At 66.9% G+C, this 57,671-nt stretch carries 45 protein-coding genes, 1 tRNA gene and 1 pseudogene (2 of these 47 cut by a window edge); 27 read left to right on the plus strand and 20 right to left on the minus strand.

Annotation, left to right across the window (positions count from 1 at the left end; genetic code table 11):
- The 4 genes from ACFWMR_RS02640 to ACFWMR_RS02655 all read left to right on the plus strand — a co-directional run.
- Positions 1-1,454: the 3' portion of a hypothetical protein gene (locus tag ACFWMR_RS02640; protein WP_378376447.1), read on the plus strand. It extends 649 nt beyond the left edge of the window; 1,454 of the gene's 2,103 nt are visible here — the last part of the coding sequence; the start codon falls outside the window, past its left edge; its stop codon occupies positions 1,452-1,454.
- A complete protein-coding gene (locus tag ACFWMR_RS02645) occupies positions 1,451-2,386 on the plus strand; it encodes a hypothetical protein (protein ID WP_378376449.1) in 936 nt (311 codons plus the stop codon). Before ACFWMR_RS02640 ends, ACFWMR_RS02645 begins: the two co-directional genes overlap by 4 nt.
- 118 nt (positions 2,387-2,504) lie before the next feature.
- Positions 2,505-7,757 carry a DEAD/DEAH box helicase gene (locus tag ACFWMR_RS02650; RefSeq protein ID WP_378376536.1) on the plus strand — a complete coding sequence of 1,751 codons (5,253 nt, stop codon included), beginning with the start codon at positions 2,505-2,507 and terminating at the stop codon, positions 7,755-7,757.
- Between the two features lie 67 nt (positions 7,758-7,824).
- Positions 7,825-9,039, plus strand: coding sequence for a DNA cytosine methyltransferase (locus tag ACFWMR_RS02655; protein WP_378376451.1), 1,215 nt, complete (start codon positions 7,825-7,827; stop codon positions 9,037-9,039).
- Positions 9,040-9,331: 292 nt separating this feature from the next.
- Here ACFWMR_RS02655 and ACFWMR_RS02660 read toward each other — a convergent pair.
- Positions 9,332-10,188: pseudogene (locus tag ACFWMR_RS02660) on the minus strand (Scr1 family TA system antitoxin-like transcriptional regulator).
- A 199-nt stretch (positions 10,189-10,387) separates the two neighbouring features.
- Positions 10,388-10,852 carry a transcriptional regulator gene (locus ACFWMR_RS02665; RefSeq protein WP_378376453.1) on the minus strand — a complete coding sequence of 155 codons (465 nt, stop codon included), beginning with the start codon at positions 10,850-10,852 and terminating at the stop codon, positions 10,388-10,390.
- Between the two features lie 187 nt (positions 10,853-11,039).
- On the opposite strand from ACFWMR_RS02665, the gene ACFWMR_RS02670 reads away from it, so the two are divergent.
- From ACFWMR_RS02670 to ACFWMR_RS02680, 3 genes are all read left to right on the plus strand, one after another.
- Positions 11,040-11,123 (plus strand) — tRNA-Leu (locus ACFWMR_RS02670).
- 127 nt (positions 11,124-11,250) lie between these two features.
- Positions 11,251-12,273: an LLM class flavin-dependent oxidoreductase gene (locus ACFWMR_RS02675; RefSeq protein ID WP_093936789.1), complete on the plus strand. Its 1,023-nt coding sequence runs from the start codon at positions 11,251-11,253 to the stop codon at positions 12,271-12,273.
- A 75-nt stretch (positions 12,274-12,348) separates the two neighbouring features.
- Positions 12,349-13,005: a S1 family peptidase gene (locus ACFWMR_RS02680; RefSeq protein WP_378376455.1), complete on the plus strand. Its 657-nt coding sequence runs from the start codon at positions 12,349-12,351 to the stop codon at positions 13,003-13,005.
- Here ACFWMR_RS02680 and ACFWMR_RS02685 read toward each other — a convergent pair.
- Positions 12,998-13,336 carry a hypothetical protein gene (locus tag ACFWMR_RS02685; protein WP_093936791.1) on the minus strand — a complete coding sequence of 113 codons (339 nt, stop codon included), beginning with the start codon at positions 13,334-13,336 and terminating at the stop codon, positions 12,998-13,000. The genes ACFWMR_RS02680 and ACFWMR_RS02685 overlap by 8 nt on opposite strands.
- Before the next feature lie 173 nt (positions 13,337-13,509).
- On the opposite strand from ACFWMR_RS02685, the gene ACFWMR_RS02690 reads away from it, so the two are divergent.
- Positions 13,510-14,349 carry an LLM class F420-dependent oxidoreductase gene (locus ACFWMR_RS02690; protein ID WP_378273629.1) on the plus strand — a complete coding sequence of 280 codons (840 nt, stop codon included), beginning with the start codon at positions 13,510-13,512 and terminating at the stop codon, positions 14,347-14,349.
- Positions 14,350-14,414: 65 nt separating this feature from the next.
- Here the strand turns inward: ACFWMR_RS02690 and ACFWMR_RS02695 are convergent, their stop codons facing one another.
- A complete protein-coding gene (locus tag ACFWMR_RS02695; RefSeq protein ID WP_378376456.1) occupies positions 14,415-14,552 on the minus strand; it encodes a hypothetical protein in 138 nt (45 codons plus the stop codon).
- Between the two features lie 319 nt (positions 14,553-14,871).
- Here ACFWMR_RS02695 and ACFWMR_RS02700 point away from each other — a divergent pair, with 319 nt between their 5' ends.
- Positions 14,872-16,500, plus strand: a complete 1,629-nt coding sequence (locus ACFWMR_RS02700; protein WP_378376458.1) for a GMC family oxidoreductase — start codon at positions 14,872-14,874, stop codon at positions 16,498-16,500.
- 17 nt (positions 16,501-16,517) lie between these two features.
- Positions 16,518-18,092 (plus strand): succinic semialdehyde dehydrogenase, encoded by a 1,575-nt coding sequence (locus tag ACFWMR_RS02705; RefSeq protein WP_378376460.1) that lies wholly within the window; start codon positions 16,518-16,520, stop codon positions 18,090-18,092.
- Here the strand turns inward: ACFWMR_RS02705 and ACFWMR_RS02710 are convergent.
- The gene (locus ACFWMR_RS02710) at positions 18,089-19,354 is read right to left on the minus strand and encodes an MFS transporter (RefSeq protein ID WP_378376462.1); all 1,266 of its coding nucleotides are present in this window, start codon (positions 19,352-19,354) and stop codon (positions 18,089-18,091) included. The genes ACFWMR_RS02705 and ACFWMR_RS02710 overlap by 4 nt on opposite strands.
- On the minus strand, positions 19,351-21,012 hold the full coding sequence (locus ACFWMR_RS02715) for an amidohydrolase (protein ID WP_378376464.1): 1,662 nt from the start codon (positions 21,010-21,012) through the stop codon (positions 19,351-19,353). Before ACFWMR_RS02715 ends, ACFWMR_RS02710 begins: the two co-directional genes overlap by 4 nt.
- 220 nt (positions 21,013-21,232) lie before the next feature.
- On the opposite strand from ACFWMR_RS02715, the gene ACFWMR_RS02720 reads away from it, so the two are divergent.
- The gene (locus ACFWMR_RS02720; protein ID WP_378376465.1) at positions 21,233-22,138 is read left to right on the plus strand and encodes an Lrp/AsnC family transcriptional regulator; all 906 of its coding nucleotides are present in this window, start codon (positions 21,233-21,235) and stop codon (positions 22,136-22,138) included.
- Here the strand turns inward: ACFWMR_RS02720 and ACFWMR_RS02725 are convergent.
- The 3 genes from ACFWMR_RS02725 to ACFWMR_RS02735 are packed head-to-tail and all read right to left on the minus strand — an operon-like array spanning position 22,135 to position 25,632.
- Positions 22,135-23,658, minus strand: a complete 1,524-nt coding sequence (locus ACFWMR_RS02725; RefSeq protein WP_378376467.1) for an AMP-binding protein — start codon at positions 23,656-23,658, stop codon at positions 22,135-22,137. The genes ACFWMR_RS02720 and ACFWMR_RS02725 overlap by 4 nt on opposite strands.
- Before the next feature lie 16 nt (positions 23,659-23,674).
- The gene (locus ACFWMR_RS02730) at positions 23,675-24,802 is read right to left on the minus strand and encodes a DUF5938 domain-containing protein (RefSeq protein WP_093936832.1); all 1,128 of its coding nucleotides are present in this window, start codon (positions 24,800-24,802) and stop codon (positions 23,675-23,677) included.
- 26 nt (positions 24,803-24,828) lie between these two features.
- Entirely contained in the window at positions 24,829-25,632 is an 804-nt protein-coding gene (locus tag ACFWMR_RS02735) for an SDR family NAD(P)-dependent oxidoreductase (protein ID WP_378376469.1), read from the minus strand.
- A gap of 163 nt (positions 25,633-25,795) precedes the next feature.
- On the opposite strand from ACFWMR_RS02735, the gene ACFWMR_RS02740 reads away from it, so the two are divergent.
- Both ACFWMR_RS02740 and ACFWMR_RS02745 read left to right on the plus strand, forming a co-directional pair.
- Positions 25,796-26,419, plus strand: a complete 624-nt coding sequence (locus ACFWMR_RS02740; RefSeq protein WP_378376471.1) for a TetR/AcrR family transcriptional regulator — start codon at positions 25,796-25,798, stop codon at positions 26,417-26,419.
- 161 nt (positions 26,420-26,580) lie between these two features.
- A complete protein-coding gene (locus ACFWMR_RS02745; protein WP_378376472.1) occupies positions 26,581-27,327 on the plus strand; it encodes a hypothetical protein in 747 nt (248 codons plus the stop codon).
- Positions 27,328-27,364: 37 nt separating this feature from the next.
- On the opposite strand, the gene ACFWMR_RS02750 is transcribed toward ACFWMR_RS02745, so the two are convergent.
- Positions 27,365-27,970, minus strand: coding sequence for a hypothetical protein (locus ACFWMR_RS02750; RefSeq protein WP_378376474.1), 606 nt, complete (start codon positions 27,968-27,970; stop codon positions 27,365-27,367).
- Positions 27,971-28,280: 310 nt separating this feature from the next.
- Between ACFWMR_RS02750 and ACFWMR_RS02755 the strand changes: the two genes are divergently transcribed.
- Together ACFWMR_RS02755 and ACFWMR_RS02760 are read left to right on the plus strand one after the other, a co-directional pair.
- Positions 28,281-29,534: a DUF222 domain-containing protein gene (locus ACFWMR_RS02755; protein ID WP_378376476.1), complete on the plus strand. Its 1,254-nt coding sequence runs from the start codon at positions 28,281-28,283 to the stop codon at positions 29,532-29,534.
- A gap of 130 nt (positions 29,535-29,664) precedes the next feature.
- Complete coding sequence (locus ACFWMR_RS02760; protein ID WP_378376478.1) at positions 29,665-30,252, plus strand: hypothetical protein; 588 nt, start codon at positions 29,665-29,667, stop codon at positions 30,250-30,252.
- On the opposite strand, the gene ACFWMR_RS02765 is transcribed toward ACFWMR_RS02760, so the two are convergent.
- From ACFWMR_RS02765 to ACFWMR_RS02780, 4 genes are read right to left on the minus strand one after another with little or no spacing between them, the layout of a single operon-like run.
- The gene (locus ACFWMR_RS02765; protein WP_378376480.1) at positions 30,215-31,096 is read right to left on the minus strand and encodes a pyridoxal-phosphate dependent enzyme; all 882 of its coding nucleotides are present in this window, start codon (positions 31,094-31,096) and stop codon (positions 30,215-30,217) included. The two genes, ACFWMR_RS02760 and ACFWMR_RS02765, sit on opposite strands and share 38 nt — an antisense overlap.
- Before the next feature lie 14 nt (positions 31,097-31,110).
- A complete protein-coding gene (locus ACFWMR_RS02770) occupies positions 31,111-37,878 on the minus strand; it encodes a non-ribosomal peptide synthetase/MFS transporter (protein WP_378376482.1) in 6,768 nt (2,255 codons plus the stop codon).
- 16 nt (positions 37,879-37,894) lie between these two features.
- Positions 37,895-38,878: an aldo/keto reductase gene (locus ACFWMR_RS02775; protein ID WP_378376484.1), complete on the minus strand. Its 984-nt coding sequence runs from the start codon at positions 38,876-38,878 to the stop codon at positions 37,895-37,897.
- Positions 38,879-38,894: 16 nt separating this feature from the next.
- Positions 38,895-42,137 carry an amino acid adenylation domain-containing protein gene (locus tag ACFWMR_RS02780; protein WP_378376486.1) on the minus strand — a complete coding sequence of 1,081 codons (3,243 nt, stop codon included), beginning with the start codon at positions 42,135-42,137 and terminating at the stop codon, positions 38,895-38,897.
- A gap of 126 nt (positions 42,138-42,263) precedes the next feature.
- Between ACFWMR_RS02780 and ACFWMR_RS02785 the strand changes: the two genes are divergently transcribed.
- The 4 genes from ACFWMR_RS02785 to ACFWMR_RS02800 all read left to right on the plus strand — a co-directional run bounded on the left by ACFWMR_RS02785 (position 42,264) and on the right by ACFWMR_RS02800 (position 47,031).
- Positions 42,264-43,100, plus strand: a complete 837-nt coding sequence (locus tag ACFWMR_RS02785) for a hypothetical protein (protein WP_378376487.1) — start codon at positions 42,264-42,266, stop codon at positions 43,098-43,100.
- The gene (gene menC / locus ACFWMR_RS02790; RefSeq protein WP_378376489.1) at positions 43,097-44,212 is read left to right on the plus strand and encodes an o-succinylbenzoate synthase; all 1,116 of its coding nucleotides are present in this window, start codon (positions 43,097-43,099) and stop codon (positions 44,210-44,212) included. The genes ACFWMR_RS02785 and menC overlap by 4 nt, the downstream gene beginning before the upstream one ends.
- Before the next feature lie 629 nt (positions 44,213-44,841).
- On the plus strand, positions 44,842-46,137 hold the full coding sequence (locus tag ACFWMR_RS02795; protein WP_378376491.1) for a choice-of-anchor B family protein: 1,296 nt from the start codon (positions 44,842-44,844) through the stop codon (positions 46,135-46,137).
- A gap of 12 nt (positions 46,138-46,149) precedes the next feature.
- Positions 46,150-47,031, plus strand: coding sequence for a hypothetical protein (locus tag ACFWMR_RS02800; RefSeq protein ID WP_093936802.1), 882 nt, complete (start codon positions 46,150-46,152; stop codon positions 47,029-47,031).
- Here the strand turns inward: ACFWMR_RS02800 and ACFWMR_RS02805 are convergent.
- Positions 47,012-47,140, minus strand: coding sequence for a hypothetical protein (locus ACFWMR_RS02805; RefSeq protein ID WP_378376493.1), 129 nt, complete (start codon positions 47,138-47,140; stop codon positions 47,012-47,014). The genes ACFWMR_RS02800 and ACFWMR_RS02805 overlap by 20 nt on opposite strands.
- A 114-nt stretch (positions 47,141-47,254) precedes the next feature.
- Here ACFWMR_RS02805 and ACFWMR_RS02810 point away from each other — a divergent pair, with 114 nt between their 5' ends.
- Genes ACFWMR_RS02810 through ACFWMR_RS02825 form a run of 4 tightly spaced genes read left to right on the plus strand, consistent with a single transcriptional unit; the run spans position 47,255 to position 50,405 of the window.
- Complete coding sequence (locus ACFWMR_RS02810; protein WP_093936804.1) at positions 47,255-47,863, plus strand: SecDF P1 head subdomain-containing protein; 609 nt, start codon at positions 47,255-47,257, stop codon at positions 47,861-47,863.
- A gap of 60 nt (positions 47,864-47,923) precedes the next feature.
- On the plus strand, positions 47,924-48,982 hold the full coding sequence (locus ACFWMR_RS02815; protein WP_093936805.1) for an LLM class flavin-dependent oxidoreductase: 1,059 nt from the start codon (positions 47,924-47,926) through the stop codon (positions 48,980-48,982).
- Between the two features lie 9 nt (positions 48,983-48,991).
- Positions 48,992-49,882, plus strand: a complete 891-nt coding sequence (locus ACFWMR_RS02820) for an AraC family transcriptional regulator (protein WP_378376495.1) — start codon at positions 48,992-48,994, stop codon at positions 49,880-49,882.
- Between the two features lie 58 nt (positions 49,883-49,940).
- Positions 49,941-50,405 (plus strand): SRPBCC family protein, encoded by a 465-nt coding sequence (locus ACFWMR_RS02825; RefSeq protein ID WP_378376497.1) that lies wholly within the window; start codon positions 49,941-49,943, stop codon positions 50,403-50,405.
- 7 nt (positions 50,406-50,412) lie between these two features.
- On the opposite strand, the gene ACFWMR_RS02830 is transcribed toward ACFWMR_RS02825, so the two are convergent.
- Entirely contained in the window at positions 50,413-51,375 is a 963-nt protein-coding gene (locus tag ACFWMR_RS02830) for a M64 family metallopeptidase (RefSeq protein ID WP_093936808.1), read from the minus strand.
- A gap of 102 nt (positions 51,376-51,477) precedes the next feature.
- Between ACFWMR_RS02830 and ACFWMR_RS02835 the strand changes: the two genes are divergently transcribed.
- The 3 genes from ACFWMR_RS02835 (at position 51,478) to ACFWMR_RS02845 (ending at position 53,559) form a co-directional block, all read left to right on the plus strand.
- Positions 51,478-52,446, plus strand: coding sequence for a LysR family transcriptional regulator (locus ACFWMR_RS02835; RefSeq protein ID WP_093936835.1), 969 nt, complete (start codon positions 51,478-51,480; stop codon positions 52,444-52,446).
- Between the two features lie 73 nt (positions 52,447-52,519).
- A complete protein-coding gene (locus ACFWMR_RS02840) occupies positions 52,520-53,272 on the plus strand; it encodes a S1 family peptidase (RefSeq protein WP_378376499.1) in 753 nt (250 codons plus the stop codon).
- A gap of 56 nt (positions 53,273-53,328) precedes the next feature.
- Complete coding sequence (locus ACFWMR_RS02845) at positions 53,329-53,559, plus strand: hypothetical protein (RefSeq protein WP_167406294.1); 231 nt, start codon at positions 53,329-53,331, stop codon at positions 53,557-53,559.
- Here ACFWMR_RS02845 and ACFWMR_RS02850 read toward each other — a convergent pair.
- The 4 genes from ACFWMR_RS02850 to ACFWMR_RS02865 all read right to left on the minus strand — a co-directional run bounded on the left by ACFWMR_RS02850 (position 53,549) and on the right by ACFWMR_RS02865 (position 56,127).
- Positions 53,549-53,680, minus strand: coding sequence for a hypothetical protein (locus tag ACFWMR_RS02850; RefSeq protein ID WP_279629239.1), 132 nt, complete (start codon positions 53,678-53,680; stop codon positions 53,549-53,551). The two genes, ACFWMR_RS02845 and ACFWMR_RS02850, sit on opposite strands and share 11 nt — an antisense overlap.
- 173 nt (positions 53,681-53,853) lie before the next feature.
- A complete protein-coding gene (locus tag ACFWMR_RS02855; RefSeq protein WP_093936836.1) occupies positions 53,854-54,843 on the minus strand; it encodes a helix-turn-helix transcriptional regulator in 990 nt (329 codons plus the stop codon).
- Between the two features lie 12 nt (positions 54,844-54,855).
- Complete coding sequence (locus ACFWMR_RS02860) at positions 54,856-55,509, minus strand: S1 family peptidase (protein WP_378376501.1); 654 nt, start codon at positions 55,507-55,509, stop codon at positions 54,856-54,858.
- Between the two features lie 258 nt (positions 55,510-55,767).
- Positions 55,768-56,127 (minus strand): hypothetical protein, encoded by a 360-nt coding sequence (locus tag ACFWMR_RS02865; protein ID WP_093936811.1) that lies wholly within the window; start codon positions 56,125-56,127, stop codon positions 55,768-55,770.
- 197 nt (positions 56,128-56,324) lie between these two features.
- On the opposite strand from ACFWMR_RS02865, the gene ACFWMR_RS02870 reads away from it, so the two are divergent.
- Positions 56,325-57,671: the start of a CARDB domain-containing protein gene (locus tag ACFWMR_RS02870; RefSeq protein WP_378376503.1), read on the plus strand. 2,097 nt of this gene lie beyond the right edge of the window; 1,347 of the gene's 3,444 nt are visible here — the first part of the coding sequence; its start codon is at positions 56,325-56,327; its stop codon lies off the right edge, out of view.

Raw genomic sequence — 57,671 nt, forward strand, 5'->3', positions numbered from 1 at the left:
GGAGCGGCCACAGTGTGTCCAAGCGGTTGAAGCACGTTCTGAGTACCAAAGGGCTGACGAGGCAGCTCGACGGTACCCTTCGGATGGAACTGCTGCGCTGGGACGGCGCTGAGCGCGACGAGTGCGGCGTAAAGACCCTGCCTCTGTTGCTCACTTGGGACGAATACTCACGTTGCTTTGGGTCTGCAGTGAAGGCGGCGCCTGATGTGGAGCACGGCGTCCTCTCAGTACTCGGCGATGTGATCAAACTCGAGGAGGCGGGTTCCTTCAGTGCGCTCCCCATCCATGTGCAAGACTTCTTCGCCGCGTGCGGTCATCAGGCATCAGTAACACTCGAGAACAACGAGACGATTGACGTCGTGTTGCGCCGTACCTGCCGTGATTGCGTAGTTCTCTCGTTTAATGACGACCTTGGGCAGTTCTGCGAGGTCCAGCACGCTGAGTTGGACAGCGAAAACTTGGTAATCGCACATCCTGACTGCTCAGCGAAGGTTGAGGCTGCCATGGGACGGTTGGGGACATTCGAACTCAAGGACCGTCTATCCCGAGGAAAGCCCTGGAAGTTGTACAAGTACACGCCAACGCGCTCGGCGCTCCTCGATACGGGCCTGACGCAGCTTGTGCCTGGCGGCGGGCAGCTAGCCACCGTCGAGGGCGGGCTTCTGATCGACCGTAGGCGAAGGATCTATCTGGTTGACGGGCCACCCGACGTTCACGCAGAGACGGGGCAGAGCACTGCCGCCCTCGCCATCGACGGCCAGCGGTGGAATACCGCACCAAGGAACAGCCGTTACCGGCTAGCCGAAGCTCAGTTCCAGGTAGGTGCACACGAGATCAACGTCGACGGACGTCCTATGAGCATCACCCTGGTAGATCATGTTCAGACTGGCAGCAATCTCCAGCCGGGCCTCGGTCACCCCCTTCGGCCGACGCTCAGGCCGACCATCTTCGAACTGGTCGAACGGGGCGCTCAGGTGCTCGAATCTGACCGAGGGGCCCCGACCATCACGGGAGCAGTTGTTCAGGGCTTGCCCACTGCACCGACCAAGTCGCTCTCAAGTTCGATCGCGACGTCTGCCCAAGGACGGCACTTCCTTGTCGGCGACCCGGGGGAGGCGGCCGAGATCTTCCCCGAGTCTCCTGCCTGGCTTGGTTCGCTGAACTTGAATGTAGCTTCCTCAGCCGCGGACGTCGCTCCCTGCCTAGGGCAGGTTCCCTTCACGAGCAAGTGGTACGTGCACCGGGGCCCTTCCGGGGCGGCTGCAATACCCTCGACGGCGTTCGACACCAGCGAAGGAGTAGCTCCGAAACGTCTACCTCGCGTCGGGCCAGACGTCTGGAAAGAGGTTGCGGAGATGGTCGACGTTGTCGAGGTTGCAGCAGCGGACTACGCGACCTGGTCACGATGGCGAGACACGGCAACGGCGGAGCCACCAGGGAGGCAGCCGGAATGAACGTGAAGTTCGACATGCTGCTCGACTGGATAAGTGAACGGCAAAGAGGCGGCTTTGAATTATTCAAGCAGACACTCGGCTGGCTAGGTGGAAACGCCGGGCCTCCTGAAAATTGGACTTCCGCAATGACCTCGTTGCAGGCGCTCGGTTACGTCGAGATCGATTGGCGACGACGGCGTTGGGAAGTTGCGCCATCCGCGATCACGACTTTGCCAACCGCGGGCAAGCACGCGCTCCTCACTGGAGCTCGTCCACGGTGGCTTGTCCGTCGGCTTTCTAATCTGCGCAACGACAGCGAGCTTGGAGCTTTCCAAGGCTGCTTAGAAATTCTTCCACCCGTGAAGCGACAAGACGCGCCGGCGCTTCATTTGATTAGATTCCATCGCGAGGAAGACATCGAGAAGATTGCGAACATCCTCCGCATCAACTTTGCTCCGATGGCGGGCGATGTGTTGCTATCAGTCCTTCCTAGGCTAAGTTCGATCATGCGCCTGAGTCCATGCGCCGATCTGCCGGGAGGACCACTTCCTCGGCCGATGGGTGTTTCTCTGGACAAAGTAGACCCCTTCATGGAGGTTGCCGATCTGCGGAGAGGGGAACGTAACTCTTTCCGATGCGACTTCTACAAGCAGCAGCGTTTCTTCTTTCGTTACGACGACACTCGCGTATTCGAGTCTGGTCGTGCCGAGATCATCTACTTTGAACTCGCCCGCCGTAGGAACGATATTTTATCCTGGAACGCCGAATATCGGGAGTTAGTAGTCCCATATGCGTGCAGGCTTCCCGCTCTATATGAGCGAGCCACTGTCCTGCGGAGCGGCCTGCTTCCGTCGAGAAATACTGACGCTAAGACCTGGACCTACCACAACATTGATGCAAAATTCGCGCGTTCCCTTGCTCGCCGCCTCTACCAGAACCTGATCGTCGTTTAGCTCATCTGGGGATACCTTGACATATCATGAAGTCGGACTTACCTCCCTGCGTCAGCAGCTCAAAGAGGTGTTCCTTCGCTATTATAACACTGCCTATCGCCTGCGCGATGACCGACTAATGCAGGAACGTGAGGATCTACTCCGGTCAAACGGGGCACTGTTCCAAGAGCCGTACCTCGAACTTCTTCCAGAGTGGCAGGATTCGCAGCTAGATCTACTAGGTAGCTGCTCGGAGGCTGGGGTCCCCGACCTGGCGGAGTTGCTCCAAGCCGGGCTGTTTGCGCGAATCCCTGGAGCACGACTTCGCGAACACCAAGAGAATGTGCTCAAGCGCAGTCTCTCTGGCCAGAATGTCGTTGTCACGAGTGGCACTGGCTCGGGCAAGACCGAATCATTCCTTGTCCCAATCTTGGGTCGGCTGGTCCGGGAAAGCGCACGATGGCCTGCTCCGGCGCACAGCGAAGCTGGGCGGCCCTGGTGGACCGACGGTAGCATGTCCTATGAGCCGCAGCGGCAACCGACGAGCAATAGCAGGCCCTCGGCCGTTCGCGCACTCCTGCTGTACCCCATGAACGCTCTAGTCGAAGACCAGCTCGTGCGTCTCCGGATGGCGATGGAAAGCGCCGGCGTCGACGAATGGATGCGAACTAAGCGCTTGGGTAACCGATTCTACTTCGGCCGGTACACGGGAAAGACACCGGTAAGCGCCCAGCGCGGAAAAAAGTACGCCGAAGACGAGCTGCGCGAGGAACTTCGTCAGATGGACTGGCGATACAGCGCCCTCAAGAAAAGAATTGCCAGCGGTGAGCAAGGACTCGACGAGGATGCGAAATACTTCCTGCCGCGCCTAGACGGAGCAGAAATGCGGTCTCGTTGGGACATGCAGGAAGCGGCACCAGATTTGCTGATCACTAACTACAGCATGCTCAATATCACTCTGATGCGAGATCGAGAAGAGAGCATCTTCCGGCAGACGCGGGATTGGATCGCCTCGGACCCAGCGCACATATTCACGCTGGTCGTCGACGAACTCCACACGTACCGGGGAACCGCAGGAACTGAAGTCGCGTACTTGCTTCGCAAGTTGTTCAAAAGGCTCGGTCTAGACAAGCGGCCGAGTCAACTCTCGATTATTGCAGCCAGTGCCTCGCTCGAGGACGAGCGAGACAAGCCGTTTCTCTCAGAATTCTTCGGGGTCGCACCTGAGTCTTTCGAAGTAGTCGGTGGAACTGAGGCCCGCCCGCCGTGGACGGGTTCAGGCCCAAATGTATTAGACATGGCCGAAGCGACGGACGAGTTGGCCGCGGCTGGGAACCTCGATGACCTTCCCGAGCTTCGTGCCAAGATCGATGCGGTTGCACGGCTGGATGGCCACAACATCCGGGCTCAACGTCTGGGTGATTGGGCCGCCAAAATGTATCCGAACCACAGTCCAGAAGAGCAGCTCGACTACCTTGAGAAACTCCTGGCGGGTCTCGCCTCTAAAGATGTCAAGGTCCGTCTCCGTGCTCACTTGTTCTTCCGGAATCTACCTGGCTTATGGGCGTGCTCGGATCCGCAGTGCTCCGAAACCCTTGACCGGGCAACAGGCACCGATCGAGTCGTCGGCAAGCTCTATGATCAGCCTCGTTATACTTGTTCTTGCGGTTCGCGCGTCCTCGAGCTGCTCTATTGCCAAACGTGCGGCGAGATCTATTTGGGCGGCTACCACTCTTCAGTGGACAGTGGTAAAGGTCACCGATTTCTCGTCAGTAGTCTCATCGATCTCGAGTCGCTGCCAGACCGAGCAGCTCTCGGTCGAAACGCCGGTAACTATATGGTGTATTGGCCAACGAAAGAGAAGCCAGCTGACCCCGAGTGGGTCTCGGAGGGTCTTAGGTTCCAATTTAAGCAGGTTGAGTACGCTCCAACCACGGGACGCATCGTTCCCAAGCGAACGAATGTCACTGGATGGGGCTTCTACATCGAGGCTAAAAAGAATGCGGCGAACCTGCTCCAATTCAAGAAGCCGATGCCGACAAAGTGCCCACAGTGCGACGACGACTGGGATGTCTTCAAACGCTTCCGCCCGATCACCGACCCCTCTAGGGACCGATCGCCTATCAAGACGATGGGTACCGGCTACGAGAAGGCTAATCAGACGCTTTCCGACACGATCATGCGTTGGCTGGGCGATAATCGAAAATTGGTTGTCTTCTCGGACAGTCGACAGGATGCCGCTCGCCTTGCCGCGGGCACCGAGTTGTCCCACTACCTCGACATGGTCCGCCAACTAGTTGTAGCTGAGATGCGTAACACTACATCGGACGTCGACTTGGCGCTCGCCTTCCTTCGGGATGAAGATCTCAGCGACGCCGCTTCTCTGGCCAACTTGAGCATCAAGAGAGGATCGACCAAGGTTGAGATCGCTGCACTCAAAGCAGTCGCCGAAGAGACTGGGACTGCGGAGCAGTGTCGCCTTGTTGACCAGCTCCGAGAGCGCTTCGACGGGCGAGGTACAGTCCTCGTCGAAGTTGCTAATCGAGTGGAGCCAAAACTCGCCGCCATGGGAATCTGCCCCGGAGGGCCCGACCGGAGCCTCAATAGAGAGGGTCGGGCGAGCTGGGATCACTTAATGGACGGATGGGAGCGTGGAACTCCCGTATTCCGGGAGAAGATAAAACTTACTCCAGCACAAGCTGCTCAGCTCGACGACATTCGAACACGCCTGCTTACGCAGGTGACTTTCACCGTGTTCTCGTCCACTGGCCGCGATATGGAGTCGCTTGGACTGGCTCATTTTGCAACGGCTAAAGCCCCAGATTCCAAGCTGGGCCTCAACCCAGATTTGTTCCAGCAGGTATGCGACAGTGTTGGACGCCTTTTTGGTCTTGCGCGCCGTTTTGACGAACTTCTCGAGAACGGTAGGGAGTCACTTCATGGGAGCGTTAAAAAGTTCATCGCTGCAGTGGCAGAGACTCGAGGACTAGATAAGAAAGACCTTGAAGAGGATGTTCGGCAAGCTCTGAAGATAACTCCCAAGTTCGTTATGTCGGCAGACCAGATCATACTCAAGAATCCTGGCTCGTTCGAATGGCGGTGCCGGTCCTGCACGCGCAGGCATCTGCATGAGTCAGCAGGCGTGTGCACCAAGTGTGGAAAAAATCTGGGTGCTCCTACGGCGATCTCCTCGTCGGCATCGGACGAGGACTACTACGCTTGGCTTGCTGATGAAGAGCCGTTCCGTCTGCACGTTGAGGAGCTGACCGGGCAGACTAATAAGGACCAGGGGCCGATCCGGCAGGCACGATTCCAGGACGTCTTCCTAGACGAAGAAGTTGGCCTAGTCCATGGGATCGACATGCTGTCGGTCACCACCACGATGGAGGCTGGCGTCGACATCGGGGCGCTGCGAGCGGTCCTGCTCGCCAATATGCCCCCCCGGCGTTTCAACTACCAGCAGCGTGTCGGTCGCGCAGGACGCAGAAAAGACGCTCTCGCCATTGCGCTTACCGTGTGTCGTGGAACTCGAAGCCACGATGAGCACTACTTTAGAAATCCGCAGGAGATCACCGGTGACCCGCCTCCGAAACCTTATGTGGACCTCAAGCGGGAAGACATTCTTCGCAGATCATTTACCGCCGAGGTGCTACGCCTCGCTTTCGAGGAAATTCGGGTATCCGACATTTCCTTCGTCGCCGGGAACAACACGCATGGAATGTTCGGCCTTGCCACCAGTTGGGTTCAGGTGCGTGACAGGGTTACTAGGTGGATTGCACAGAACCCCGACCAGCTCGAAGAGGTTCTTGACCAACTCTTGGTGCAAGCTCAGCCAGAGCTGCTGGCGCGCCGCGCCGACTTGCTCGACTGGGTGACAGATGGCCGACTGGTGGCGAAGGCCGATGAGGTGCTCCAGAAGGAAGGCCACGACGACACCGCCCAGCGACTCGCTGAGGGAGGAATCCTTCCCATGTTCGGGTTTCCTTCGCGAGTCCGTCTCCTCTATCACGAGCGGCCAAGAGGGCGAGAAGTGACAGCCGCGGTCGACCGCGACCTGGACATCGCGATCAGCGAGTTTGCCCCTGGCAGCGAGATTGTAAAAGACAAGGGGGTATACACAGCTGTCAAGCTCGTCGCCTACAGGCGGACGTCGAATGATCGTTGGGAGGAGGTGCCCAACCCGCAAGGTCCAGTCAATGATGTGGGCCTGTGCAGGGCCTGTCTCGCTGTCGATGACACGCCGGATCCGAACCGCTGCCGCTCTTGCGGTACTGGCGCAGGCGACCTGTATCGGATTGCCCAGGTGTGCGAGCCGCTGGGATTTGGCACTGATTATCAGGAGCCAGCCGACTATCAGGGAATGTACGAGTTGCGTCCCCGTGCGGGCGTTCCGCGGCTAACTTTGTCCGGGGGAACAGCGCCACTCCGGTCGAACAGTGCAGCGAATGCCAGGGCAAAATTTGGCACGGCCCGGACTTTGGTCTACAATGACGCTGCTGGAGCTGACTTCGGATTCGTGGGGCTTGGCAATCGGAGCACCTACCATGACTTGTTCTCTTCTGACTTGCTGAACGACAAAAGGCGGCGTGAGCAGTTAAATCTGAGGATGCGCGTGCCAAACGGTGCTCAGGTCGAACGATACGCGCTGGGGTCATGGACGATCACTGATGTTCTGATGGTGGAGGCTGTCGAGGTCCCGAGTTATCTCACGCTCGATCCGTCAAGAATGGAGGGTAAGGCCGCTTGGCTGTCGCTCGCGTTCTTGCTTCGAGCCGCTGCCAGCCGCCATCTCGACGTCGAGCCCGACGAGTTGAAGGTTGGAGTGTTCCCCAATCCCGTTGATGGGAAGCCTCGTGGGGCGGCATTCTTGGCAGACAGCTTGGCCAACGGAGCCGGGTACGCGACTCACCTTGGTGCAAACTTGGAAACGCTGCTTTCGCAGGCAAGTAAGCTCGCAGACGAGTACAGAGACCACGCAGTTACTAGAGCCGGATGCGACAGTTCTTGTTATCGCTGTCTACGAGATCACTCAAACACTTCCTATCATCCGCTCCTGGACTGGCGGTTGGCAGTCGACTTGCTCGACATCCTCACCAAGGATGACTTGGACCTCGGGCCCGCGCGAACCCTCGGTATCAAGTTGACGGGTGCCTTCGCGGCGGACTTCAAGGGCACACCGTCAGTGGTCGATGGTGTCCCGGCCGTTCTGATCGACGATGATCGGAGCGACGTCGTCGTCGCGCACCCCTTGGAGCGTGTGGAGGCAGCGGACCTGACCGCTATTTCTGCGGCTTGCGCGAAGCTCGCAGCACGTCGCGGCGACACGCCTTCCGTGGTGACGACGTACGACTTCGTGCGCAGGCCCGGCAAGGTATGGTCTAGTCTTACTTGATCAGTGCTGCCCTGCGGGTCGTTCGATCCGCAGGGCAGCAGTGTGTTCACCCTCGTCGGAGGTCGAGATGGCACGCGGGACCAAGGCGCCGCGGGTTCTGAGCTGCTTCAGCGGTGCAGGCGGGCTTGACCTGGGTCTGCATGCCGCTGGCTTTCAAACCATCGGTTGCTTGGAGATCGATGAGGACGCCCGGGCAACTCTCATTGCCTCCGGGCGCGGTTGGAAAGTCTTCGACGACGGTGATGTGAGCTTGGCAGGCCGCAACCTTACGCCAGCAGACCTAGGGTTGAAGCTGCGTGAGTTGGAACTCCTTGCCGGCGGTCCGCCGTGCCAGCCCTATAGCAAGGCAGCACAGTGGACAAGCAAAGCCAGGCATGGACTGCAGGACCCGCGCGCGCAGAGCCTCCACGGGATGCTACAACTCGTAGAGTCTTTCCTCCCACGTGTTCTGTTGATCGAGAACGTCGTCGGCTTCACGGGCGGACAGAACAGCGCGAAGCCGCTCATCGACAGCGCTCTGGCTGGAATCAATCAACGCAACGGAACAGAGTACGCACTGAATGTTTTCGAACTAGATGCAGCAGACTACGGAACACCACAACACCGGCTCCGGGCTATTTGCGTTGCTGTCAGGGACGGGTCGCACTTCAGTCGTCCCCAAGTGACGCATCCGAGGCCCCTGACTGCTTGGGACGCGCTACGAAGTTTGCCTGCAGACGCAGATGCGCCGATCGCCCGTGGGAAGTGGGCCAAGTTGCTACCTTGCATTCCCGAAGGTGAAAATTATCTGCATCTCACTGCTCGTGGTGGAGGCCCCGAGATTTTCGGCTATCGCACGCGCTTTTGGTCGTTCCTTTTGAAGTTAGCGAAGGACAGGCCCTCCTGGACGCTTCCGGCTTCCCCCGGTCCGAGCGCGGGTCCCTTCCATTGGGACAATAGGCCGCTTACAGTCCGCGAGCGACTCGCCCTTCAGGGCTTTCCGAAGGATTACCTACTTCAAGGCGAGTTGCGATCACAGATCAGTCTTGCAGGTAACGCCACCCCGCCTCCCTTGGCGGAGATTATTGGTCGTGAGTTGATCATGCAAGGCCTCATCGAGTTACCACAAGGATTTCCGGCTAAGCCTGTTCTTCCTGTCAAACGCGCGCGTTCCACACCTCCGCCCGCTGCGGCGAGGCGCCTCCCTCGCGAGTTCAAGGCGCTGGTTGGCGAGAAAGAAGCGCACAAAGGTGCTGGTCTTGGTCCTGCGCCACGAAAGCCAATGGCCGCGTCCGGCGAATAGTCGGAGCACGATAGTCGCCGTCGCCGCAGTACACCCTCTCGAGGCAGGAGTGAGGGAGTGCAGGCTGATTTCTCGGTTCACGAGGTCGAGAGCCACCGTGCAGTCGTTGCCATGGACTTGCTATGGCCCGTATTGCAACACTAATTCGTTCCGCGGCGAATCTGTCATGAACACTCAGTTCGTCGGGTCAGAATGGACTTCAGCTTCCGTCTTAGCGTGAGCGGCCATACTCGTGCGCTCTGTGAAAATACGCCACGTAGCCGCACTTCCTCGTCGGAACTGAGTCTTGTCGTCAGTGTCGGTCGAGGCTGGCTAGGCGATGGGTGAGCCACTCCCGAGTCTGTCGACGAGCGAGAGACTGGTCGGCGATGCGGCCTACCAATCCGGAGTAGAAAGTGATATCACGATCGCTCTCCAGGAAGAGGCTTGTCGTCAGCTGCTGGAGGTGGAGCACGGGCGGTGTTGATCGTGTTCGTAGATCGTGAACCCCGTGCGGATGTCAGCGACAGTGGAGTCGGCAGGAACAAGGTGAATGTGAAAGCTCGGTAGCGAAGACACAAGTAGAAGATGCAACACCTGCTCGTGTGCGAGTGTGAGGTCCTGGCCGGGTAAGCTAAGCGTGTTTTGGTGCACGTAGAAGGTGAAGGGCCCCGGCATCCTGATGGAGGCGGGCTGGCTGGCGAGTCGTGCGTGCACTGTAGTGTCGAGAGTGGATTTGCCCTCGTGCCCGTTCCTGGCGAGCGTTTCGCTGATGTATGGCTCGATTTGGAGTTGGCGTGGGATTTCGACAGGGTTGTAGGTCGTGATGGACTGGCTGCCGGTGTCGAGCACTTTGATGAGCGGAAGTTCGTCGGGGATACCGGTGGGGTGGCTTCTGACCTGGTAGCCGTTGTCGGGGAGGCGGTCGAGGGCTACCAGGTCGTCGAGTTCCTGTGGGGTGGCTTTCGCTCGGGCGAGGTAGATGGCGATGTCGCCGGCTTGATAGGTGCGGAGGCCGCTTTCGAGTCGCGAGATGGTGGAGGCGGGCCAGCCGAGCATGCGGCTCATGTCGGTTGCGAGGTAGCCGGCGCGCATGCGGATTCGTCGTAGCTCAGCGCCGAGCTCCCTCTGCTTGGCGGTCGACAGCTGTGGTGTCTTCTTCGCTTTCACAGGTTCCTGCTCAAGGTCGTTGCGGGAGGCGGGTCGTCCCGCGAGGGCATGAGGTCGTCACAGGCGCTGTGACGGCACGAGATAGCGGCCTACCTGCGGAAACAGTGTGTGTGACAGCTGCGTCGGCTTGCTCCGCGCCCGTCACGTCGGTCGTGAACCGGCCAGGGAAAGCGCGATTTCGGGAGGCGGCGATCTGCCGTCACGTTGGCGAACGAGGGGCGCCACGTCCTGAAGTGACGAGCCGAGCGGCTATAGCGGCGACCTCCTGAAGGGCCGTTACGTGTGCGGTCAGCCGGTCGAGCCCAAGAGGGGTTAGACGCAGCTTGGTGCGGCGGCCAGCGACCCGCATCGACACATAGCCAGCCGCGGCGAGCAGCTCGACATGGAGAGCGACGGCAGGCGGCTCGATACGCAGCGCGTTCGCTAGAACCATGTCCTCGTACCAGTGCAGGTCGGCGAGGAGGCACATCGCGAACAGTCGGACCGGCAAGAGGAGAAGCGGGTCGAGGTCGCAGTGAGAGGAAGGAACCGCTGGGCGAGCTGGAGGCTCAATCTCGCCGAGGTCGAACGGCCGCTGCGGCGCATATGACGCACGATCGCTGGGTGTGCGGTGCAGTGGACTGATCGCGGGACGTGGCGGCGCGACAGGGAGGTCGTCAGTCACAGGGCATTAGACCGGTGGTGATGACTTTAGGTAGCTTCGAGGCTACCTTGGGTGCAAATTTCGCCTGGGCAAAGCCTGAAAGCTGGCGGACGGTAACCGATCATCATCTCAATGTGCGCCTCCGTGACCATAAGTACCCCCCTGATTCAGGCCCCCTAGGCGACGTATACTCTCTTCCTATCAGCAAGTCCGAGTGGCGGAATGGCAGACGCGCTAGCTTGAGGTGCTAGTGTCCTTAACGGACGTGGGGGTTCAAGTCCCCCCTCGGACACACGCGTTAACCCTACGGGGTGGGCGGATGGTCAACCAGACCATCCGCTCTTTTGCGTTACGGCGCTGGTCACCGCCGCGCGAGTCTGTGAGGGAATCAAAACCGGCCATCGGGCGCTTACAAGGGCGTGAAGAAGATTGGCTTTCTGTCCTTCGGCCACTGGTCGGCGAGCGCGCACTCCGAGACCCGGTCCGCCGCCGACTTCCTGCATCAGTCGATCGACCTGGCCGTAGCGGCCGAGGAACTCGGCGTGGACGGCGCGTACTTCCGTGTGCACCACTTCGCGCACCAGGCGGGGAGTCCGTTCCCGTTGCTGTCGGCGATCGGGGCCCGGACCTCGAAGATCGAGATCGGGACCGGCGTGATCGACATGCGCTACGAGAACCCGATGTACATGGCCGAGGACGCCGGCGCCGCCGACCTCATCTCCAGGGGAAGGCTCCAGCTCGGCGTCAGCCGGGGATCCCCGGAGCAGGTGATCGACGGCTGGCGTTACTTCGGCTACGGGCCCGCGGAGGGGCAGACGGCGGCCGACATGGCCCGGCAGCGCACCGAGGTCTTCCTCAAGCTGCTCGAGGGGGAGGGCTTCGCGCAGCCGAACCCGCGCCCGATGTTCCCCAATCCTCCGGGGCTGCTCCGGCTCGAGCCGTATTCCGAGGGGCTGCGCGACCGGATCTGGTGGGGATCCAGTTCGAACGCGACGGCGGTCTGGGCCGCGGAGCAGGGCATGAACCTCCAGAGTTCCACGCTCAAGGACGACGAGACGGGGGAGCCGCTGCACGTTCAGCAGCGCAAGCAGATCGAGGCCTACCGCGAAGCCTGGAAGGCGGCCGGTCACGAGCGTGAGCCGCGGGTGTCGGTCAGCCGCAGCATCTTCGCGTTGACCAGCGACCTCGATCGCGCGTACTTCGGCCGCGACCGCGGGTCGCGTGACCAGGTCGGCATGATCGACGAGACGACCAGGGCGATTTTCGGGCGGTCGTACGCCGCCGAGCCGGACGAGCTGGTGCGGGAGCTCAAGGCGGACGAGGCGATCCAGGCCGCGGACACCTTGCTGCTGACCATCCCGAACCAGCTCGGTGTCGAGTACAACGCGCACGTGCTGGAAAGCATTCTCACGCACGTGGCGCCGGAGCTCGGCTGGCGCTGAATGCGCGGTTCGGCGGATGGGCCGGGGCGTTCCGCCGGTTAAGATCGACGCAATCCCCGGCCATCGGAGGGTCCCATGAGACTGCCCCGATTCCGCTCTTTGCCCGGCCTGGTCCTGGCCCTCTGCCTGGCCTTGCCGTCCACCGCGCAAGCGCACGCTCCCGCCCCGCTCGGTGGCGGGAGCGTGCTGCAGACCCGGTGCACGGCCGGATTCGCCGCTGTCTCAGGTAACACCGGCTATCTGATCGCGAGTTCCGCCTGCGGCAGACCGGGTGACATCGTCCGCAGCGGTGGCCGCGTCGTCGGGGTGGTCCTGGCGGAACAGACTCCGCCGACCGGCGCGATCGTCATCCGGGTGACCAACACGACCGACTGGCGGCTCGTGGCTTCCATCCCTCCCACGGACAGCCGGGTGACGATCACCGGCTCCGCCGAAGCCGCGGTCGGCGCCTCGGTGTGCCGGTACGGCTCGACCACCGGCTGGCATTGCGGAACCATCCAGGGGAAGAACCAGACGATCACCTTTCCAGGTGGAACTTTGACCGGGCTGACCCGGACGTCAGTCTGCGCCGAGCCCGGTGACAACGGCGGGCCGTTCGTCAGTGGAACGCAGGCGCAGGGGGTGCTGGTCGGCGGCAGCGGAAACTGTTCCAGCGGCGGCACCACGTACTTCCTCCCGGTCAACCGGGTTTTGTCGGCCTACGGGCTGACGATCCTCGCCGGGACTAGCTGAAGATTACCGAGCGCAGCAGGAGCCTGTCCGAGCCGCGGCCACCGTAGGGGCGAAGGGAAAAGTAGGAGTCGCTCGAGCAATCGTCGTCCAGAAACACCACCGCGGTGGACCCGGTGTCGTTGCGCGGGCGGAACGCGTCGACGTCCCAGTCGGCGATTTCCGGGATCTCGATGCATTCGCCGCTGGGCGGATCGACCAGGACGCCGACCTGGATCTCTTCGTGTTCGTCGTAGTAGCGGTAGGTGAATTCGCCTTCGGCCGCGGAGGCCGTGGCCGGGATCGTGAGCAACAGGGCGACAACACCTGTGACAGCAAGGAAAACGCGACGCATGTGGAAGTCCTTTCGGAGAGTCGGAATGCTTCGACGGTAAGACGAAGATCGACATCTCCGATAGACATCGCGGGCACGTCCACCCGCCGGTGCGGGCGGCGGACCTGATCGTGGGGTGGCCGACCCCGATCGGTGACCGATGCTCGAGGAACTCCAGGTTTACGATCAAGATCATGCGATTCGCCATCAAGACTTCGCCACAGGACACCGTTTGGTCCGACATGCTCGCCGTCTGGCAGGCCGCCGACGAGATCGAACTCTTCGAATCCGGCTGGACTTTCGACCATTTCTATCCCATTTTCTCCGATTCGACCGGACCTTGCCTGGAAGGGTGGGTGACCCTCACCGCGCTCGCCCAGGCCACGAAACGGCTCCGGCTGGGCACGCTGGTCAGCGGGATCCACTACCGCCACCCCGCGCTGCTCGCCAACATGGCCGCGACGCTCGACATCGTTTCCGGCGGACGCCTGGAGATCGGGATCGGTGCCGGCTGGAACGAAGAGGAGTCCGGCGCGTACGGCATGGAGCTCGGGACGATCAAGGAACGGAGCGATCGGTTCGAAGAGGGCTGCGAGGTCCTCGTCGGGCTGCTGACCCAGGAGACCACCACGTTCCAGGGCGAGCACTACCAGCTGACCGACGCCCGCTGCGAACCGAAGGGCGTGCAGAAGCCGCACCCGCCGATCTGCATCGGTGGCAGCGGCGAGAAGCGGACTCTGCGCACGGCCGCGAAGTACGCCCAGCACTGGAATTTCGTCGGCGGTACGCCGGAGGAGTTCGCGCACAAGCGTGAAGTGCTGCACCGTCACTGCGCGGACATCGGCCGCGACCCGAGCGAGATCACGCTGTCCTCGCACGTCCGCCTCGGCGCGGACGGTGACTACGCCAAGGTCGCCGCGGAAGCCGAGGCCCTCGGTGAGGCAGGTCTCGACCTGGCGATCATCTACCTGCCGCCGCCGCACACGCCCGCCGTTCTCGAACCGCTGGCGAAGGCGCTCGAACCGCTGCGCTGAGCGAACAGAACGGCCTGCACGCGGACGTTTCCCCGTCCGCGCGCAGGCCGTTCGCGCGTCCAGGGTCACTTCTTCAGTACGAGGCCCGTCAGGATCCCGGTGGCGCAGGCACCGAAGCCGATGAGCAAGACCCAGACTTCCAGTGTCAACACGATGTAGGCCATGGCGGTGCCCGCCAAGGCCAGTAGTACGACCCCTCGCATCCGCCGACCCTCCCTGTCGAAACGTTTGCGATTAATCACTTTAGAGAGCGGCAGTGACGCTGGCAACAGGTGAGACTACTGAAAGTAGGCAAGTCGCCGGAAATACCTGTTCAGACGCGCATGGGCTACGGATTTCGCAGTCAGTTGATCTCTGGGGTCCCGGCTCGAATAATCGGGTTTGGTTCAGTTTTCAACTGTGCGACTAAGTGGTCCGTGCGCGCGGCGAGAAGCGCCATTGCGTAACCGGGCGCTCTCGCTATACGGTGGCAGAACTAGAACAGGTTATAGTTCTGGACGGCGGGCGGACCGAGGAGCGGAAATGGCGAACAGGGCTGCGCGCGGCGACGAGGCCGACTACGTGGTCGTCGGATCGGGCAGCTCGGGCGCCGCGATCGCGGGCAGGCTGGCGGAGTCCGGTGCCAGCGTGATCGTGCTCGAAGCGGGCAAGACCGACGAGCGGATGCTCGTCAGGAAACCGGGGCTGGTCGGCCCGATGCACGCGGTGCCCCAGCTCAAGAAACCCTTCGACTGGGGTTACTACTCGGTGCCGCAGAAACACGTTCTCGATCGCCGGATGCCGGTGCCGCGCGGCAAGGTGGTCGGCGGCTCCAGCTCCATCAACGGCATGGTCTACGTGCGGGGCAACCGCGCCAACTTCGACTCCTGGGCCGCCGAGGGCAACAAAGGCTGGGACGCCGACAGCGTCAACGCCGCCTACAAGCGGATGGAGGACTTCGAGGACGGCGAGAGCGACTTCAGGGGCAAGGGCGGGCCGATCCGGGTCACCCGCAACAAGATCCCGCAGGAAGGCACGCTGCAGTTCGTCCAGGCGACCGCGGACGCGATCGGCTGCGAGATCCTCGACGACTACAACGCCGAGTCGCAAGAGGGCGTCAGCCGGATGCAGCAGAACGCCGCCGACGGCCTCCGCTACAGCGCCTCGCGCGGGTACATCCACGATCTCGCGCCCGCCACCCTGCAGGTCCAGTCCGGAGTGCTGGCGAAGAAGGTCCTCATCGAGAACGGCCGCGCCGTCGGCGTCGAGGTCGTCGACGCGGACGGAAGCCGGCGGACGCTGCGCGCGGGCAAGGAGGTCATCCTCTCGGCGGGCTTCGTCGGATCCGCGCAACTGCTGATGCTGTCCGGGGTCGGCCACGCCGAACACCTGAAGGAACACGGCATCGACGTCGTCTCGAACCTGCCGGTCGGCGACAACCTGCACGACCACATGTTCCACGCGCTGACCTTCCGCGCCTCGTCGAGCAAGAACAAGGGCACGCCGCCGTACTTCGCGACCGGCCTGGTCAGGGAACTCATGCGGCCGGGCACGACCTTCCTGGCGAACTCGGTCTTCGAGGCGGTCGCGTTCCTCAAGACGTCCCAGGCCGCCGAGATCCCCGACCTTCAGCTGCACCTGCTGCCGTGGGCGTACGTGACGCCCAACCAAGACGCGCCGATCCGGCACGACGTCGACAAGCGGCCCGCGCTCACCGTGCTGACCACCCTGATCTACCCGAAGAGCCGCGGCACGCTGCGTCTCGCGTCCGCCGATGCCACGGCGGCGCCGCTCATCGACTTCCAGTACCTGTCCGACCCGGCCGACCTCGAAGTGCTCGGCGAGGGCTCGGAAATGGTCCGCGAGATCTTCGCTTCGAAGGCGTTCAACGGCTCGATCAAGGAAGAACTCCACCCGGGCAAGGCACTCCAGGGCCAGGAGCTGCGCGACGCGATCCTGAACCGCGCGACCTCGGTCTACCACGGCGTCGGCACCTGCCGGATGGGCGTCGACGAGCTCGCGGTCGTCGGTCCCGACCTCAAGGTCCGCGGCGTCGAAGGACTGCGGGTCTGCGACGCCTCGATCATGCCGTCGATCACCGGTGGCAACACCAACGCGCCCGCCATCATGATCGGCGAGATGGGCGCGCAGCTCGTGCTCTCGGACAACTGACCGACGGAAAGAGGGCCATGACCGTCACACCGCTCGCGCTCACCCGTCCGGCGTCGGTGACCGACGCGTTCCTGCGGCGCCTCGCCGCCCGCGTGCCGGGCTCGTCCGGCACGACCTGGAAACTCACCGAGGTCTACACCGGAGACCTGCTCGTCGAGCTGCCCCAATCGACGCCCGCCGACATCGAGCAGGCGTTCACCACGGCACGCGCGGCGCAAGCGAAGTGGGCCGCCACGCCGCTCAAGAACCGCCTGGAGGTGTTCAAGCGGGCGCACACGCTCTTCGTCGACAACGCGCCGGCCGTCACCGACCTCATCCAGGTCGAGAGCGGCAAGAACCGCCGGATGGCGATCGAGGAGACCTGCGATCCGGCGATGGTGATGAGCCATTACCTGACGCGGGCCGCGAAGCTGCTGGCGCCGACCAAACGCGGCGGCCCGGTCCCGTTCCTCACGACGTCGACCGAGGTCCGGCAGCCCAAGGGCGTGGTCGGCATCATCGCGCCGTGGAATTTCCCTTTCGCCACCGGCATTTCCGACGCCATCCCGGCGCTGATGGTCGGCAACGCGGTCGTGCTGAAACCCGACAACAAGACGGCGCTCTCCCCGCTGTACGGCGTCGAATTGCTGGAGCAGGCGGGGCTGCCGAAGGGGCTGTTCCAGGTGGTGTGCGGCGAGGGCCCGGACGTCGGACCCACGCTCATCGACCACGCGAACTACGTGATGTTCACCGGTTCCACCGCCACTGGCCGGGTGATCGGGGAGCGGGCGGGCCGCAACCTCATCGGCTGCTGCCTCGAACTCGGCGGCAAGAACCCGATGATCGTGCTGGAGGACGCTGACCTGGCCGAGGCCGTTCAGGGCGCGATCTTCGGCGCTTTCGGCAACACCGGCCAGATCTGCATGCACATCGAGCGGATCTACCTGCCGGAATCCCGCTACGAGGAGTTCAAGAACGCGTACGTGGCCAAGACCGAGGCCCTCGACGTCCGCGCCGCCTACGACTTCGGCCCCGACATGGGCTCGCTCGTCTCAGCCGACCACATGGGCCGCGTCAAGTCGCACGTCGAGGACGCCGTCGCGAAGGGCGCCACCGTCCTTTGTGGCGGGAAGCCCCGGCCCGACCTCGGCCCGGCGTTCTTCGAGCCGACGATCCTCGAAGGCGTCACGAAGGACATGCTCTGCGGCGTCACCGAAACCTTCGGACCCGTTGTCGCACTGCACAAGTACCGTTCCGTGGACGAGGCTGTCGCGCTGGCCAACGACACCGAGTACGGCCTCAACGCCTCGGTCTGGGGCGGTGACGTCGGCGCCGCGCGTGCCGTGGCCGCCCGGATCGAGTCCGGCAACGTCAACATCAACGACATCCTGGCCACCGCTTTCGCCGCCAAGGGGACACCGTCGGGCGGCGTCAAGAACTCGGGCGTCGGTGCCCGCCACGGGGACCAGGGCCTGCTCAAGTACACCGACGTCAAGAACGTGGCGGTGCTCAAGAAGCAGGTCATGGGTCCCCGCGGCGGCCAGCCCTACGAGAAGTACGTCGAAGGGATGCTTTCCGGGCTGAAGCTGATGCGACGCCTCCGCATCCGCTAGATGTCGTCGGTGTGCTGCGGCGCCGCCAGCACACAGGCGATGCTGAGCACGCACATGCCGATCAGCAGGCCGATCGCCGGCCAGACACTACCGGTCGCCTGGAACAGCAACGTCGACACCAGCGGGGAGAGGCCGCCGAAGAGCGCGCCCGCCAGCTGATACGACAGCGAGATGCTCGTGTACCGCGCCCGCGGCCGGAACATCTGCGACAGGATGGCGGCGATCGGGCTGTAGGTCGCCGTCATCGCCAGGCGCATCGCGACGAACGCCGCGATGATCAGCACCGCGTTCTTGGTCGAGAGCACCAGGAACTGCGGGGCCGCGAGCACGGCGACGCCGACAAGGCCGATGACGACCACCCGCACCCGGCCGAAGCGATCACCGAGCCAGGCCGCGCCGAAGCTCACGGCCAGTTCCACGAAAGCGGCGATGGTGAGCGCGTTGAGCACGAGCGACTCGGAGACGCCGACGGCCGGATCCGTCGCGTACGCCGTCGCGAAAGTGGTGACGAGGTAGTAGCCGCCGACCGCGACCGGCAGTACGCAGATGCCCAGCAGGATCGGCTTCCAGTTCGTCCGCACCGCGTACAGGATGGGGACGCCGGTGTCTTCCGCGGTCTCCTCGAAGACCGGTGATTCTTCGACCTTCAGGCGCACGATGAGCCCGACGCCGATGAGCAGCACTGACGCGAAGAAGGGGATTCGCCAGCCCACCGTGCCGAGCCATTCGGAGCCGCCGGTGCTCAGGAGGCTGAACAGCCCGGTGGCCAGCAGCGCGCCCGCCGGGTTTCCCGCCTGCGCGAAGGCGCCGTAGAAGGTCTTCTTGTCCGGTGGCGCGTGTTCGACCGCCATGAGCACGGCGCCGCCCCATTCACCGCCGACGGCCAGCCCTTGGACGAACCTGAGCACCACGAGCAGGATGGGCGCCCACGTGCCGATCTGGTCGTATCCGGGCAGGCAGCCGACCAGGAAGGTCGCCGCTCCCATCATGGTCAGGGTCACCACGAGCGCGGTCTTGCGGCCGACCCGGTCGCCGATGTGCCCGAACACGATGCCGCCGAGAGGGCGGGCGAAGAACCCGACCGCGTACGTGGCGAAGGCCGCCGCGACCCCGGTCAGCCTGTCACCGGTTTCGGGGAAGAACACGGTGCCGAACACCAGGCTCGCGGCCGTGGCGTAGATGTAGAAGTCGTACCACTCGATCGTGGTGCCGACGAAGGCAGCGAGACCGGCCCGGCGGGCCCGGCGGATGTCGTGGTTCATCGGGCCACCTCGCCGTCGATCCAGGTTTCCAGCACCTCGATGCCCGCGATCCGCGCGGGATCGCAGGTGAGGGGATTCTCGCCGAGGAGCACGAAATCGGCGCGTTTGCCGGGGGTGATCGAGCCGAGATCACGTTCCCGCCCGAGCACCCGGGCGCCGGCGATCGTGTGCGCGGCGACGGCCGAGCGGACGTCGATCAGCAGCTCGTCACCGCCGAGCCGGTGACCGCGCCGGGTCGTCCTGGTCACCGCGGTCTGGATGGCTTCGAGCGGGTTCGGCTCCGCGACCGGGGCGTCCGAGCTGAGCGTGACCGGCACGCCCGCCGCTTGGAACTCGCCGAGCGGGTTGAACCGCTCGCCGGGGGTGCCGACGGCGTCGGTGACCCCTTCGCCCCAGTTGAAGTAGTGCTGGGGCTGGTTGACCGGATGGACGCCGAGGGCGGCCATCCGCTCGATCTGGTCCGGGGACGGCAGTCCGCAATGCTCGATGCGGTGCCGGGCGTCCGGCCGGGGATTCCGCCGCTGCGCGTCCTCGATGGCGTCGAGCACCATGGCGATCGCGTCGGGGGACTGGGCGTGGGTCGCGGTCTGGAGCCCGGCCTCGTGCGCCTTGTCGATCAGCGCGGAGTAGTCCTTGGGGTCGTGATAGAGCTGCCCGGTGCGGCACGGGTCGCCGACGTAGCCGTCCGGGAAGTACGCGGTCCAGCCGCCGAGCGTGCCGTCGGCGTAGAACTTGATGCCCGCGAACGCGAGCCGGGTGGTGCCGAAAGCGCCGTGCAGTCCCATTTCCAGGGCCTGGTCGAGCAGATGCGACAGCAGGTACATGTGGACGCGCGTCTTCAGGCGCCCGGCTTCGTCCAGCCGCAAGTACATGTCGAACTCGCGGCGCGTGACCTGCGCGTCGCCGATCGCGGTCACCCCGGCGGCGAGGAACTTCTCCTGCGCGGCAGCCAGTTGCCGCGCGTGCTCCTCCGGCTCGTCCTCCAGATGGAAGTTCGGCCCGTGCCGCCCGACCTTCACACCGGTGACCCCGGTGAGGATGTTGCACGCCGCGTCCGAGAGCTCCCCGGTGAGTTCGCCGTGCTCGTCCCGGAAGAACACGCCGCCGTCGGGATCCGGGGTGTCGTGGGTGATGTCGTTGCGCCGCAACGTGAAGCTGTTGACCACGCCACCGTGCCCGCTGGCGTTCATGAGGTAGACCTCGCGGTCTTCGGCGACCGCGTCGAGTTCTTCCTTGCGGGGGTGGCGTTTCTCGGCGAGGTTGCGGTGCTCGTAGCCGTAACCCCGGATAGGCCTGCCCGCCGGAGTGTTCTCGGCCGCCTCGCGCAGCAGCGCGACGATCTCGGGGATGGTCGACGCCCGCTCGGGGCCGCAGTCGACCCACGTCATCATCTGCCCGTACATCAGGGGATGCGCGTGAGGATCGATGAAACCGGGCAGGAGCGTGCCCGCCAGCCGCCGCACCTCCGGGTCCGGACGGCCGAGGCCGGCGGCGCGGGCGCGGCATTCGTCCACCGAGCCGACGGCGGCGATCTCCTCGCCGAACACGAGGACCGCGGCGGCGCCTTCGGTGGCGTCGTCGACGGTCACCAGCTCGTCGGGAAGCAGGATCGTCGCTGTCGCGTCGAGGACGGAACGATCGAGGGACAACAGGCGCATCGCGCGGACTCCTGGGGTTCGACGGTGAAGGCGGGGGTCGCGGCGGTGAACGTAAACGACGACGGCCGGTGAGGCAATCAGATCATTCGTGCACGGACGGTGTTCGCGAACGATATGCGCATTGTCGGTCGCATAACGCTTTATCTCTGCTGTCCGGAGTGGACTTTCGCCGGTGATATGGTGCGGTCGGCCGTCGGAAATTCAGCAGAGGAGAACCGCCGTGGACGACGCGCTGGTCGCGGCTTTGCGCGCGGACGGGCGGATGAGCGTGGCCGATCTGGCCAAGCGGGTCGGCGCGTCACGCTCGGCCGTGTCGGCCCGGCTGGAGCAGCTGAAGGCCGACGGTTCGCTCAACGTGGTCGCCGCGGTCCACCCCGAGTTCCTCGGCCTCACCGCGTACGCGCACCTCGCGATCCGCACCTCGGGCCGGTCCCAGGCGACGACGGACGCCATCGCGGCACTGCCCGCCGCGGCGTTCGTCTCCGCGGTGAGCGGGGACTACCAGACCGTCGCGGAACTGCGCCTACCCGATTCCCCCGAGCTCTACCGCACCGTGGCGGACATCCGGGGCCTGCCGGAGGTGGAACAGGTCAACACCCTCGTCTACGTGGACGTGGTCAAAGGCCTGTTCATGCCGGGGCGTCCGCTTCCGCCCTGGTTGCGGCTGGACGACCGCGATCTCGCCATCATGCTGCGGCTCCAGGCCGACGGGCGGGAGAGTTTCGCGCGGACCGCCGAGCACGTGGGACTGTCGCCGTCGGCCACCCGCACCCGCGTGCGCCATCTCGTGGAGCACGACGTCATCCGGATCGCGCCGGTGCTCAGCCGCGCCCGCCCGGACGCGGGCCTGGTCTGTGGGATCGGCCTGAACGTGCGGGGCGCCGGGGACGCCGTGACCGCGGCGCTCGCCGCGCGCGACGACACCGAGTTCCTCGCCAGGACTATCGGCCGGTTCGACGTCGTCGCCACCATCGCGGCGCAGTCCGCCCGCGATCTCGACCGGACGCTCGAGGAGATCAGCGGCAGGTCCGACGTGGTGACCGCGGAGACGTGGGTCCACCTTCGCATCGCCAAGGAACGCTACGAGTGGCCGTTGCCGACCGCGGACGAGCTGGCTCGTCGTTAGTCCAGCAGGGTTTTCCGGATCTCGGTCTTGAGCACCTTCCCGATCTTGGACCTCGGGAGGTCCGGCCAGATCAGGATCTCCTTGGGGGTCTTGACGCTGCCCAGCCGTTCCTTGACCGTGGCACGAAGTTCTTCGGCGACCGCGCTCTTTCCGGTGTGCAGCTGGACCACGGCGGTGATCTGCTCGCCCCATTTCTCGTGCGGCAGGCCGATCACCGCGCAGTCCTGGACGGCTTCGTGGGTCATGAGCGCCTGCTCGACCTCGGCCGAGTAGACGTTGAAGCCGCCGGTGATGATCATGTCCTTGGCGCGGTCGACGATGTAGAGGTAATGCTCCTCGTCGAGGTAGCCGATGTCGCCCGTGTGATGCCAGCCGTGCGTGCTCGCCTCCGCCGTGGCCGCGGGATTCCGGTAGTAACCGGGCATCACCAGCGAACCTCGGACGACGATCTCGCCGCGTTCGCCGGGCGGGAGCAGTTCGCCCGAGCCGGACATGATCGCGACCCGCGTGAGGGGAGTGGGCCTGCCCGCCGACGTGAACCGGTCGAGCGCGAGTGATCCATCGGGGTGGACGTGCTCGGCGGGGGAGAGGGTGGAAATCATCATCGGGGCTTCGCTCTGCCCGAACAGCTGCCCGAAGACCGGGCCGATCCGGGTGATCGCTTCGGCGAGTTTGGTGGCCGACATCGGCGCGGCGCCGTACCAAAGGCATTGCAGTGAAGAGAGTTCGGTGCCGTCCAGCGCCGGGTTGTCGAGCAGGAGATAGATCAGCGTCGGTGGCAGGAAGGTGTGCGTGATCCGGCGGCGTTCCACGAGGGCGAGGAACTCGCCGAGATCGGGGGAGGGCATGACGACGATCTCCCCGCCGAGTGTCATGACCGGGAAACAGAGCACGCCCGCCGCGTGCGTCAACGGCGCGAGCGCCAGATAGCGCGGGCGTCCGGTGAACGGGTAGCTCATGAGCGTGAGCGCGGACATCGTCTCCACGTTGGCGCCGGTGAGCATCACCGCCTTGGGACGGCCGGTGGTGCCGCCGGTGCCCACGAGCATGACCAGGTCGTCCGGCGGTGCCTCCTCCCACGGCTCCGCGTCTTCGAGCCACTCGGAAAACGGGACGGCGCCGGGCATCTCGCCGTCGAGACAGACCACTGTAGACAGTTTCGGCAACTCGGGGAGCATCCGGGAGACGAGCGGTGCGAAGGACTCCTGCACCAGCAGGCAGGTGCAGTCGAACAGGTCGAGCAGTTCCCTGTTCTCGGCCGCCTCGTTGCGCGGGTTGACCGGGCACCACACGGCGCCCGCCCGGCTGATCCCGAAGACACAAGCGAACGACAAGGGGTCGTTCGCGGACAGGATCGCCACCTTGTCACCGGGCCCGACGCCGGACCGGGCCAGCGCCCGCCCCACCTGCCACGACAGCTCCCGCACGTCGCCATAGCTGAGGGACACATCGCCCATGGTGAGGCAGGGTGCCGCCGGATCGAGGGAAGCGCCCTTGTCGAGGTAGTCGGTCAATCGCACGCGCTCGTCCTTCCGGTCAGCTGTGCACGGTCATGACCGGATGGGACACCAGCCCGAAGGACCGCAACACGCCGAGCAGTTCGCGGTGGCCGAAAGCCTGGCAGCCGGAGGCGAAGCCGACCCGTTTCGGAGGCTGCTGGAGCAGCGAATAGGCGCCGTAGGCCTGCATCAGCCCGGTCTGCTTGTAGTTGCAGGTGCCGTGGATGACGCAGTGCGCGCGGCCGAGCGGTCCCGAGGCGTGCACCGAATCGAGCGAGGTGTTGAGTCGCTGGTTCTCGCGCGGCGGCATCTCGTCGCGCACCGCGGCGGCCTGTTCCGCCAGTACCCGCATCTTTTCGTCCAGTGGCAGGTCTTTCACCTGTTCCAGCACGGCCGCGACGATCTGCGGCACGCCCTGCATGAGCGCGCGGTCGAAGACGCCGCCGACGGCCTTGACGTTGGCCACGCGGGCGTCGTTCTTGAACCAGACCGGATGCGACGTGCCGCCCCAGGGGAGGGCCAAACCGGTCTCGTGGTGGCCGGGCACGGTGACGTCCTGCAGGCCGCCGTCCGCGGGCCAGGGCAGGTACTCGTTCTGTTCGAGGTAGTACGCGGCCGACAGCGCGGCGTTGACCAGGATGGTCTTGGTGGAAGCGACCGTGGGATACCCCTTCCAGAACACCAGGATGTCCAAAGTGTCCAGTCCGGGGGTCTCCAGGCAGAGGTTCGCCGCGATCTCGCCGGTGGTGTACATCTGGGCGATGCCGGGGGAGAGCAGGAGCCCCTTCTCCGCCATCCGCGCGCCATAGCGCTCTTCGGCCGAGATCAGCCAGTCCTGTTCGCCGGTGGTGTCGAGGTAATGCGTGCCGGTGCGCAGACAGGCTTCGACGACCTCGTGGCCGTACTCGCTGAACGGGCCGACGGTGTTGCACACGACCTTGGCGTCGCGGAAGAGTTCGGTGAGCGCTTCGACGTCATGCGAGACCTCGACGACCTCGTGGTCGATGGTGTCGAGGCCGGGGACCTGATCGATCGCCTCCTGGAGGCGGGCCTTGTCGCGGCCGGCGGCGACGAACGGGACGTTGTACTCGCGCAGGTACTCGCAGATCAGCCGTCCGGTGTAGCCGGAGGCGCCGTAGACCACGACGGGTTTGGGGCTGCTCATGGTGTTTCCTTTCGGGTTCGTGCTGGTCACATGCCCATGCCGCCGTCGACCGGGAGTCCGGCCCCGGTGATGAAACGCGCCGCGTCGGAGGCGAGGAACACGACGGCGTCGGCCATGTCCGAGACCTCCCCGAGCCGTCCGGCGGGGGTCTGCCCGACGACCGCGCCGATGGCGTCCTCGACGCTGGGGAACAGGCCGACCTCGACGACGTCCTGGGCGAGCTGGTTGCCCATCTGGGTGGGCACCAGGCCTGGGTAGACGCAGTTGACGCGCACGCCGTAGCCGAGCTTCCCGGCCTCCATCGCGGCCACCCTGGTGAGCCTGTCGACCGCGGACTTCGTCGCCGAGTAACCGGCGATACCGGGGAAGGCGATGGTCGCGGCGACCGAGGCGATGTTCACGACGGCACCACCGGCGCCCGCCGGGCCGCCCGGCCGCATCGCGCGGAAGGCGTGCTTCACGCCGAGGGCGGTGCCCAGCACGTTGACCTCGAGCATCTTGCGCACATCGGCGGGGTCCAGTTCGGCGACGAGCCCGGTGATCTCGACGCCGGCGTTGTTCACCACGATGTCCAGCCCGCCGAGTTCGCCGACGACCGCGGTGATCGCCTGTTCCCAGCTCCGCTCGTCGGTGACGTCCAGCCGGACGAAGCCCGCGGAAGCGCCTTTCTGCTTGATCTGATCGGCGGTGGCGCGCCCGAGATCCTCCTGGACGTCGCCGATGACCACCGAGGCACCCGCCAGGGCGAGCGCTTCGGCCATTCCGGCTCCCAGGCCCTGCGCTCCGCCCGTGACCAGGGCTTTTCGGCCCGAAAGGTCGTACGAACCCATGGACTTCTCCTCCTTGAGACGGTCCGCGGTTGCGGTGTGGGTCACATCTTGAGCTTGTTTTGGACAGTCGTCAAGATTTTCTTGGACACTCGTCAAGATTTCCGCGACGCTAGACTGAGGGACCCGCGACAGGCGCGGGCTCCCGGACCGACAGGAACTCGTGGTGACCGAGACGAGCGAGCGGATCGCACGCCGGAGCGTGGACAAGTTCGCCCAGCGCCGGGCGGAACTGGCGGAGTCCACCCTGCAGGCGCTGTCCGAGCTGGGGTACGCCAGGACGAGCCTGCGGGAAATCGCCCAGAAGTCGAACTTCTCGCACGGGGTGCTGCACTACTACTTCACCGACAAGGTCGAACTGCTGACCTACGCGGTCCGCAAATTCGAAGAAGTGTGCGTGACCCGCTATGACGAAGCCGTGGCCATGGCGCGGTCGGCGGAGGAGCTCGAACAGGGTTTCGGTGCCGCGATGGCTGGCACTTTGCGAGCCGACGCCGTGATGCACCGGCTGTGGTACGACCTGCGCAACCAAAGCCTGTTCGAGGAAGCGTTCCGCGCCGACGTGCTCGAGATCGACACGCAACGGCAGGCGATGATCTGGCGCGTCGTGGAGCGCTACGCAGAACTCGCCGGAGCGTCGCCCGTCGTGCCGCCGCCGGTCGCTTACGCCGCTTTCGACGGCTTGTTCCAGCAAGCGTTACTGCATCATCTCGCCGGGGAAGAGAACGCGGGGGAGGGGCTGGCGGAGGACGCCGGGTCGCTGCTCGGCCGGTTGGTGGCCGGCGGCTGACCTCGTGCCGTGATCACGAAAACCTTGTAACACCTGAGAAGTCGCGACGACTCCTGTGCGGAGCCGTCAGCTGACGAAGGGGATACCGGGTGATGTCACGGAGAAAGAGGCGCAGGACGAAGCCGGCGCCTCCGCCCAAATGGTATGCCTCGCCGCTGTTCTTGGCGATCATCAGCGTCGTCGGCCTGGCCGCGGGCGTGGCTTCGGTGCTCGTCGCGACAGCGGCTATCGATCAGGACTCCGTCGCGCTCGACGTCTCGCTCACCTCGAAACTCCGGATCGTCTCGTACGAGGCGACTTCTCTCGACAAGATCCCGATGAAGGTTTCGGAAGGCGAGGAGGATCCGGCGTCGGATGGCCCGATCAGCGCGGCCGCGGTGGATGTCGCCGTGGAGAATCTGCACGATCAGTCGGCTTTGATCACCCGGGTCGACGTGGAGGTTCGCGCCGTCTACGCGCTGCGGGCCTGTGGCGGCGGTCCGCTCAGCGCCACCGCCGAGTTCGACATCCTGATCCCGACCGACCGGAAGGTGACCGGCCAGGTTTTCGGGCAGGACAAGATGTTCGAGGTCGAAGGCAAACGCAAGGACCGCTTCGCCGTCTCGGTGGGGCCGGAGCGGATGGTCGAGAACGACCTCGTCCAGATCTTCCACGTCGATCTCCTGCTCCGGCTCCAGTCCGGCGAAACGGTGCGCGCCGACGACATCATGCTCGTCCCGCCGGGTTCCGCCGAGGACGACGGCCGCGTCGTCACCACGTTGGGCACGACGAACACCGGCTTCGCCGGATCACCCGAGTGCTTGCGCGGTGCGCGGGGCATGGTCGATGCGGCTGTGGGAGCGAAGGCGGCGAAGCAGTCTCCCCGGCTTGCCGCGCTGCATGCCAAATTGCACGCTGTCGGGTACTGAGAGCTTTGGTGAGCTCTAGTCGGTGGCGTTGATCGCCTTAGTCGGTGGCGTTGATCGCCGCGTCGTCGTAGAGGACGGCGCCGGCGCTGTCGTAGACCCGGACCTTGAGCCGGGTCATTTCCCTTCGCCCGTCCACCAGCACTCTTTCGAACTCGGCGCGGCTTTCCTCGGACCCGGCCTCGTGAACGCTCAGCCTTCCGTTCGCGTCGCGCAAACTCACCATGTCGACGGCCAATTCCGCGGCGTAGGTGCCGTCCACGATGTCGGCCTCGGCCACCGTGCCGTCATCGCAGACCAGTTCCAGCCGGGCCGCTTCAGGGGCGAGGGCGCCCAGCAGCCAGGCGGTATCGCCGTTGGCCGCGGGCCGCCACCGCCAAACCGAATACGGGCGCTGCGTGAAATCCCGGTCGTGTCCTCCGAGGTCCAGATTCAGCCACATGCCCAGGCCGCTCTCGAGATTGCAGATTCCGTCGGCACCGTCGTCGTTGTAGGCGAGCAGCGCTCCGCGATCGGCGGTGGCTCCGACTCTGGCGCCCGGATGCCAGCCCCGGACGGGAGGCAGGTTCTCCGTGTAGCCTCGGGCGGTTTTCTCCTCCAGGGTCGTGATGAGAGAGGATTCGAGCTGTTCGGCCGGTGACGTCACTGCGTACTGTTCTCCTTCTTGGGCGGACCTTTGGTTGCACTCTCGCTCCTCTTCGGGGATGGCGCATCGGGGAGATTCCCTGAGTTCCGGTGATCGGTATCGCAGGGTCCTTGAGCAGCTGGGAAGCGCTTACTCGGGTTGAGGGCTGAGTCTGGCGTTGTAGTGATCGGGGGAATCTTACTCTTCGTTGCATCCGCAATTAGTCGACTGATTGCGGATTCGTTGGATCACCCGTTGGTGGTAAATGTGCCAGTTGATGGTGACCTAAAATTGCGAACACGTGTTCGATATTTTGGTGTATTATGGAGGTGTGTCCGAGACCTTCCTTCCCGAACTTCCGCAGGAGTTGTGGCGCGCCGGCAAGCTGGAGCTTGCGCATGGTGTGCAGCAGTTCTTGCAGTTGATGCGGGTTGCGTCCGCTGCTCTGGGGCAGTTTTTGGCGGAGGTGGAGTCTCGGGGTTCGAAGGACTTGTATGGCTATGGTTCGACGGCGGCGTGGTTTGCCGATGTGGCTGGGCTGTCGCGGGGTGAGGCGCAGTCGGTGGTGAAGCGGGCGATCGCGTTGAATCCGACTCGTGCTTTGGATGGCACGGAGGTTCCCGCCTTTGCGCCCACTACGGGTGCGGCGGCTGCTGAGGGCATGATCGGGGATGAGCGGATCGATCAGATCCTGGAGATCTTGGGGAGACTCCCGTCCGATACGTCGGTGGAGGATCGGGAGAGTACGGAGAAGATCCTCGGGAACCTGGGTCGTGGCGCTGGTCCGCGGCAGGTGACGAAGGCCGCCGAGGACATCCTCGGCTGGCTCGACCCGGACGGCAACGAACCCAAAGACCCCGAGCCGAAGCAGCCACGCCGGGAAATCACCATCGAGCGCCGTCGAGACGGGTTCTGGAAACTCACCGGCCTGCTCGATGACGAGCTGGGAGCTCGCACCGCAGCTGCCCTGGAGGCGTACGCGAAGCCGCGTCCGGTGGACGAGTTCGGGCAAGCTGACTTGCGGATGAAGTGCGAGCGCCAGGGCGATGCGTGGGCCGAGCTTCTTGACTTGGCGATTGCCTGTCCTGATCAGCCTGGCACCAGCGGGTACCGGACGTTGGTGCACGTGACCATTGGCCTGGAAGAGCTGAAGACCGGGATCGGGAAAGCCTGCCTCGATTTTGTCGGGACCATGACCGCCCGCGAGGCGCGGATGGCCGCGTGCGACTGTCTGATGCTTCCTGTGGTGATGAACGCGGCTGGGGAGCCCCTGGATGTGGGACGGCTGAGACGGTTCGTCACCCCAGGTCAGAGACGGGCGCTCAATATCCGGGACCGGGGCTGTGCGTTCCCGGGGTGTCATCGAAAACCGAAGAACTGCCACGCCCACCACATTCATCACTGGGCAGATGGCGGCCCCACTGATCTCCGGAACCTCGTGCTGCTGTGCGGTTTTCATCACCGGCTGATCCACCACGGCGACTGGCACGTCCGCATGGCGGCTGACGGGTTACCGGAGTTCATTCCGCCCCAGTACTTGGACCCGCTACAACGAATCCGGCGCAACACCCTCCACCGCGCCTGAACTCCCTGCATGACCCGAGGAGCCTGTCGGCCACACCGGCGACGGGCACTTCGGCATGCCCGGAGACGCCACGCCTTGACACACCATCTTGCCCTGACTCTCGACAGGGCGACGCGCTTAGACTGCGACTATGCAAGGTGGGCAGGTACCTCTCTGGACGACCTTGGCCGTCGCTCTGTTGGGAATCATCGGCGTGGTCGCCGGCCAGCTCGTCAACGCCTATCGGGAAGACAGGCGCTGGCGTCGGGAACAAGCCCGCGAAGACCTCAGGTGGACTCGAGAACGGCAACGGTGGACAGAGGAACGCGAAGTCGAGACCGAGCGATACTGGCGTGATCAACGCGTTCGGATCTACACGGCTTTTCTTGCCGCCATCTCGAATGTACGGATAGAGCTAAGGTATGTCAGTGACCTACTCCGAGATGGAGGAGACCTCGATCAAGTGCGGCGGGAACGGCTCCTTGAGCTCACCGCGACGGCTAGGGACCTCTACGCGCCGCTAGGTGTAGTCGGCCCCGCAGATGTTCGTGATCAGGCTACCGAGCTGATCGGGGTTTTCGCCAAACATCTCGACCAGGTGATGGACGGTCATCCGGTGAACACAGTGCCATTGCTTGCCTCGGTCAGGAGGTTTGCCGCGACAACCAGAGAGGTTCTCGGCACTGAACCGTCGAACACCCTCACCGACCGCTCAACAGAACGATCTGATTCCCCCTGACCGGACCCGTCCGAACGTACGCCATCAGCCCGGCCAGCGCGGCCGAACCCGCCGCGCCGACAGCCATGCCGTGCCGCGCCAGTAAAGCTTGGGCGGCAAGGAGTTCGTCGTCGGCCACGGCGTGTACCGCGCCGCCGGAGTCGTCGATCGCGGCCAGCGCGTCGGGGCCGTGGAGGGCGTGCCAGTTCACCAGAGGCTCGTTGTGTTCCGTCGTGACGACGACGTCACGAGGCAGCGTCCGGTACGGTCCCGGCCAGCTCGTCACGATCGGGTTGTTGCCGGGGGAGCCGACGCCGTGCAGGGCCGCGGGCCAGCCGAGCGCGCGAAGCCGCCGGTGGGCCGCGACGATCGTCGTGCCGTTGCCGACCGGGATCCACCAGGACGCCGGCGCGGGGCCTGACTCCGCGTACAGGGAATTGATGACGTGGCCGTGTCCCTGAAGGATCACGTTCTTGTAGGGCCCGTCGACGTTCCCGTCCATCGCTCCTTCCGAGACGGCGAGGCGATGTGAAGCGTCCACGGCGTCTTCGTAGCCTCCGGGCACGAAGTGGACGTCCGCCCCGGTCGCGGCGGCGAAGGCCCCTCCGTCGCCCCAGGCAGCGGGTAGGACGACGGTGCAGCGCACTCCCGCCGCCGCGCAGGCTGTCGCCATCGCCCGCCCGTAGCTGCCGCACGAGCCCACGACGACCCGGTCGTGCCCGTCCGCGACCGCTCGGGCCACGATCGCGTGGGCGGCGGGTTCCTTGTGGCTGCCGGAGGGATAGTGGGTTTCGTCCGCGAGGAACACGCGGACTCCCGGCAGCAGGTCGTCCGCGGGGGCGAGACTGGATGTCCGAGGCAGCACGGAACCGTTCCCCTTCACCGATTGTGGGCTGCGAGCAGTTCGTCGGCCTCGCGTTGCAGGTCGTCGCGCGTGCCGATGTTCGCGGGCGGTACGGCGTCGGGCAGCTCGTCCTCGATCAGCCTCAGCCGCGCGGTGAACCAGCCGCGGATCGCCCAGGCCAGCTGCAACAGTCCACTGAGGACGATCAGTGACGCGAGGCCGCGTCCCGGCGAGTCGAACAGCGGCTGGACGAACCGTTCGGCCAGCGGCCCGACGACCAGGTAACCCAGCGGCATCGTCAGCATCATCAAGGTGATGAAGAGGGACAGCACCCTGCCCTGGAGTTCGAGGTTGACCTTGCCCTGGATGATCGCGATCCAGTGCCCGTCGGCGAGTGATTCGCCGAAGCCGACGAGGAACATCCCGGCGATGATCAGCGCGGGCGACGTCGTCACGCCGACGAGGATCATCGCGACACTGCCGACGCCCATCGCGATCAGCATCCCGTGGCTGCGCCGGGCCGTCCCACCCCAGAGTCCCATCACGACGCTGCCGGTGAGCCCGCCGACACCGCCCGCGCCCAGCGCCACACCCAGCACCGACGCCGGCTGCTCCACCAGCAGCATCGGCGTGATCACGGCGAAGCCCAGGGTGTAGAAGACGTGGTCGACGACGAAGAACCGGAGGGCGGCGCGCAGGCCTGGGCGGCGGGTGATGAACTGCCAGCCGTTGCGGATCTCCGTGCGGAAGTTCTCCTCGCGCCGCCGGAACAACAGGTTCGGGAAGCGGACGAACAACAGCGTCAGCGCGCCGGCGGCGAAGGTGCCCATGTCGACGAGCAGGACGCCGCTGATCCCGATCGGGCCGATCAGCGCGGCACCGAGCATGGGGGAGAACACCAGCCCGACCCCGACCCCGAGCTGCCCGATCCCGGCGGCGTGCCCGAGATAGCGCTTCGGCACCAGCTGGGCGACCGCCGCGAGATAGGCGGGCCGTTGGAACGCGCCTGCCACCGAAGTCACCGTCACGGCGAGATAGACGTGCCAGAGATGCAGGCCGTCCGACAGCATCAGGAACGCCAGCGCGGCCATCGAAAGCCCCGCCATGCTGTCGCTCACCAGCATGACCTTCCGCCGGTCCCATCGGTCGGCGACGGCGCCCGCGAGCGGACCGGCCAGGATGCCGGGAAGCAACCCGATCGCGCTGACCAGGGCGAACGAGGTGATCGAGCCGGTCCGCTGGAGCACCCAGATGCTCAGCACCAGGGTGCTCAGCCCGCTGCCGACCATCGACAGGAGCTGCCCGAACGCGACCACCGCGAACTTGCGCAGATCGGGCTCCGCGCTCGTCACCGGAGCCCGCTCCTCGGCGGAAGGCTGTCCGGAGACGAACGCGGCCAGTGCCTCGGCGAGTGGTTCCGCATGACTTTTGAGGAAGAAGTGCCCGGCTTGCGGCAGTACGGCGAGACCGACGTCGCCTTCGGTGAAGTGCCGCCATTCCTGACGACGTTCCTGATAGTGCTCGGTGACCCGGTCGCGCGCGCCGACGACGGTGAGCACCGGCGCCTTCAGCGGTTCGTAAGTCCCCCGGTACGCGGCGGTGAAGTACTCCTCCGCGTCGCGCGCGTCGTGCCGCACGTTGCGCAGCACGAAAGCCTTCTGCCCGTCGTCGTCGAGATCGGTGAAGCCGCCCCGCGCCCGGAGATAGGCGAGGTACTCCCGGTCGGAGGTGAAGCGGTCCACCGGGAGGTGCCGGTAGATCCAGTCGAAGACGCGTCCCGGCAGCCGTGCCGTGGGGAAACCCGCGCCGAGGGCGACACCGGCCACGGGCAGACCGGCCGCCTCGGCACGCCGTGCCACCTCCACGGTGAGCGCGACGCCGAGACAGTGTCCATAAAGGACGATCGGGCCCTCGATCGCCCTCAGCTCTTCGACGATCCGGCCGGACACGACGGCGATCGGCTCCAGTTCCTCGTCGGGTCTGGAGCGGTCGTGGCCGGGCAGTTCCGCCGCGTGCAGCGCCCAGCCGGACGGCAGCGCGTCGGCGAGTGGCTGATACGCGACGGCGCTGCCACCGGAATAGGGCACGGCCACGACCGTGTGGCCGCCGACGGCCGCGTCCGTGGCAGTCAGCCGATGCAGGAGGCGGTGGTCGGTTCCCGGACGCGCGTCGAGGTGCGCGGCCAGCCGCCGGATGGTGGCGTGCTGGTACAACTCGACCAGGCTGGGGGAGGGCTCGATCCGCCGGACCACCTTGAGCGCGGCGAAGGAATCCCCGCCGAGCGCGAAGAAGCTGTCGTCGATGTCGGGATCGGTGACCCCGAGCACGTCCGACCACGCCGCCGCGATCCGCTTCTCGGTGTCTGTCCGTGCCGTCGCTCCGGAGGAACGCGGCCCACCGCCCGACGGGGCGGGCAGCGCACGCCGGTTCAGTTTTCCGTTGGGCGACAACGGGAGAGCGGGCAAGGTGAGGATCCTCGCGGGGACCATCTGCGGTGGCAGGCCGACAGCGAGCGTCTCGCGGTACGCGGCCTCGTCGGCGTCCGACCCGTCGCGGGTCACGACGTACCCGACGAGCTGCGCGCCGTGGGGAGCGGCGGCGCACGCCACCACCTCGGGCAGCGCGCCCAGCGCGGCCTCGACCTCGCCGAGTTCGATCCGGTAGCCGTTGACCTTGACCTGGTCGTCGAGCCTGCCGAGGAAATCGACCGTGCCGTCGAGCTGGAACCGGGCCGAATCACCGGTGCGGTACATCCGGGCACCCGGGGAGAACGGATCCGGCACGAACCGGTCCTCGGACAGCTCCGGCCGCTCGTGATAGCCGGGGACGACTCCGAGGCCGCCCAGGTACAGCTCACCGACGACGCCCGCGGGCACCGGCTGGCGGTAGGCGTCCAGCACATAGACGCGGTTGTTCGGGAAAGGCCGCCCGATGGGCAGCGGCGCGTCGTCGGCGAGGTGGTCGACAGAGCCTTCGAAGCAGACGTTGTCGACGGTGACCTCGGTGACGCCGTAGGAGTTGACGACGCGGTTGTCCGGCCCGACGAGACGCCTCGCGAGGCGGAACTCCTTGACGTGCCACTTCTCGCCGCCGCCGATGAGCAGGTGGACGAAGCCGAGGTCCTGCCCGGTGCTTTCGGTGTGGTCGAGCAGCGCGCGCAGCACCGCGGGCACGAGTTCGGTGCAGTTCACCCGCTCGGATTTCATCAGCGCGAGGAGATCGGCGGGATCGAGCAGGGTCTCGCGGGGGGCGACGACCAGGCGGCCGCCGCTGAGGTGCGCCCGCAGGGTCTCGCCGACGAACATGTCGAAGGAGAAACTGGCCGCCTGCAGATACGTCCATTCGGGACGGAGCCGGTAGGCCTGCTGCCACATCCCCGCCGCGTGGACCAGGTTCCCGTGCGTGACGACGACGCCCTTGGGCCTACCCGTGGAACCCGAGGTGTAGATGACGTACGCGGGATCGTCCGCGGTGTTGACCGGCGGCAGGTCGCTGTCGTCGCCGGGGAGGTCCTCGGCCAGGTAGTCCGCGTCGACGACGACCGTCGGAGCGCTGTCGGCCAGCATGTACTCCAGGCGATCGGCGGGGTAGGCCGGATCCAGCGGCACATACGCTCCGCCTGCCTTGAGCACGGCCCACATCGCGGTGAAGAGCGCCGTACCGCGATCCAGGTTGATCGCCACCCGATCGCCGGGCCGCACGCCCTCTTCCCGGAGCCGACGCGCCAGCCGGTTGGCCCGGCGATTCAGTTCGCCGTAGCCGATCGTGTCGCCGCCGACGGTGAGCGCGGGCGCGCCGGGCGTCGCGAGCGCGTGTCGTTCGAACAGCCGATGCACGGCGGTCGCGTCCGGTAGCGGGGCGACGATGTCGTTCCAGTCGTCGAGGACGCGACGGCGCTCGACGTCGGTGAGCATCGGGAGCCGGGTGACCGGCGTGGCCGGGTCCGCCGTCGCCGCGTCCAGGACGGTCAGGAGATGGTCGAGGGCGGCTTCGGCCCGTGCGCCGTCGAAGAGTTCGGTGGCGTAGTCGGCGTGCAGGACCGGGCCGTCGGCGGGGAAGTCGAGGGCGATCGCCAGGTCGACCATGGAGGCGGACGGCGCCAGTTCGCCGGTGTAGCGCAGGATCGGGTCACCGGGCGCCGGGGTGTTGTGCACGGTCAGCATGACCGGGCTCAGCCGCTTCCCACCGGGCCGGGCCAGCGCGGTCACCAGGTCGGGCAATGCCAGCGCCTGATGGTCGAGGTCGCCGAGCACGGCGTCCCGGACCCGGGCGACGAGTTCGGGGAACGACGGCTCGCCTGTCACGTCGCCGCGCAACGGCAGGACGTTCAGCGCGGGACCGACCAGCGACGCGAGTTCGCCCGCCGACCGCCCCGCCACCGGCGCCAGCACGGTGACGTCGGTGCGGCCGGTGTAGCGCCGCAGCACGACCTGCAAACCGGCCAGGACCACCATGAACAGGCTCGCCCGCCGCTCACCGGCATACGTGCGCAGCCGGTTCAGGAGAGCGGGGTCGAGCCGCCGGACGACCCGCTCGGAGGCGTACGTGCGGGCAGCCGGACGGGGCCGGTCGGCGGGCAGTTCGAGGTCGAGGTCGGCGCCGTCGAACCGGTCTCGCCAGTACGAGACGAGCGGTCGGTCGCTCTTGGCCAGAGCGGCCCGAGCGGCGAGGTCAGGCGCGGGGAGGGCAGGTGGGAGGGCCGCGTCCGAGTACAGCGCGGCGAGTTCCCGGCCCAGCACGCCCGCCGACCAGCCGTCGAAGGCGAGGTGGTGCACGGTCAGGACGAGTTCTCCGCCGTCGAGGAACGCGTGCGCGATCGGGCCGCGCCGGACGTCGATTCCGCCGCGATCCGGTGCGCCGAGCGTGAGCGGCACCGTCGCCTCCGGCTCGATGACCATGCTCGGTTCGGTGCCGTCGTCGGGGAAACGCGCTCGCAGCAGCGGATGCCGCCGCGACAGTTCGGCGAGCGCGGCGGTCAGGCCTGCGACGTCGACCTCTTCGGCCCAGCGGTACCGGATTCCCAAGGTGTAGACGGGAAGACCGCACAACTGCTCGGCGATCCAGTAATCGCGTTGCATCGGGCTCAGCGGGTGCGGGACGCCCTCCGCGAGGCCCGGCAGGACGGTCTCGGTCGCCCCGGACGCGCTGGAGATCACCTCGGCGAGCGCGGAGACGGTCGGATCCGCGTACCACCTGGTGAGGGTCAGTTCCGCGCCGTGGCGCAGGCGCAGGGCGGCGATGAGGCGGACCGCGTCCAGTGAATCACCGCCGAGGGAAAGGAAATCGTCGGACGCGCCGGTGATGGCACCACCGAGGATCTCCTCGAACAGCGTGGCCGCTGACCGCTCGGACGCCGAGAGCCCGCTTTCGCCGGCGTTGCCGGACGGTACCTCGGCCGCCAGCGCCTTCTTGTCGATCTTCCCTTGCGGGTTCAGCGGGAACCGGTCGTGCCGGACCAAGACGGCGGGGATGAGATGCGTGGGCAGGACGTCGCTCAGCGCGTCCCGCACCGTCGTGAGGTCGGTCGTGCCGGTGACCAGGTGCCCGATCAGCCGGGCCCGGCCGGTCCGGTCGTCGACGAGGACGACGGCGTCGGTGATGCCGTCCACCTGCCGCAGCGCGGCCTCCACCTCGCCGGGTTCCACCCGGTGACCCCGGATCTTGACCTGATCGTCGAGTCTCCCGAGGAACTCCAGCTGCCCGTCTTGGGACCAGCGGACCCGGTCGCCCGTCCGGTACTCACGGCCCCAATCCGGTGTCGTCACGAAACGCTCGGCGGTCAGCTCCGGCCGGTTCAGATATCCCTCGGCCACGCCGATCCCGCCGATCAGCAGTTCGCCGTCTGCGCCGATCCGGCAGGTCACGCCCGGATGGGGGGTCCCGATCGGCACCACCTCGCCGGACCATTCGGTCACGTCCGTGGCCGTGGCGCCCACCGTGGTCTCGGTCGGGCCGTAGCTGTTGTACAGCCGGGTCGCGCCGCCCACCGCGGCCTGCCAGCGGCGTACCGCGTCGGGCCGCGCGGTCTCGCCGCCGATGATCACGCACCGCACGCCGGCCGGAACGGCGGTCTCGCCGCGGTCGAGGGCCGCGACGAGCTCGTGCCAGTACGCGGTCGGCAGGTCCAGCACGGTGATCCCGAGCGCGCCGCACCGTTCGAAGAACAGGTCGGGCCTGCTGATCATGTCGTCGTCGCGCAGGACGAGGGTGGCGCCCCGGATCAGCGTGCAGAAGATCTCCTCGACGCTGGTGTCGAAGCTCAGCGACGCGAATTGCAGGATCCGGTCGCCCTCGGCGAAGGCGAACCTGTCCGCGAAGGCGCTGGTGAAGTCACGCAGCGACCGCCGGCCGATCAGGACGCCTTTCGGGCGGCCTGTCGAACCCGAGGTGAAGATGACGTACGCGGGTTCCCGGTGCCGCGATCCGCCGGGCAGCGGGACGACGCCGTCGGCCGTGATCAGCGCGCTGGGCCGCGTCTCCTCGACCATCATGGCCAGCCGGGCTTCCGGATAGACCGGGTCCAGCGGCACGTAGCCCGCTCCGGCGCGCAGCACCGCGAGCAGGGCCACGATCGCGTCCCGGCCGCGCGGCAACCGGACCCCGACCAGGTCGCCGGGTCCTACTCCGGCTTCGGCCAGCCTGCCGGCCATCGCGGTGGCCAGGCCGACGAGGGCTTCGTAGCCGAGCTCGCCGTCGGCGTCGGCCAGCGCCACGGCTTGGGGCGTCCGGACGGCCTGGCCTGCCACGGACGTCCAGACATTGCCCTCCACTGTGGACAGTGGCGGCTCATGGGTTCGGGTCACCGGTTCTCCTCGGTCTTCACATGGACCAGTGCGTGGGTTTCCGGTCCCAGCGATGGGCACGTACCGCGTCGAGGAGTTCCGGCGGCAACGGCGCGGCGCCGGACACCGCGAGGTTCGACCGCACGTGCTCGGGACGGCGCATACCGGGGATCACCGCGGAAACGGCGGGATGGTGGAGGATGAACCGCAGCGCCAGTTCCGGCATGGTCATGCCGTCGGGCACCAGTTCCCGGAGCGCGTCGACCCGTTCGACGGTGGGCGGCAGGTTCTCCGGTCCGAAGTAGACGGCACGCCAGTCCTCGGGCGGGAACGTGGTGCCGGCGCTCAGGTTCCCGGTCAGGGATCCCTCGTCGAACGGGACCCGCGCGATGATCGCGATGTCCTCTTCGAGCGCGCGAGGGAAGAGCTCGTCCTCGGGGGCCTGGTCGAAGACGTTGTAGATGACCTGGATCGCGTCGACCAGCCCGGTGTCGAGGGCGGCGAAGCAATTCGTGGGCTCCCAGCGGTTGACGCTGATGCCGAAACCGTCGATCAGGCCCTCGTCCTTGAGCCGCGTGACGACCCGCTGCCAGCCGGGTTCGGCCGCCCAGCGGTCTTCCCAGACGTGGAACTGGAGGAGATCGATCTTGTCGACGCCGAGGTTTTCGAGGCTCCGCTTGGTGTATTCGAGGACGTGGCCGTCGGGGAAGACGTCTTCGAGCGTGTCCCGCGGACGCGGCGGCCACTCGCGGTTGAGCGGCGGGACCTTGGTGGCCAGCCGCATCTCGGCGCCGGGACGACGGCGGCGCAGTTCGCCGAGCAGGCTCTCGGACTTACCACGTCCATAGACCCAGGCGGTGTCGAAGAAGGTGCACCCCAGGTCGACGGCGAGGTCGAGGGCGTCCGGCGCGATGTCGTAGTCCCAGCCGGTGAAGCCGCCGGGGCCGCCACCGATTCCCCACATGCCGTAGCCGACTTCGCCGACCTTCCAGCCGAGCCGTCCCATGGTGCGCTGCCGCATCCGCGTCTCCTTCCTTTCAAGCACTGGCGGGTTCCTTCGGCCGGGTGGCGGAAGTGGTGAACAGCGCCGGGTTGTCCTGCAACAGGTTCTCGAGTACTTCGCGGACGGCCGTCTCGTCGTCGGCCCGCCCGCCGGCGCGGTGTTCGACGATCGCCAGCAGCAGGCCCAGTTCGACGTCACCGGCCTTCGCCGCTGCCCGCAGGCGGGTGAGGAAACGCAGGCAGGACAACCGATCCGTGCCGGCGATCAGCTCGTCGAACCGCACGGTTCCCGGGCTGTAGACGTGCAGGGCGCGGCCCAGCGCGGCCGGGTCCTGGACGGCTTCCACGACCGTCCGCGCGACCGTGTCGACCGGGCTGTAGTCCGACCGGATCGCCGCCGCGGGCACCGACCCGAGCCGCTGGAAGGCGGTGAGCAGCAGGTGGGTCAGCGCCGCCGGATTCGGGACGGCGACGTCGGTCGCGGGCATGACCTCACCGAGCCGCAGCACCGAAACGGGGAGGTCGACGGCGGCGCGCACCAGTCGCTCACCGGCCCATTTGGACAGGCTGTAGCCGCTCGACGGCGGGGTCACGTCGACGATGTCGACGTCTTCGGGTATCGCGTGTCCGCTGATCAGCGCGTGGTCGTACAGCACGCCGAGCGTCGAGACGTAGTGCAGCGGGATCCCGCCCGCCGCCCGGGCGAAGCGGATCATTTCCGCGGTGCCCAGTACGTTGGGCTCGCGGTGCATGCGGTAGTCGTAGAGCAAATTGACCATGGCACCGGCGTGGACGATCAGATCGCATTCTTCGGCGAGTGACCGCCATCGCGGCGCCGTCAGCCCGAAGCCCGTCCGGGCGAGGTCGCCCGCGACCAGGGTGATCCGCGCTGCGTGGCTTTCGTGCTCCAGCCGTTGTGCGTCGAGCGCCGCCAGGACCCGTTGCCGCGCGTGGGAATCGTCGCGGCCGCGGACCAGGCAGCGCACCGTCAGGCTGGTGCTCTCGAGCAGTTCGTGCAGCAGCCGGGCGCCCACGAATCCCGTCGCGCCGGTCAGCAGCACCGTGCACGCCGTCCGGTCCCGCTTGTCGCGCAAGGGGGTCCGGACCGTGCTGAGACTGGCGAGATCGGCGGCGACCAGATCCGACGGGACCGGTACGCGGTCGTGTCGCGCGATCAGGTCACGCAGCCCGGCCGCCGTCGGGTGATCCGCGAGGTCTCGCACCCCGACCTCCACCCCGAACCGGTCGCTCAGCTCGACCACGGCGGCGACGGCCTGCAGCGAATTGCCGCCCGTGGCGAAGAAGTCGTCGTCGGCGGCGAGATCAGGGCACCTCAAGGCGCTACGCAGCACGGCCAGCACGGGATCGGCGTCCGGATCCGGCATCGCTTCGGGCCGTTCGACCCGGCTCGCCAGGAGGCGGCGATCGATCTTGCCCGCGGCGGTCAGCGGCAGTTCGCCGACGACGACTCCGCGGCGCGGCAGGCAACCCCGGGGCAACCGGCTCCGAAGGTGGGCGAGCACCTCCCGGGAACTCGCCGCGCCGGTGGTGACGAGCACCAGCTCGTGGTCCACGACGAGCGCGACGGCCTGCCGCACGCCCGCGCAGGACAGGGCGGCCGCCTCGATTTCGCCCGGCTCGATCCGCACGCCGCCGATCTTGAGCTGGTGGTCGATCCGCCCGCCGAAGTGGAACCGGCCCTCGGCGTCGCGGTGTCCGAGGTCGCCGGTGCGGTACATCCGGCCGGACGACGGCGAAGCGAAGAACCGTTCGGCGGTGCGGCCGGGTTCGCCGTGGTAGCCGTCGCCGACACAGGCGCCGCCGATGACGATCTCACCGGTCGCGCCCGGTGGCAGGGGCCGCCCGTCGACGTCGGCGACGATCGCGACGCAGTTGTCGATCGGCCGTCCCAACGGCACGACGTCACCATCGTGGGCCTCGACCTCGTGGAAGATCATGCCGATGGAAGCTTCGGACGGGCCGTAGGCGTTGCTGACCCGCAGTCCCGGGAGCAGTTCCCGCAGCCGGTGCACGTCGAGCGGGTTGATCTGTTCGCCGCCGACCACGAGATGACGCAGCGAACGCAGCCTGCCGGCCGTGGCGGGCCGCTGCCGCACCAGGGTCAGCAGCGCGCTCAAGACCGCGGGCACGAAGTCCGTCACGGTCACTTCGTGGGCTTCGATGAGATCGATCGTGTGCTGCAGGTCGTGGTGGTCGCCGGTCGACGGCACCACCGTCGCGCCGCCGGTGGTCAACGGCCAGAAGAGCTGCCAGAACGCGGAATCGAACGTGTGCCGGGTGTTCTGGAGGACCACGTCGCGGACGTCCGGCGCGTCGAACCAGCGGTCCATGAACGCCAGCCGGTTCGTCAGGCCCCGGTGGAGATTCACCGCGCACAAGGGTGTTCCGGTCGTGCCGGAGGTGTAGACGCCATAGACGACGTCGTCGGGGCCCGGGTCGGGCAGGTCTTCGGGAGTCTCGTGTTCGGTGAGATCGACGGCGAGCGCGCGATCGCGGTGGGCGGCGGGGACGGCCGCGACGTCGGCGCACAGCACCACTGGCGCGCCGAGCAGATCCAGAACGCGCGTGATCCGCTCCTCGGGCCAGTGGGGATCGACCGGCACGTACCCGATCCCGGCGATCATCGCCGCCGCCCAGGACAAGGGAAGCGCGAGGCCGTCCGCGACGAGCACGGGGATCAAGGAGCGGTTTTCCGTTGTCACGGAACGGATCCGGGCGGCCAGTGCGTCAGCGAGGGCGACGAACCGCGCGTAGGTCAGTGTTCCGTCGGCGGCGTACACGGCCACGGTCTCCGGGGTGGCGCGGGCGATCGCGCGGATCTGTGCCGGGACACTGCGATACGGACCGTGGTCGACCTCGGTTCTGGCGAGGACCACCGCTTTCGTGGCTTCGGACAGGCCGTCGAGGCGGCCGAGGTCCACCGTCGGATCGGTCAGCAGCTCGCCCAGCAGTTCACCGTGCATCTCCGCGACGGCGGAGGCGGCGCGTTCCCAGACGTCGCCCGGCGGACAGCGCAGCTCGACCCACAACAGGCCGGGGGAGTCGATCCACACGTGCGCGACCGGTCCGGCGGCCCCGTCGGAGACGCTGTGGGCGTAGACGGCGACACCCGTGCGGCCGAACGCCGTGGCGGACAGGGCGAGGTCCCGGTCCAGACGGCGGGCCACTTCGGCCAAGGCCTTGGCTGCCGCGTCCGTCAACGGGACCTCGGGTCTGCGCGGAGCGTCACGGCGGTACTTACCCCATCCGAGGGTCATGGCGCCCAATCAAGTGACCTCAGGAATCCGCCACACGGACAGGAGATAACGCTTGCCCCAACTCGATCTGAACGATGATCTCGATGCCTGTGTGGTCACCCTTTCGTTGATCGAAGATGCAAAATCGTGGATCTCAGCGCACGGATGAGCGCGGCGAAGGCCGCCAAGAAGTCCGGTGTCCGCATGGCGGCACTGGAATCGATGGCGGACGCTTTCGCCTGCGAGCGGTTCCTGTCCGAGGTGTGGCGGACCGGTCCGGACCATCCGCCGATCGCCGCCGACGTCGTCAAGGCGATGGCCGACGCCGGGGGTTACGTGATGGGAGCGTTCGACGGCGACCTGCTTCTCGGCGCCTGCATCGGCTTGTGGGGGCCGCCCGGACGGCCGGGGATGCACAGTCACATCGCCGGTGTCGATGCCGAGGCCCGCGGCCGCGAGGTCGGCTTCGCGCTGAAGCTGGATCAGCGGGCCCACGTCCTCGAGAACGGCGCCGACCGGATCACCTGGACCTTCGACCCGCTCGTGGCCCGCAACGCCCACTTCAATCTGGGCAAACTCGGTGGTACGGCGGACGAGTACCTGATCGACTACTACGGGCCGCTGTCCGACGGGCTGAACCACGAAGACGAGTCGGATCGCCTCTTGCTGCGCTGGGACCTCCTCGGCGAGCGGACCCTGGCGGCGTGCGACGACAACCGTCCCGCGCCCGCGGACCCGGTTCCGCCCGCGCTGCTGGACATCGAGGACGATCGCCCGGTTTCCCGGCCGTGCGGCGAAGAAACGGTGCTGGTCGCCATCCCGCCGGACATCGACCTTCTCCGGATCCGGCGGCCGTCGATCGCCCGGGACTGGCGGCTCGCCGTCCGCGAAACCCTGGGCGCGCTGCTGGCCGACGGAGCCCGGCTGACCGGCTTCGACAAGGCCGCTTGCGGCTACGTTCTCACCCGGGGCGAGGGACGATGAAGATCGAGCGCGTCGCACTCCGGCGGATCGCGCTGCCGCTGGTCAGCCCGTTCCGTACTTCGCTCGGCATCGAGTACGAACGCGTGGCGCTTCTGGTGCAGGTGACCACATCGGACGCCGAAGGCTGGGGAGAATGCGTCGCCGGGGCCGATGCCAGCTACTCGTCCGAGTACGTCGAAGGCGCCGAAGACGTCCTCCTGCGGCACCTCGTGCCACCGCTGCTGGCGGCAGGGAGTATGACCGCGCACACCGTGGCGCCGCTGCTCGCCGGGGTCAAAGGTCATCGGATGGCGAAGGCCGCGCTGGAGATGGCCGTCCTGGACGCCGAGCTCCGCGGGCACGGCTTGTCGTTCGCGGCCGGGCTGGGAGCCGTCGCCGACAGCGTCCCGAGCGGCGTCTCCGTGGGCATCATGGACTCGGTGCCGGAACTGCTCGACGCCGTCGCGGGCTACCTCGCGCGGGGCTACCGGCGGATCAAGCTCAAGATCGAACCCGGCTGGGACTTCGCGCCGGTGCGGGCGGTCCGCGAGCGGTTCGGTGACGACCTGCTTCTCCAGGTCGACGCGAACGCCGCCTACACGCGCGCCGACGTCCGCCACCTCGCCCGCCTCGACGACTTCGACCTGCTGCTGATCGAGCAGCCGCTCGACGAGGAAGACCTGCTCGGGCACGCCACTCTGGTCCGGAGCCTGCGCACTCCGATCTGCCTGGACGAATCGATCGTGTCGGCCCGGTCCGCCGCCGACGCCATCGCGCTCGGGGCCTGCCGGATCGTCAACGTCAAACCCGGCCGCGTCGGCGGCTACCTCGAAGCCCGGCGCATCCACGACGTCTGCGCCGCGTCCGGTGTCCCGGTGTGGTGCGGCGGGATGCTCGAAACCGGACTCGGACGGGCGGGCAACCTCGCGCTGGCCGCACTGCCGAACTTCACCCTGCCCGGCGACGTCTCGGCGTCGGATCGGTACTACGAAACCGACATCACCGAACCGTTCGTCCTGCGGGACGGAAACCTGGCCGTGCCGACGGGCCCCGGCCTCGGTGTCGTGCCGATCCCCGAGGTGCTCGGCGAGGTCACGACGTCGGTGCGAGAACTTATCGGCGAGGATTATTGAGAGGCAAGGCAAGTGTGGCGTGTCCGCGGAACGGGTCAGTGACTCTGCGTGGCGCCGGGCCTCGGGTGCCGACTGTGTGGATTTTGGTGCGTTGGACGCTCAGAAATCCACACAGTCTCGCGTGCCCGGACCGGTCACCACGGTCAGGTGGCCCGAGAAGCTCCAAGGGTGTGTGGAAATAGGACATTCAACGTCCCTGTTTCCACGCGCCTCTCACCCTGAGTGACAGCCCACGCTCTCGCCGGCCACAACGACGCGACACCTTTGCCTTACCGCACAACAGAACCCCCTTTGTCGCTCACGACCCTCTCTTAAGCCGCACGGCGCGGAGGAGAACGCCTTGCCGGTGACCGTGCCCACCGCCGTCTCGCAGTTCCCGGCCGATCCGGGCCGACCGAGCTCCGCTGGGCGGAGCGGCGCTACCGGAACCTGCACCGCTGGACCGAACTGGAGCGAGGCGGCCATTTCCCGGGACTGGAGCAGCCGGACCTGCTGGTGTCCGAGACAAGGCACGCGTTCCGGACGGTCTGATCAAAACGGTTAAAAGCCTCAGACCTTCGGAGGGATACGACGGCGGTGGGCGCTCCTATCGTCGGAGGCCGACCGAAACCCGGTGAGGAGCCCCTCTGATGAAGCTCGTGCGCATGATGGGACTGGCCGTGCTGACGGCGTCCGCGTTGGTGTTCTCGATGACGGCGGCGTCCGCGCACGACCCCGAGACGGCGGAGGGGCAGGCGGCGGCCAGGACGTTCATGGCCGATCACGTGCCGGCCGAGCGGCACGCCGTCACCGGCACCGCGGCGGGAGTGCCCTGCGTCAACGGCAAGGCCGACATCTACCCGTGCAAGAACGTCGACCTGCTCAGTGTGCTGCCCCTGTCGGGTCTCGGCGGTGGGAACGGCAACGACATCTGGGGCTGGACCGATCCCTCGTCCGGCAAGGAATACGCCATCGTCGGGCGGACCAACGGCACCGCCTTCGTCGATCTGAGCACACCGACCTCGCCGAAGTTCCTCGGCAACCTCCCGTCCAACGGCGGCAGCAGCTCGTGGCGGGACATGAAGGTGTACAAGAACCACGCCTTCATCGTGGCCGACTTCATCACCGGGCACGGCATGCAGGTGTTCGACCTGACCCGCCTGCGCGCGGTCACCACACCGCAGACCTTCACCGCCGACGCCCTGTACAAGGAGTTCGGTCCCGCGCACAACATCGCGATCAACGAGGAGACCGGATTCGCCTACGCGATCGGCTCCGACACGTGCAGCGGCGGACCGCACATCGTCGACATCCGGAACCCGAAGGCGCCGGCCAAGGCGGGCTGTGTCTCACAGGACGGCTACACCCACGACACCCAGTGCGTCGTCTACCGCGGACCGGACGCGGCCTACCGCGGCAAGGAGATCTGCTTCAACGCCAACGAAGACACCCTGACCATCGTCGACGTCACCGACAAGGCCAGGCCGGTCCAGATCTCCCGTAAGGGTTACTCGGGCGCGCAGTACTCGCACCAGGGCTGGCTGACCGGTGATCAGCGCTACTTCCTGCTCGACGACGAACTGGACGAGTCGCGCGGCACCGACAAGCGCACCAAGACCTACGTCTGGGATCTGGCCAAGCTGTCCGCCCCCGTGCACACCGGCGTCTACAGTTCGCCCGCCACCGCGATCGACCACAACCAGTACATCAAGGGCCAGTACTCCTACCAGGCGAACTACCAGGCCGGTCTGCGCATCCTCGACGTCAGCGGGGTCGCGTCGGCGAAGCTGTCCGAGGTCGGCTACTTCGACATCTATCCGTCGGGCAACGCGGCGAACTTCAACGGGGCGTGGAGCAACTACCCGTACTTCGCCAGCGGCATCGTCATCGTCAACGGCATCGAACAGGGCCTGGTCGTGGTGAAGCCCACTCTCGCCGGGAAGTGACCGGGACCGATCGTGCGTAAGCCCCGGATCACGGATTGGTTGTTCCTCGCGCTGGCCTTGGTGATCGGTGCGGCGGCGGTGCTCGTCGCGCTCCGCCCGACACCGGGCTCCGCGCATTCGGCTCACCAGCAACCGGTCGTGACGGCCGATCTGATGCCCGCCGCGCACAGCGACGGACTGTCGGAGGCGGAAAGCGGGTACCGGTTCGAGCGGGTCACCACACCCGCCGTCCGGGGTCCCGAGGTGCCGGTCGCGTTCCGGATCCTCGGACCCGACGGACGGCCCGTCACCCGCTTTCTGGACAACCAGACCAAACAGCTGCACTTCTTCGCCGTGCGCGACGACATGAACGTCTTCCAGCACGTGCATCCGGTCCTGGACGGGGACGTCTGGCGCACGAGTCTCGCGCTGACCGACGGCGGTGCCTACCGGATGTTCGCCGAGTTCGTCCCGCTCGACACCAAGGACCCGAAACATCCGGTGGTGCTCGGCGTCCCGTTCACCGTTCCCGGTGACACCAGCTTCGTCCCGGTGCCCGCTCCCGCCGGGGGCACCGTGACGAGCACGGGCTACCGGGTGGAGCGGGCGGAGGGAACGAGCCGGATCCCGGTGATGCGGGCGCAGGTTCTCCGTTTCGCCCTCCGCGGCCCGGACGGCGCGCCCATCACCGCCGTCGATCCGCATCTGGGCGCCAACGGGCATATGACCGGGTTCCACACCATGCTGCTGTCGGCCACACACCTTCATCCGGTCCAACCGGTCGGCGCGGCGCTGGTCGACGGCGAGCTGACCTTCCACTCCCTGTTCTCGGAACGGGGCGAATACCGGTTGTTCCTGGAGTTCTCGCACGGCGGGAGGGTGCACACGGCCGCCGTCACCGTCGCGGTGGACTGACGGAAACGACCTCGGCGATCTTCGGCGGCGCACCGCCCGGCGCCCAGAGCAGCCGGACGCGGTCGGTCACGACGTCCCGGGCAGGCAATTCGGTGTAGCCGCCGGTCATCCTGCCGGGGCTAGGTCGGTCTGGGTGATTTCCGACAGTGAGCGCTGACCGACTCGGTGCTGCAAGCCTGGCGTTTCGCCCCCATGAGGACGCCGGACACGACAGAATGACCCCGTGCGAATCCTCTGTGGTGTGGTCGCCCTCGTCCTGCTCGCTCTCGCCGGCTGTCAATCCGGGGTTTCCGGGCAACCCGAGCCCGAAGGCGACAGTTTCGCGGTCAAGGACGGATCCCGGTTGAGGTTCCGGCCGGTCCTGGCCGAGCTTCCACCTGGTCCGGCGACGGGCGCCGCGACGAACCGGCAGAGCGCGGACCCCGCCGAGCAGCAGGCCGCCGCGGCGGCGCTCGACTGCTCGCCGGGGCCGGACCCGTTGGACGGCGGTGACGATCCGGCGCTCCCGCTGGTCGCCTGCGACCGCGTCCAGGGCACGAAATACCTGCTCGGGCCGGCCTTCCTCACCGGAGCCGACCTCGGCAAGGCGAACGCGCGGCTGGATCAGTCGGGCAGTTCGATGGTGGGTCTCAGCTTCACCGACGCGGGTTCGCGGAAGTGGGCCGAGTGGACCGCGGCGAACGTCGGCAAGCAGGTCGCGATGGTGCTGAAGAGCCGGGTGCTGACCGCGCCGTCGATCCAGTCCGCGATCACCGGCGGGGAAACCCAGATCACCGGCAAGTTCACCCTGCCCGAAGCGCGGCAACTGGCGCGGGACATCGCCGGCGCCTGAGCCGGAATAGGATCACCGCCGCCGACGTTTGAGCGTTCAACTACTTCAGGGGAGTTGGACATGGGTTACGAGATCCTGGGCACCCGGCACGAGCCGACCTTCGGGCTGGACACCTTCGGAGACGTCGAGAACGGCCCGGACGGCCAGCCGGTGAGCCAGGCCGAGGCCATCCGCCAGGTCGTGGCCGAGGGGGTGCTCGCCGACCAGGTGGGCATCGACTACTTCGGTGTCGGCGAACACCACCGCGCGGAGATGGCGGTGTCGTCGCCGGACGTCGTCCTGGCGGCGGTCGCCGGCCAGACCGAACGGATCCGGCTGGGCACGGCGGTGACCGTGCTCAGTTCGGACGACCCGGTGCGTGTCTACGAGCGGTTCGCCACGCTGGACGCCGTTTCCCGGGGGCGCGCCGAGGTCACGCTCGGCCGGGGCTCGTTCACCGAGTCGTTCCCGCTGTTCGGTTATTCGCTGGACGACTACGAGGCGCTCTTCGCCGAGAAGCTCGACCTGTTCACCCACCTGCAGGGCGAGAAGCCGGTCGACTGGTCGGGGACCGTCCGTCCCGCGCTGGAGGGCGCGCAGGCCTTCCCGGTCACCGAATCGGGCAGCCTGCCCGCTTGGGTCGGTGTCGGCGGCACCCCGCAGTCGGTGGTCCGCGCGGCCGCGTACGGCCTGCCGCTGGTGATGGCGGTGATCGGCGGATCGCCGGAGCGCTTCACCCCGCTGGCCGACCTGTATCGGCGCGCGCTGAAGGAGGCGGGACACCAGGAGCTGCCGATCTCCATGCACAGCCCCGGTCACATCGCCGAGACCGACGAACTCGCGATGGCCCAGCACTTCCCGCACCACCAGGCCGCCTTCGCCAAGATCGGCGCCGAACGGGGCTGGGGCCCGATGTCCCGCGCCGACTACGACGCCATGGCCGGTCCGCGCGGCGCGCTGTTCGTCGGCTCTCCCGAGACCGTCGCGCGGAAGATCGCCTGGGCGATCCGGACCCTCGGCCTGTCGCGATTCCAGCTCAAGTACAGCGTCGGCGCACTCGGGCACGAGCAGCGCGCGAACTCGATCCGGCTCTACGGCGAACAGGTCGTGCCGCGGGTCAAGGAGCTCCTGAAGGACTAGCCTCGAAGCGTGGTGTTCGACTCCGAGCGATTCGACCTTCAGCCGTACACCGGTTTCGACATGTCCCGCTATGTCCGGCGGACCTATTGCAGCTGGGAGGATTCCGGCTGGGAATCACTGCTCGTCCAGCGGTTCGACCACGTTCCCGTCGCCGAGGACATGCGGTTGCCCGCCGTCGCGGATCTTCATCTCGTCCTGCCGCTGTCAGGCAGGGCGGAGATGGAGACCCGCGGCGAAGGCCGGTGGAACCGTCATCAGTGGGAGCCGGGGCGGCTCGAACTCGCCGTTCCCGGCAGGCCGGTGCGGCGCCGGTACCGCGGCGACGAGTCGATGCGCAGCTTGCAGGTGCACCTTCCGGGCACCACCGTGGAGTCCGTCGCCGCCCGCCTGGGTGGCCGCGCGGTGGACCACGAGGCGATGGCGGCTTCCGTGGCCGGGGGAGACCCGCTGCTCGGCGAGCTCGTCCGGGCGGTCGGGAAGGCGGGGGAGAACGACGACCTGTACGCCGAATCCGCGGCCGCCTTCCTCACCGTGCACCTGCTCACCCGGCACGCGCGGAAGCCGCCTCCGCCGGACGCGGGGAAAGAGGACAACCGGGTCCGCGCGGCCGTGGCCCTGATGCGTGATCGGCTGGCGGATCCGCTCGGCCTTGCCGAAATCGCCGGGGAAGTGCACCTGAGCGTCTATCACTTCATCCGGGTCTTCAAGGAGAAGACCGGCGAGACACCGCACCGGTTCCTCGCCAGGCTCAGGATCGAAGAGGCGCAGAGACTGCTGCGCGACACCGACCTTCCCATCGCCCGGATCGCGAGCAGATGCGGGTTCGCCACCCCCGGCGCCTTGTCGGCCGCCTTCCTGCGGCACACCGGAACGCGTCCATCCGGGTACCGCAATCCCTGACCACCGCACCGCAATCCGACGCATGGCCGCCGGGGCCGCCCGTTCCTAGGGTGATCTCGTGAGTAGTTCTGGAACGCAGTCGTACGACGTCACCGCCGAATCGACGGCACCGCCCGCCGCGGTGTGGGCACTGTTGCTCGACGCCCGGAGCTGGCCGTCCTGGTCGGGCGTCGGCTCCCTGGAAGTCGGTGCTTCACAGGGACTTTCCGCCGACGGACGCGACGGTGTCGGAGCGATCCGTGCCTTCCGTACCGGCAAGACGGTCACCAAGGAGCGGATCACCGCGCTCGACCCCGAACGCCGGTTCTCCTACGAGGGCGTGGACGTCCCGGTGATGGTCGATTACCAGGCCGCCGTCGAGCTGCGCGAGACACCCGGCGGCGGGACCCGGATCCGTTGGCACGGAACGTATCGCGTCGGCCGGGGCAAGGCGTTGTTCTTCCGGTGGTACCTCGGCCGCTTCATGCGGGCCATGGCGACCGGGCTCGCCGAGCACGCCGGCGGCCCGGCCCGGAGACCATGACGCCGGATCAGTGCCGGGCGGCGGCTTCGCGGTGGAAGCCCGCGATCATCGCCTCGGTACTCGGCGGGTTGAAGGGCTGCCCGAGCGTGCGCATGAGCGAGTTCACGCTGGGGCGGTACATCCCGGTCTTGCAGTAGCGGGATCCTTCGAAGGCGCCGACCGTGCCGCCGTCGGGGGACGGCTTGCCGAGCCAGCTGTACCACTTGGCGCGGCGATCCTTCATCTGCTGGGCCGTGAGCGCGGACGCGTTGGGCTCACGCGGTTCCCGGGTTTCGCACGTGCCGTAGTCGTACTCGTCGGCCAGCCCGCCGATGGAGTGCCCGAGTTCGTGGGCGACGATCTGACTGGCCTGGATGTTGCCTCCCGAAGAGGTCGCGACACCGCCGCCCGCCCCGCCGTACTTGGTGGTGTTGGCGAGCATGATGACCTGATCGACGTCCGGCGCGGCGGCGGCGTACTGATTCGCCTTGGTTTCGTTGACGCACAACAGCCGCTCGATCCCGCCGCACCAGAAGTACGAGCCCAGCGCGGTGTTGCGCCGCACCCCCTGGGTCGGATCGTTGGTGATGCCGGACTGCGGGGAGACGACGTCGACCTGCCAGAGGTTGAACTGCTTGCGGTAGCTCTTGTACGGCTCGATGGCGAACAGCGCCGCGATGCTGGAGCGGACGTGCTGCGAGTACGTGCCCAGCTGCGAGGAGGTGTAGCCGTCACCGACGAAGACCAGGTCGAAGGTGGTCTCGCTGGGGCCGTTGGTCTCGATCGGGGTCACCGCGGCGGCGTTCGCGATCGACTGTGGGGCGGCGGTGCGGTCCGAGGAGGGCCGGGTGACGTCCACCCGGGTGATGGTCCCTCCGGGTTCGAAGGCCTCCATCGACGTCGTGAATCGGGGGGCCGCCGACGCCGTCGCGGGGGTGAACCCGGCGACGAGGATGGCGGTCAGCGCGACCATGAGACAGGCACGTCGCATGTGTACTCCTTGCGGGGATGGGGAGAAAGGGGAGGAGTACGAAAAACGATCCCGACTTTCGACGGCTTCCGGCACATCCCAAACAGCCATAAGGTCCGCGTGATGGACGTCGAGTTACGTCACCTGCGAGTGGTGTGCGCCGTGGCCGACGCGGGCAGCATCACGCGCGCGGCGATCGGGATCGGCAGCTCCCAGCCCGCGCTGACCGCCGCCGTGCAACGGATCGAGCGCGCGTTCGGCGGGGCCTTGTTCGTGCGCGGCCGGGACGGGGTCTTTCCGACGGCGTTCGGTGAATGCGTGCTCGTCCGCGCGCGGGCCGTCCTCGCCGCGGCGGACACGATGCACCGGGACGCGGCCCGCTGGCTGGCGGACGGGGAGGAACGTCCTGTCGCGCTGGGTGGGATCGGCGGTTCGATGGTCGTCGAGCTGGCCGACCGGCTCGGTGATTCCGGGCGGGGGCAAGCGGTTTCGGTGACCACCGAGTTCTCGCCGTTGCGGCTGCTGGATCTCGTCGTGGGCGGGCAACTCGACGCCGCCGTCGTCGCCGACTATCCCGGTCACGCCCTGCCGTCGGCCCCGGGGGTGATGTCGCGGCCGCTGGCCACGCAACCGGTGTTCGTGGCGATCGCCGCGGATCATCCGGCCGCCGCCCGCGCCGAGATCGAGCTGGCCGATCTCGCCGGGGAACGGTGGGTGCTCGGGCCGTCCGACGGGGCCGGCTGGCCGGAGTGTTTCGAGGAAGCTTGCGCGCGGGCGGGATTCCGGCCGCAGGTCGCGCACCGGAGTACGGAACTCCGGCCGCTGCAACGCCTGATCGCCGCGGGCCGGGCGATTTCCCCTTGCCAGGTCACCTTTCCCGCTTCACCGGGGATCACAATCCGTTCCCTCGCGGGGGATCCGTTGTGGATGCGGTACCTGATCGCCTGGAGCACCGAAGGAGCCTTCGGCGGGCACAGCGACGCCCTGATCGCCGCGGCCGAGGCGGCCTACCGGTCCGACACCGACAGCAGTCACGCCTACCGCCGCTGGCTCGCGCGCCGGGAGGAACCCGCCCGGCGTGCCATCGGGTGACACCTGGTCGGGGAATTCCCCTTGTCGGGGCGGTGGTCCTAGCCTCGGAACCCCACCGACGAAGGGTAAGAAATTGCGTCTGCGCGCCCTGCTGGCCGCTGCTGTCCTGACCATCACCACCGCTCCGGCCGCGCTCGCCGCGCCGGACGTCGCCCACGGCACCGACGTGCCACCAGGGCAATTCGGGTTCGTCGCGAAGATCGCGATGACGAAGATCCCCCGCCCGGACGGTTCGACCTACGGCAGTTTCTGCACGGGAGCGCTGATCGCGCCGAGCTGGATCATCACCACCGGACACTGCTTCCACGACGCGCACCGCAAGCGGGTCTCGGGCAAGGTGCCGTATCCGACGACGGTGACGTTGGGGCTGGTCGACGAGGCGACCGAATCAGGCGTGGCCCGTAAGGCGACCGAAGTACGGCAGGCGAAGGAAAACGACGTCGCCCTGATCAGACTCGACACCCCGGTGACCACGGTTTCCCCGCTGACGGTGAACCGGGCGGTCCCGCAGATCGGCCTGCACCTGACCTTGGCGGGCTGGGGCAGCCTGACCGCCACGAATCCCGCTCCGGCGACACGGATGCAGCAAGGAACCGTGCAGGTGGCGACGGTGGCCCCGACGACGGTGGGCGTCCGCGGCGCGGCGCCGTCGATCACGACCAGCGCCTGCACGTACGACTCGGGAGCTCCATACTTCGTCCCCGGCGGCAAGAGCGGCGCGCTGGTTTCTCTGGAGGCCACCGGACCGGACTGCCCGCACGCCGGGGTCGAGACGACGTCCCGCGCGGACGTCATCGCGGACTGGATCGCCACCCAAACGGGGTAGTGCTCCGTTTCGGCCGGTCACGGGGCGGGTAGTGGCGTGGGCAAGGAGGTACAGCGATGACGAGTGTTCGAATGACCGCGCCTCCGGCGCCGCCGGACCCCATGCCGCCGGATCCCGGGGTGCCCGAGCCCGGGATCCCCGAGCCGGTGCCGGATCCGGGCAGGCCCGAGCCGGTGCCGGACCCCGGGGTGCCCGAGCGGGTCCCCGATCCGGGACCGGATCGCCCGTTGCCGGAACCCGAAAGCCCGCCGGAAGGCCAGCCTGGGCCGGCCGGGCTCAGAGGGTGAACGCGAGCCAGAGCGCGAACCAGGCGCAGGCCGCGATCGCGACGACGACCGCGAAAACCCGCAGACCGGCGGTGGCGATCCGGAGCGACGCCGTCTCGTGGTGCTGTCGGTGATTCCCCATGATGCCGCCCTCCTTTCAAGATCACCTTCCGCTCTCCGCGCGTTCGGCGCAGCGGGGATGGTCTGTCAGGGTGACCCCATCCGGGTGAGGGCAGCCCGCATTTCGTCCTCTGGATGCGGTGGTTCGTATCGCGGACGACCGCATCCAGAGGACGAAACGCGTGGCTCGGCCGGTCAGAGCCAGCCGTGGTGGGCGGCGAAGACCCCCAGCTGGAACCGGCTGGAGACACCCGCGCGGTCCATCAGGGTTTCGAGATAGCGGAACAGGGTGCGCCTGCTGACGCCGAGTTCGGCGGCGATCTCGTCGTCCTTGCGCCCGGCGGCGAGCAGGATCAGCAGCTCACGTTCGATCGGCCGGATCGGCTGCTCGGCCGTCCGTCCCCGCTGGTCGAGCGGAAGCGCCGCCGCCCAGGTGGTTTCGAACAGGCCCTCCAGCGCGGAGAAGAGACTGCACGGCCGCACGATCACGATGGACTGGTTGCGGTCGGCCTCGCGGATGGTCAGTGCGATGGTGGCCGCCCGGTCGTCGAAAAGCGTCAGTTTCACCGGGAGCTCGGGCAGCAGCCGTGCCTGCTCGCCCGCGCGCAGGCACGGCAGGATGTTCGCGGTGAGGTAGCCGGGATCGCCCAGTGAAGCTCCACTGTAGACACAGCGATAGGTGATCCCGCGCCGCAACTGCTCCTCCTCCAGGAGGTTGCGGCGACCGCCGGTGAAGTAAGGCGGGGAATCGAGGCGGCGCACCTGTCTTCGCACCAGGGTCGCGAGGTGCTGAAGCCGGGGGAGGATCGCGTCACCGGTGACCACTTCGAGCAGGTCCTGCGCGTGCGGCATCCCCGAATGCGCCCGCCGGAACGCGCGGTACGCGGTCTGGACCGCGAGCCGCGCGTCGTGCAGTTCGGCCTGCCGTCTCGTGGTCAGCGCGGCGAGCGCCTCACCGGGGTTCGCGGGGACGAACTCGGCTCCGTCCACTCCGGACGACACCGCCAGCCCCGCGTCCGCCAGTTCCTTCAATGCCAGATGGACGGTCTCCGCGTCGTCCTCCCGCCAGGCCAGTTCCCCGGCCGTCACAGGCGCGTTTTCGAGCATCCGGCGGTAGATCCGGGCGGCGGTCTCCCCGAGGCCCAGCCTGAGCAGTTGCGCGCCGAGCTCGTCGGGGAGACTCACCGGTGTCACGACCTAGACGCCCGACGTGTCGCGGATCCAGGTGCGGTTCGCCGAGATGGCGGTGTGCGTCGAGCTGTCCACCTTGTTGCCCGCGATGTGCACGCCGACCTGCTTGCCGCCGACGAAGACCGGTCCGCCCGAGTCACCGCCGTTGGTCAGGCCGTCGCCCCGGCGCGCCTTGATCAGTCCACTCCCGACACTGCTCACCTTCATCTGGGCGACCTTCAGGTACCGCTGGAGGTCACCGTCTTCGTTGTAGCCCCAGCCATAGACGTATTCGGTGTCGCCGGCCGAGACGGAAGTGCCCAGTGACGCGTAGGTCGTGCTGACCGAACGGTCGAGCCGCAGCAAAGCGATGTCGGCGCCGCTGGAGGGGGTGTAGATGGCGGACGCCACGGCGTAGGTCCCGGCCTGGTGGTCGACGTCTCCGACACGGACCGAATACTTGGCGCCGGGTTCGTCGATGCAGTGCTGGGCCGTGAGTACCCAGCGGGCGCCGATGATCGAACCGGAGCACCACTGCTCACCGTTCTGCTCGATCATGGCGGCCCACGGACCGGACTGGGCGTATCCGCCGTCGATGATGGGGGCCGCGCCGGCGGCGGGGGTGACCGTCACGAGCCCGGCCGCGCACAGCAGTGCGGTGAAGAGACCTCGGATGCGCATGGTGCCTTCCAATGCAGGGGAAACACAGAGGAGAAAGAGGAAAACGACGGCGCGTCTTTGACCACGGCGGGATCGCCAGGGGTCGCCTGGCCGGATCCGGTGCGGTTTTCCCATGCTAGGCAAGCGGATACGGCGGTTGATAGCGACTAAAGACGGGAGAAGGCGGCGCGGGGCGGCAGGGCACCCGGAGTGTCGGCACGGGAGTGCCGTTGGCACCGATGTGTCACGGACGGACCGGTGCCGAGCATGAACAGACGCCTAAACGCGGGTCTTTCGCTTCCGGGACGGCTTCGGGTCGAGCAGTTCTTCGGCGAGGAGGATCGCCCGATCCGACAGCGTGACGGACAGCCGCTCCACCGAATCGCCGATCCGGCCCGCTTCCCGGCGCACGCCCTCGCCCACGGGTTCGCTGTGCCGATCGGCCAGACCCGCGAGCCTGCTCCCGGAGACCACGACCAGATCGGCGAGGCGTTCACCCAGTTCGGTCAGCCGGTTCGCCGTCCTGCCCGCCCGCCGGGCCACCAGGTCTTCGGTCTCCCGGCGCAACTCCCGCACCGCGGACCTCGACTCGGTCGTCGTCCCGATGAGTGCGGACTTCAAGGTTTTCGTCACGTCCATCAGGAATCGACCTCCGCGCGGCTCGGCTGCATTTGAGTGTACGGCTGTACACCGAACTGCGGAATAGGCGTCATGTCGATCCAGGGCAAGTCGCAAAATTTCTGAAACATGTCAACTTCTTGCATTTTGTCACCGGGTTGTTGCATGCTCGTAAAGCTCTGGCTCCCTCCCCGCTGTCTCAAGGAAGAGAAGACGCCATGACACGTATGCGCCTGTCCCGGATCGTCGCCGGTCTCCTGGTCGCAGGGCTTTCCGTCGCCGGACTCTCCTTCGCTTCAGCCGCGAGCGGCCCACCCCCGGGTACCGCCGCCCCACCCGGACCCGCCGCCCTCGCCGAGGTGCCGTTGACCCGCACGGTGTCGGCGGGCAGCGCGCTGCCCGGCTATCCCGTCGCGAACGCCGTCGACGGAAACCGGGAAAGCTATTGGGAATCCGCGGGCAACGCGTTCCCGCAGTGGATCCAAGCCGACCTCGGGGCGGCCAAGACCCTCTCGCGGATCGTGCTGAAACTGCCGTCGGGCTGGGAGTCCCGCACCCAGACGATCGGCGTGCGCGGAAGCGCCGACGGCACGGCGTTCACCGACCTCGCCGCGCCGACCGGCTACACGTTCACCCCCGGCGCCGACACGGTCTCGATCCCGATGACCGCGTCGGCCCGCTACGTGCGCTTGCAGATCACCGCGAACACGCGATGGCCCGCCGCGCAGCTTTCGGAATTCGAGCTCTACGGGCCCGGCACCGGCGACCCGCAGGAACCGGGCACGCCTGCGAATCTCGCGTCGGGCAAACCGATCGAAGCCACCTCGACGGTCCACTCTTTCGTCGCCGCCAACGCCAACGACGGCAACACCGCCACGTACTGGGAATCGGCCGCCGGATACCCGAACTCGCTGACGGTGAAACTCGGGGCCGACGCGGAGGTCGAGTCGGTCGTGGTGAAGCTCGATCCGGGCACGGTCTGGGCCGCGCGGACACAGAACTTCGAGGTCCTCGGCCGTGCTCAGGGCGCCACCGCGTTCACCACCCTGTCCGCGCGGGCGGATCACCGCTTCGACCCGGCCGTGGGCCAGAACTCCGTGGTCATCCCGGTGAACGGACGAGCGTCGGACGTACGCCTCCAGTTCTTCGCCAACTCCGGCGCTCCCGGCGGTCAGGTCGCCGAGTTCCAGGTGATGGGCACTCCGGCGCCGAACCCGGATCTCGTGGTCACGGGCGCGACCTGGACACCGTCGAACCCGACGGAGACGAGCCCGCTTGCCGTGTCGGCGACGGTGAAGAACACCGGCACAGCGAACGCGGGCGCGACGACCGTGAAGGTCAGCCTCGGCGGCACCGTCGCCGGTGAGGCGGACGTCCCCGCCCTCGCCGCGGGCGCGTCCACCACGGTGACGGTGAACGCGGGTACACGTCCGCAAGGGACCTACAGTGTCGCGGCCTCCGTCGACCCGGACGGCAGGGTGGCGGAGCAGAACGAAACCAACAACACCTTCACCTCCCCGACGTCGCTGGTCATCGGTCAGTCGCCGGGGCCCGACCTCGAGGTC

This window comes from Amycolatopsis thailandensis, from assembly GCF_042723255.1.
GTDB lineage: Bacteria > Actinomycetota > Actinomycetes > Mycobacteriales > Pseudonocardiaceae > Amycolatopsis > Amycolatopsis thailandensis.

What these genes read in the sequence shown, in the direction of transcription:
- ACFWMR_RS02835 (WP_093936835.1), top strand. Translation starts at nt 51,478, where the DNA reads ATGGACGTCGAGTTACGTCACCTGCGAGTGGTGTGCGCCGTGGCCGAC.
- ACFWMR_RS02650 (WP_378376536.1), top strand. Translation starts at nt 2,505, where the DNA reads ATGCAGGAACGTGAGGATCTACTCCGGTCAAACGGGGCACTGTTCCAA.
- ACFWMR_RS02845 (WP_167406294.1), top strand. Translation starts at nt 53,329, where the DNA reads ATGACGAGTGTTCGAATGACCGCGCCTCCGGCGCCGCCGGACCCCATG.
- ACFWMR_RS02780 (WP_378376486.1), bottom strand. Translation starts at nt 42,137, where the DNA reads ATGACCCTCGGATGGGGTAAGTACCGCCGTGACGCTCCGCGCAGACCC.
- ACFWMR_RS02710 (WP_378376462.1), bottom strand. Translation starts at nt 19,354, where the DNA reads ATGAACCACGACATCCGCCGGGCCCGCCGGGCCGGTCTCGCTGCCTTC.
- ACFWMR_RS02705 (WP_378376460.1), top strand. Translation starts at nt 16,518, where the DNA reads ATGACCGTCACACCGCTCGCGCTCACCCGTCCGGCGTCGGTGACCGAC.
- ACFWMR_RS02795 (WP_378376491.1), top strand. Translation starts at nt 44,842, where the DNA reads ATGAAGCTCGTGCGCATGATGGGACTGGCCGTGCTGACGGCGTCCGCG.
- ACFWMR_RS02735 (WP_378376469.1), bottom strand. Translation starts at nt 25,632, where the DNA reads ATGGGTTCGTACGACCTTTCGGGCCGAAAAGCCCTGGTCACGGGCGGA.
- ACFWMR_RS02715 (WP_378376464.1), bottom strand. Translation starts at nt 21,012, where the DNA reads ATGCGCCTGTTGTCCCTCGATCGTTCCGTCCTCGACGCGACAGCGACG.
- ACFWMR_RS02700 (WP_378376458.1), top strand. Translation starts at nt 14,872, where the DNA reads ATGGCGAACAGGGCTGCGCGCGGCGACGAGGCCGACTACGTGGTCGTC.
- menC (WP_378376489.1), top strand. Translation starts at nt 43,097, where the DNA reads ATGAAGATCGAGCGCGTCGCACTCCGGCGGATCGCGCTGCCGCTGGTC.
- ACFWMR_RS02775 (WP_378376484.1), bottom strand. Translation starts at nt 38,878, where the DNA reads ATGCGGCAGCGCACCATGGGACGGCTCGGCTGGAAGGTCGGCGAAGTC.
- ACFWMR_RS02805 (WP_378376493.1), bottom strand. Translation starts at nt 47,140, where the DNA reads ATGACCGGCGGCTACACCGAATTGCCTGCCCGGGACGTCGTGACCGAC.
- ACFWMR_RS02730 (WP_093936832.1), bottom strand. Translation starts at nt 24,802, where the DNA reads ATGAGCAGCCCCAAACCCGTCGTGGTCTACGGCGCCTCCGGCTACACC.
- ACFWMR_RS02760 (WP_378376478.1), top strand. Translation starts at nt 29,665, where the DNA reads ATGCAAGGTGGGCAGGTACCTCTCTGGACGACCTTGGCCGTCGCTCTG.
- ACFWMR_RS02850 (WP_279629239.1), bottom strand. Translation starts at nt 53,680, where the DNA reads ATGGGGAATCACCGACAGCACCACGAGACGGCGTCGCTCCGGATCGCC.
- ACFWMR_RS02830 (WP_093936808.1), bottom strand. Translation starts at nt 51,375, where the DNA reads ATGCGACGTGCCTGTCTCATGGTCGCGCTGACCGCCATCCTCGTCGCC.
- ACFWMR_RS02815 (WP_093936805.1), top strand. Translation starts at nt 47,924, where the DNA reads ATGGGTTACGAGATCCTGGGCACCCGGCACGAGCCGACCTTCGGGCTG.
- ACFWMR_RS02860 (WP_378376501.1), bottom strand. Translation starts at nt 55,509, where the DNA reads ATGCGCATCCGAGGTCTCTTCACCGCACTGCTGTGCGCGGCCGGGCTC.
- ACFWMR_RS02655 (WP_378376451.1), top strand. Translation starts at nt 7,825, where the DNA reads ATGGCACGCGGGACCAAGGCGCCGCGGGTTCTGAGCTGCTTCAGCGGT.
- ACFWMR_RS02645 (WP_378376449.1), top strand. Translation starts at nt 1,451, where the DNA reads ATGAACGTGAAGTTCGACATGCTGCTCGACTGGATAAGTGAACGGCAA.
- ACFWMR_RS02865 (WP_093936811.1), bottom strand. Translation starts at nt 56,127, where the DNA reads ATGGACGTGACGAAAACCTTGAAGTCCGCACTCATCGGGACGACGACC.
- ACFWMR_RS02695 (WP_378376456.1), bottom strand. Translation starts at nt 14,552, where the DNA reads ATGCGAGGGGTCGTACTACTGGCCTTGGCGGGCACCGCCATGGCCTAC.
- ACFWMR_RS02680 (WP_378376455.1), top strand. Translation starts at nt 12,349, where the DNA reads ATGAGACTGCCCCGATTCCGCTCTTTGCCCGGCCTGGTCCTGGCCCTC.
- ACFWMR_RS02690 (WP_378273629.1), top strand. Translation starts at nt 13,510, where the DNA reads ATGCGATTCGCCATCAAGACTTCGCCACAGGACACCGTTTGGTCCGAC.
- ACFWMR_RS02685 (WP_093936791.1), bottom strand. Translation starts at nt 13,336, where the DNA reads ATGCGTCGCGTTTTCCTTGCTGTCACAGGTGTTGTCGCCCTGTTGCTC.